The organism is Haloferax sp. DFSO60, assembly GCF_046557615.1.
In the GTDB taxonomy this organism is placed as follows: Archaea; Halobacteriota; Halobacteria; order Halobacteriales; family Haloferacaceae; genus Haloferax.
Genome location: NZ_JBKIII010000001.1, coordinates 611,348 through 665,694, shown reverse-complemented (window position 1 = coordinate 665,694; position 54,347 = coordinate 611,348). Strand labels below are relative to the sequence as shown.

Annotated in this window: 61 protein-coding genes (2 of these 61 running past the window's edge); 23 read left to right on the top strand and 38 right to left on the bottom strand. The window is 61.2% G+C overall.

Annotation, left to right across the window (positions count from 1 at the left end):
* From gfcR to purB, 3 genes are all read right to left on the bottom strand, one after another.
* A protein-coding gene (gfcR, locus tag ACK509_RS03505; protein ID WP_410765111.1) for a transcriptional regulator GfcR crosses the window boundary here: on the bottom strand, positions 1-455 show its 5' portion. Its footprint begins 181 nt before the window's first position; the window shows 455 of its 636 coding nt (coding positions 1-455); its start codon is at positions 453-455; the stop codon falls past the left edge of the window.
* On the bottom strand, positions 452-1,525 hold the full coding sequence (locus tag ACK509_RS03500) for a glucose 1-dehydrogenase (RefSeq protein ID WP_410765110.1): 1,074 nt from the start codon (positions 1,523-1,525) through the stop codon (positions 452-454). Before ACK509_RS03500 ends, gfcR begins: the two co-directional genes overlap by 4 nt.
* A 284-nt stretch (positions 1,526-1,809) precedes the next feature.
* On the bottom strand, positions 1,810-3,195 hold the full coding sequence (purB, locus tag ACK509_RS03495) for an adenylosuccinate lyase (protein WP_410765109.1): 1,386 nt from the start codon (positions 3,193-3,195) through the stop codon (positions 1,810-1,812).
* A gap of 189 nt (positions 3,196-3,384) precedes the next feature.
* On the opposite strand from purB, the gene purH reads away from it, so the two are divergent.
* From purH to ACK509_RS03465, 6 genes are all read left to right on the top strand, one after another.
* Positions 3,385-4,962 (top strand): bifunctional phosphoribosylaminoimidazolecarboxamide formyltransferase/IMP cyclohydrolase, encoded by a 1,578-nt coding sequence (gene purH, locus ACK509_RS03490; RefSeq protein ID WP_410765108.1) that lies wholly within the window; start codon positions 3,385-3,387, stop codon positions 4,960-4,962.
* A gap of 266 nt (positions 4,963-5,228) precedes the next feature.
* Entirely contained in the window at positions 5,229-5,657 is a 429-nt protein-coding gene (locus ACK509_RS03485; RefSeq protein ID WP_410765107.1) for a universal stress protein, read from the top strand.
* 63 nt (positions 5,658-5,720) lie between these two features.
* On the top strand, positions 5,721-8,162 hold the full coding sequence (folP, locus tag ACK509_RS03480; RefSeq protein ID WP_410765106.1) for a dihydropteroate synthase: 2,442 nt from the start codon (positions 5,721-5,723) through the stop codon (positions 8,160-8,162).
* Between the two features lie 41 nt (positions 8,163-8,203).
* On the top strand, positions 8,204-8,413 hold the full coding sequence (locus ACK509_RS03475; protein WP_410765105.1) for a hypothetical protein: 210 nt from the start codon (positions 8,204-8,206) through the stop codon (positions 8,411-8,413).
* Between the two features lie 69 nt (positions 8,414-8,482).
* Positions 8,483-9,235, top strand: a complete 753-nt coding sequence (locus tag ACK509_RS03470; protein WP_410765104.1) for an NRDE family protein — start codon at positions 8,483-8,485, stop codon at positions 9,233-9,235.
* Positions 9,236-9,260: 25 nt separating this feature from the next.
* Positions 9,261-9,614: a helix-turn-helix transcriptional regulator gene (locus ACK509_RS03465; RefSeq protein ID WP_410765103.1), complete on the top strand. Its 354-nt coding sequence runs from the start codon at positions 9,261-9,263 to the stop codon at positions 9,612-9,614.
* A 121-nt stretch (positions 9,615-9,735) separates the two neighbouring features.
* Here the strand turns inward: ACK509_RS03465 and psmA are convergent, their stop codons facing one another.
* From psmA to dapA, 11 genes are read right to left on the bottom strand one after another with little or no spacing between them, the layout of a single operon-like run.
* A complete protein-coding gene (gene psmA, locus ACK509_RS03460) occupies positions 9,736-10,494 on the bottom strand; it encodes an archaeal proteasome endopeptidase complex subunit alpha (RefSeq protein ID WP_410765102.1) in 759 nt (252 codons plus the stop codon).
* A gap of 5 nt (positions 10,495-10,499) precedes the next feature.
* Positions 10,500-10,979, bottom strand: coding sequence for an Rpp14/Pop5 family protein (locus ACK509_RS03455; protein WP_410765101.1), 480 nt, complete (start codon positions 10,977-10,979; stop codon positions 10,500-10,502).
* Positions 10,980-11,594 (bottom strand): class I SAM-dependent methyltransferase, encoded by a 615-nt coding sequence (locus ACK509_RS03450; RefSeq protein ID WP_410765099.1) that lies wholly within the window; start codon positions 11,592-11,594, stop codon positions 10,980-10,982. It abuts the gene before it with no gap.
* Entirely contained in the window at positions 11,578-12,273 is a 696-nt protein-coding gene (locus ACK509_RS03445; protein ID WP_410765098.1) for an RNase P subunit p30 family protein, read from the bottom strand. Before ACK509_RS03445 ends, ACK509_RS03450 begins: the two co-directional genes overlap by 17 nt.
* A 48-nt stretch (positions 12,274-12,321) precedes the next feature.
* Positions 12,322-12,858 (bottom strand): BGTF surface domain-containing protein, encoded by a 537-nt coding sequence (locus ACK509_RS03440; RefSeq protein WP_410765097.1) that lies wholly within the window; start codon positions 12,856-12,858, stop codon positions 12,322-12,324.
* Positions 12,859-12,908: 50 nt separating this feature from the next.
* On the bottom strand, positions 12,909-14,006 hold the full coding sequence (locus ACK509_RS03435) for a M20 family metallopeptidase (protein WP_410765096.1): 1,098 nt from the start codon (positions 14,004-14,006) through the stop codon (positions 12,909-12,911).
* Positions 14,003-14,869 carry a diaminopimelate epimerase gene (gene dapF / locus ACK509_RS03430; protein ID WP_410765095.1) on the bottom strand — a complete coding sequence of 289 codons (867 nt, stop codon included), beginning with the start codon at positions 14,867-14,869 and terminating at the stop codon, positions 14,003-14,005. Before dapF ends, ACK509_RS03435 begins: the two co-directional genes overlap by 4 nt.
* Before the next feature lie 18 nt (positions 14,870-14,887).
* Positions 14,888-16,135, bottom strand: coding sequence for a diaminopimelate decarboxylase (lysA, locus tag ACK509_RS03425; RefSeq protein WP_410765094.1), 1,248 nt, complete (start codon positions 16,133-16,135; stop codon positions 14,888-14,890).
* On the bottom strand, positions 16,132-16,974 hold the full coding sequence (locus ACK509_RS03420) for a 2,3,4,5-tetrahydropyridine-2,6-dicarboxylate N-succinyltransferase (RefSeq protein ID WP_410765093.1): 843 nt from the start codon (positions 16,972-16,974) through the stop codon (positions 16,132-16,134). The genes lysA and ACK509_RS03420 overlap by 4 nt, the downstream gene beginning before the upstream one ends.
* A complete protein-coding gene (dapB, locus tag ACK509_RS03415) occupies positions 16,971-17,732 on the bottom strand; it encodes a 4-hydroxy-tetrahydrodipicolinate reductase (RefSeq protein ID WP_410765092.1) in 762 nt (253 codons plus the stop codon). The genes ACK509_RS03420 and dapB overlap by 4 nt, the downstream gene beginning before the upstream one ends.
* Positions 17,729-18,646 (bottom strand): 4-hydroxy-tetrahydrodipicolinate synthase, encoded by a 918-nt coding sequence (gene dapA, locus ACK509_RS03410; RefSeq protein ID WP_410765091.1) that lies wholly within the window; start codon positions 18,644-18,646, stop codon positions 17,729-17,731. Before dapA ends, dapB begins: the two co-directional genes overlap by 4 nt.
* Positions 18,647-18,951: 305 nt before the next feature.
* Between dapA and ACK509_RS03405 the strand changes: the two genes are divergently transcribed.
* Positions 18,952-19,449: an NYN domain-containing protein gene (locus ACK509_RS03405; RefSeq protein WP_410765090.1), complete on the top strand. Its 498-nt coding sequence runs from the start codon at positions 18,952-18,954 to the stop codon at positions 19,447-19,449.
* Here ACK509_RS03405 and ACK509_RS03400 read toward each other — a convergent pair whose 3' ends face one another.
* The gene (locus ACK509_RS03400; protein WP_410765089.1) at positions 19,450-20,343 is read right to left on the bottom strand and encodes a hypothetical protein; all 894 of its coding nucleotides are present in this window, start codon (positions 20,341-20,343) and stop codon (positions 19,450-19,452) included. It abuts the gene before it with no gap.
* A 45-nt stretch (positions 20,344-20,388) separates the two neighbouring features.
* The gene (locus ACK509_RS03395; protein ID WP_410765088.1) at positions 20,389-20,556 is read right to left on the bottom strand and encodes a hypothetical protein; all 168 of its coding nucleotides are present in this window, start codon (positions 20,554-20,556) and stop codon (positions 20,389-20,391) included.
* 119 nt (positions 20,557-20,675) lie between these two features.
* On the opposite strand from ACK509_RS03395, the gene ACK509_RS03390 reads away from it, so the two are divergent.
* Entirely contained in the window at positions 20,676-21,155 is a 480-nt protein-coding gene (locus ACK509_RS03390; RefSeq protein WP_410765087.1) for a PUA domain-containing protein, read from the top strand.
* A 16-nt stretch (positions 21,156-21,171) separates the two neighbouring features.
* On the opposite strand, the gene ACK509_RS03385 is transcribed toward ACK509_RS03390, so the two are convergent.
* From ACK509_RS03385 to ACK509_RS03370, 4 genes are all read right to left on the bottom strand, one after another.
* Complete coding sequence (locus ACK509_RS03385; RefSeq protein ID WP_410765086.1) at positions 21,172-22,143, bottom strand: presenilin family intramembrane aspartyl protease PSH; 972 nt, start codon at positions 22,141-22,143, stop codon at positions 21,172-21,174.
* A gap of 41 nt (positions 22,144-22,184) precedes the next feature.
* Positions 22,185-22,409, bottom strand: a complete 225-nt coding sequence (locus ACK509_RS03380) for an H/ACA ribonucleoprotein complex subunit GAR1 (RefSeq protein ID WP_410765085.1) — start codon at positions 22,407-22,409, stop codon at positions 22,185-22,187.
* The gene (srp19, locus tag ACK509_RS03375; protein WP_410765084.1) at positions 22,409-22,687 is read right to left on the bottom strand and encodes a signal recognition particle subunit SRP19; all 279 of its coding nucleotides are present in this window, start codon (positions 22,685-22,687) and stop codon (positions 22,409-22,411) included. The genes ACK509_RS03380 and srp19 overlap by 1 nt, the downstream gene beginning before the upstream one ends.
* Positions 22,688-22,762: 75 nt before the next feature.
* On the bottom strand, positions 22,763-23,866 hold the full coding sequence (locus tag ACK509_RS03370) for a PGF-CTERM-anchored ABC transporter substrate-binding protein (protein WP_410765083.1): 1,104 nt from the start codon (positions 23,864-23,866) through the stop codon (positions 22,763-22,765).
* A 60-nt stretch (positions 23,867-23,926) separates the two neighbouring features.
* Here ACK509_RS03370 and btuC point away from each other — a divergent pair, with 60 nt between their 5' ends.
* From btuC to ACK509_RS03350, 4 genes are all read left to right on the top strand, one after another.
* Complete coding sequence (gene btuC / locus ACK509_RS03365; protein WP_410765082.1) at positions 23,927-25,021, top strand: vitamin B12 ABC transporter permease BtuC; 1,095 nt, start codon at positions 23,927-23,929, stop codon at positions 25,019-25,021.
* A complete protein-coding gene (locus ACK509_RS03360) occupies positions 25,018-26,355 on the top strand; it encodes an ATP-binding cassette domain-containing protein (RefSeq protein WP_410765081.1) in 1,338 nt (445 codons plus the stop codon). Before btuC ends, ACK509_RS03360 begins: the two co-directional genes overlap by 4 nt.
* Before the next feature lie 82 nt (positions 26,356-26,437).
* Entirely contained in the window at positions 26,438-27,604 is a 1,167-nt protein-coding gene (locus tag ACK509_RS03355) for a tubulin/FtsZ family protein (RefSeq protein ID WP_410765080.1), read from the top strand.
* Between the two features lie 107 nt (positions 27,605-27,711).
* Complete coding sequence (locus tag ACK509_RS03350) at positions 27,712-28,398, top strand: RNA ligase partner protein (RefSeq protein ID WP_410765079.1); 687 nt, start codon at positions 27,712-27,714, stop codon at positions 28,396-28,398.
* Here ACK509_RS03350 and ACK509_RS03345 read toward each other — a convergent pair whose 3' ends face one another.
* On the bottom strand, positions 28,399-28,893 hold the full coding sequence (locus tag ACK509_RS03345; protein WP_410765078.1) for a halocyanin domain-containing protein: 495 nt from the start codon (positions 28,891-28,893) through the stop codon (positions 28,399-28,401).
* A gap of 120 nt (positions 28,894-29,013) precedes the next feature.
* On the bottom strand, positions 29,014-30,063 hold the full coding sequence (locus ACK509_RS03340; protein WP_410765077.1) for an NAD(P)/FAD-dependent oxidoreductase: 1,050 nt from the start codon (positions 30,061-30,063) through the stop codon (positions 29,014-29,016).
* A 129-nt stretch (positions 30,064-30,192) separates the two neighbouring features.
* Here ACK509_RS03340 and ACK509_RS03335 point away from each other — a divergent pair, with 129 nt between their 5' ends.
* Both ACK509_RS03335 and ACK509_RS03330 read left to right on the top strand, forming a co-directional pair.
* Entirely contained in the window at positions 30,193-30,477 is a 285-nt protein-coding gene (locus tag ACK509_RS03335; protein WP_410765076.1) for a DUF357 domain-containing protein, read from the top strand.
* A 58-nt stretch (positions 30,478-30,535) separates the two neighbouring features.
* Positions 30,536-30,991, top strand: coding sequence for a hypothetical protein (locus tag ACK509_RS03330; RefSeq protein WP_410765075.1), 456 nt, complete (start codon positions 30,536-30,538; stop codon positions 30,989-30,991).
* A 12-nt stretch (positions 30,992-31,003) separates the two neighbouring features.
* Here the strand turns inward: ACK509_RS03330 and cysS are convergent, their stop codons facing one another.
* On the bottom strand, positions 31,004-32,491 hold the full coding sequence (gene cysS / locus ACK509_RS03325; RefSeq protein ID WP_410765074.1) for a cysteine--tRNA ligase: 1,488 nt from the start codon (positions 32,489-32,491) through the stop codon (positions 31,004-31,006).
* A gap of 100 nt (positions 32,492-32,591) precedes the next feature.
* Positions 32,592-33,086, bottom strand: a complete 495-nt coding sequence (locus tag ACK509_RS03320) for a hypothetical protein (protein ID WP_410765073.1) — start codon at positions 33,084-33,086, stop codon at positions 32,592-32,594.
* A 150-nt stretch (positions 33,087-33,236) separates the two neighbouring features.
* Here ACK509_RS03320 and ACK509_RS03315 point away from each other — a divergent pair, with 150 nt between their 5' ends.
* Both ACK509_RS03315 and ACK509_RS03310 read left to right on the top strand, forming a co-directional pair.
* A complete protein-coding gene (locus tag ACK509_RS03315; protein ID WP_410765072.1) occupies positions 33,237-34,118 on the top strand; it encodes a CbiX/SirB N-terminal domain-containing protein in 882 nt (293 codons plus the stop codon).
* Positions 34,111-35,196 (top strand): DR2241 family protein, encoded by a 1,086-nt coding sequence (locus ACK509_RS03310; RefSeq protein WP_410765071.1) that lies wholly within the window; start codon positions 34,111-34,113, stop codon positions 35,194-35,196. Before ACK509_RS03315 ends, ACK509_RS03310 begins: the two co-directional genes overlap by 8 nt.
* Before the next feature lie 18 nt (positions 35,197-35,214).
* On the opposite strand, the gene ACK509_RS03305 is transcribed toward ACK509_RS03310, so the two are convergent.
* Positions 35,215-35,796: a hypothetical protein gene (locus ACK509_RS03305; protein ID WP_410765070.1), complete on the bottom strand. Its 582-nt coding sequence runs from the start codon at positions 35,794-35,796 to the stop codon at positions 35,215-35,217.
* Positions 35,797-35,837: 41 nt separating this feature from the next.
* On the bottom strand, positions 35,838-36,023 hold the full coding sequence (locus tag ACK509_RS03300; RefSeq protein ID WP_410765069.1) for a methytransferase partner Trm112: 186 nt from the start codon (positions 36,021-36,023) through the stop codon (positions 35,838-35,840).
* Positions 36,024-36,112: 89 nt separating this feature from the next.
* Between ACK509_RS03300 and ACK509_RS03295 the strand changes: the two genes are divergently transcribed.
* Positions 36,113-36,571 (top strand): SRPBCC family protein, encoded by a 459-nt coding sequence (locus ACK509_RS03295; RefSeq protein WP_410765068.1) that lies wholly within the window; start codon positions 36,113-36,115, stop codon positions 36,569-36,571.
* 60 nt (positions 36,572-36,631) lie between these two features.
* Here ACK509_RS03295 and ACK509_RS03290 read toward each other — a convergent pair whose 3' ends face one another.
* Positions 36,632-37,969 (bottom strand): adenylosuccinate synthase, encoded by a 1,338-nt coding sequence (locus ACK509_RS03290; protein WP_410765067.1) that lies wholly within the window; start codon positions 37,967-37,969, stop codon positions 36,632-36,634.
* Positions 37,970-38,203: 234 nt separating this feature from the next.
* Between ACK509_RS03290 and ACK509_RS03285 the strand changes: the two genes are divergently transcribed.
* The gene (locus ACK509_RS03285; protein ID WP_390223218.1) at positions 38,204-38,509 is read left to right on the top strand and encodes a hypothetical protein; all 306 of its coding nucleotides are present in this window, start codon (positions 38,204-38,206) and stop codon (positions 38,507-38,509) included.
* 276 nt (positions 38,510-38,785) lie between these two features.
* Here ACK509_RS03285 and ACK509_RS03280 read toward each other — a convergent pair whose 3' ends face one another.
* Positions 38,786-40,822 carry a hypothetical protein gene (locus ACK509_RS03280; RefSeq protein ID WP_410765066.1) on the bottom strand — a complete coding sequence of 679 codons (2,037 nt, stop codon included), beginning with the start codon at positions 40,820-40,822 and terminating at the stop codon, positions 38,786-38,788.
* 166 nt (positions 40,823-40,988) lie between these two features.
* Between ACK509_RS03280 and ACK509_RS03275 the strand changes: the two genes are divergently transcribed.
* Positions 40,989-41,960, top strand: a complete 972-nt coding sequence (locus ACK509_RS03275; RefSeq protein WP_410765065.1) for an SAM-dependent methyltransferase — start codon at positions 40,989-40,991, stop codon at positions 41,958-41,960.
* A 1-nt stretch (position 41,961) separates the two neighbouring features.
* Here the strand turns inward: ACK509_RS03275 and ACK509_RS03270 are convergent, their stop codons facing one another.
* The 4 genes from ACK509_RS03270 to ACK509_RS03255 all read right to left on the bottom strand — a co-directional run bounded on the left by ACK509_RS03270 (position 41,962) and on the right by ACK509_RS03255 (position 45,897).
* Entirely contained in the window at positions 41,962-42,753 is a 792-nt protein-coding gene (locus ACK509_RS03270; protein WP_410765064.1) for a CDP-alcohol phosphatidyltransferase family protein, read from the bottom strand.
* Complete coding sequence (locus tag ACK509_RS03265; RefSeq protein WP_410765063.1) at positions 42,746-43,084, bottom strand: hypothetical protein; 339 nt, start codon at positions 43,082-43,084, stop codon at positions 42,746-42,748. The genes ACK509_RS03270 and ACK509_RS03265 overlap by 8 nt, the downstream gene beginning before the upstream one ends.
* Entirely contained in the window at positions 43,081-45,489 is a 2,409-nt protein-coding gene (locus ACK509_RS03260; protein WP_410765062.1) for a penicillin acylase family protein, read from the bottom strand. Before ACK509_RS03260 ends, ACK509_RS03265 begins: the two co-directional genes overlap by 4 nt.
* A gap of 66 nt (positions 45,490-45,555) precedes the next feature.
* On the bottom strand, positions 45,556-45,897 hold the full coding sequence (locus ACK509_RS03255) for a hypothetical protein (RefSeq protein WP_410765061.1): 342 nt from the start codon (positions 45,895-45,897) through the stop codon (positions 45,556-45,558).
* Positions 45,898-45,950: 53 nt separating this feature from the next.
* Here ACK509_RS03255 and ACK509_RS03250 point away from each other — a divergent pair, with 53 nt between their 5' ends.
* Positions 45,951-47,609 (top strand): potassium channel family protein, encoded by a 1,659-nt coding sequence (locus tag ACK509_RS03250; RefSeq protein WP_410765060.1) that lies wholly within the window; start codon positions 45,951-45,953, stop codon positions 47,607-47,609.
* Positions 47,610-47,803: 194 nt separating this feature from the next.
* Here the strand turns inward: ACK509_RS03250 and ACK509_RS03245 are convergent, their stop codons facing one another.
* Together ACK509_RS03245 and ACK509_RS03240 are read right to left on the bottom strand one after the other, a co-directional pair.
* Positions 47,804-48,640, bottom strand: a complete 837-nt coding sequence (locus ACK509_RS03245; protein ID WP_410765059.1) for a heme-copper oxidase subunit III — start codon at positions 48,638-48,640, stop codon at positions 47,804-47,806.
* Between the two features lie 175 nt (positions 48,641-48,815).
* Entirely contained in the window at positions 48,816-49,892 is a 1,077-nt protein-coding gene (locus ACK509_RS03240; RefSeq protein ID WP_410765058.1) for a phytoene/squalene synthase family protein, read from the bottom strand.
* A 102-nt stretch (positions 49,893-49,994) separates the two neighbouring features.
* Between ACK509_RS03240 and ACK509_RS03235 the strand changes: the two genes are divergently transcribed.
* Positions 49,995-51,137: an acyl-CoA dehydrogenase gene (locus ACK509_RS03235; protein WP_410765057.1), complete on the top strand. Its 1,143-nt coding sequence runs from the start codon at positions 49,995-49,997 to the stop codon at positions 51,135-51,137.
* A 6-nt stretch (positions 51,138-51,143) separates the two neighbouring features.
* Here the strand turns inward: ACK509_RS03235 and ACK509_RS03230 are convergent, their stop codons facing one another.
* Complete coding sequence (locus tag ACK509_RS03230; protein ID WP_410765056.1) at positions 51,144-51,458, bottom strand: DNA-binding protein; 315 nt, start codon at positions 51,456-51,458, stop codon at positions 51,144-51,146.
* A gap of 403 nt (positions 51,459-51,861) precedes the next feature.
* Between ACK509_RS03230 and ACK509_RS03225 the strand changes: the two genes are divergently transcribed.
* The gene (locus ACK509_RS03225; protein WP_410765055.1) at positions 51,862-52,137 is read left to right on the top strand and encodes a hypothetical protein; all 276 of its coding nucleotides are present in this window, start codon (positions 51,862-51,864) and stop codon (positions 52,135-52,137) included.
* A 2-nt stretch (positions 52,138-52,139) separates the two neighbouring features.
* On the opposite strand, the gene ACK509_RS03220 is transcribed toward ACK509_RS03225, so the two are convergent.
* The gene (locus ACK509_RS03220; protein WP_410766242.1) at positions 52,140-52,814 is read right to left on the bottom strand and encodes a protein sorting system archaetidylserine synthase; all 675 of its coding nucleotides are present in this window, start codon (positions 52,812-52,814) and stop codon (positions 52,140-52,142) included.
* A 99-nt stretch (positions 52,815-52,913) separates the two neighbouring features.
* Between ACK509_RS03220 and ACK509_RS03215 the strand changes: the two genes are divergently transcribed.
* A complete protein-coding gene (locus ACK509_RS03215) occupies positions 52,914-53,357 on the top strand; it encodes a plastocyanin/azurin family copper-binding protein (protein ID WP_410765054.1) in 444 nt (147 codons plus the stop codon).
* A 110-nt stretch (positions 53,358-53,467) separates the two neighbouring features.
* Here the strand turns inward: ACK509_RS03215 and ACK509_RS03210 are convergent, their stop codons facing one another.
* Both ACK509_RS03210 and ACK509_RS03205 read right to left on the bottom strand, forming a co-directional pair.
* Entirely contained in the window at positions 53,468-54,118 is a 651-nt protein-coding gene (locus tag ACK509_RS03210; protein ID WP_410765053.1) for a 30S ribosomal protein S3ae, read from the bottom strand.
* Positions 54,111-54,347: the 3' portion of a KEOPS complex subunit Pcc1 gene (locus ACK509_RS03205; RefSeq protein WP_410765052.1), read on the bottom strand. The gene runs 12 nt beyond the window's last position; only the last 237 of its 249 coding nucleotides appear in the window; its start codon lies off the right edge, out of view; it ends in the stop codon at positions 54,111-54,113. Before ACK509_RS03205 ends, ACK509_RS03210 begins: the two co-directional genes overlap by 8 nt.

Sequence of the window (54,347 nt, the reverse complement as noted above, 5' to 3'; positions counted from 1 at the left end):
CAGCGCTTGTCTGTGACCTGTGCGAAGTTGCGAGAGAATCCGCCACCGAGGTCGTCGATGTCGCCTTCTTCCCACTGGTGCTTTGCAGGTGCGTACGACCCGAGCGAGGTTTCGAGTTCGCGCGAGACGGCAGTTGCGAGTGGGACACCCGCTTTTTCGATACCTACGGTGACCTCTGCGGGTTCGTGCGTCTCCGTCAGGAGGTCAGCGAGCGCGCGGCCGATGTAGGTAAGACGTTTGCCGCCGCTTCCGATTGCGTTCCAATCGACGTGGATGTCGTCTGGACCTTCGGGCTTCGCTGCAGGGGTTTCGGGTTTGGTTGCCGCACCGCTTCGTTCGACCAACCAACTTGCAGTCTCACGCGAGACGTTCAGTTCGTCGGCGATTTCGCCTTTCGAGAGGCCTCGGTCTGCGAGTTCCTTGGCGCTGGCGATGAGGTCATCGACATTCTTCATATAGTACCGAATTCGATGGCCGTTTTTATAGTCGTGTCGTCGTCAACGAATGCCGCCTCGAAGTCTTCGAGGTCGTAGATGCCAGTGACGAGGTCTTCGCGGAACCACTGGGGAAGCTTCGTGAACGAGACTGTCGCTTTCTCGAAGTGCCGAACGTGTGAGTTGACGCTGCCGACGAGTGCCTTGTTGTGGAGGACCATCTCGCGGTGGAAGGCACCGGCATCGACTTCGAACTCCCAGTCGGTCGGGACGCCGAGCAGGGCACCGACGCCGTTTGGGGCGAGTGCTTGGACGGCCTGGAACGGGTGTTTCGGGAAGCCAGTCGCTTCGTAGACGAAGTCGATGTACTCGTGTTCCTCGGGTATCTCGTCTACAGGAACCTTCCGCGAATCGACGTACGTCGCGCCGAGTTTCTCGATGATATCGATAGTCGGGTCTGGACGGTCACGGCGGCCGAGACAGTAGAGGTTCTCGTAGCCCTTGTCGTCGGCTTTGAGCATGGCGAGCGTCAGGAGTCCGAGACTGCCGTTGCCGAGGACGAGCCCGCTCGTCGGGTTCCACTCGAACGACGAGCGACTTGCATACGCGAGTTCGAGCGCCTTTTCGGTGATGGAGATGGGTTCGATGAGGAATCCGAGGTCGGCCTGCGACTCGGGAATCCGGACCAGATACTCTGCTGGAGAGGTGAAGAAATCAGACATAAAGCCGTGTTCGCCGACGATGCCGCGTTCGACGTACATGCCGTCGGGGGCCATATCGGGTTCGCCGCGCTCGAAGTACTCGTTAGTCCCATCTGCGGGGGGACGACGAACCGTCGGGACGACGATGTCACCCTCTTCGAGGTGCGTTCCGTTCGAGTCGACGACGATACCGACTGCCTCGTGGCCGAGGACGAGGTGGTCTTCTCCCTCAGGGAATCCGCCGTGGCCACCGGCGATGACCTCGTGGTCGGTGCCATCGACGCCGACGCGGAGCGTACGAACGAGTGCCTCACCCGGCTGAGGCTCCGGTCTTGGCTTTTCGATGATGACCGGTTTTTCTTCCCCTCGCTTGACAGCGATTGCTTGCATGTCCTCCCAAACGCACCACCCCACCAAAAGACTTATTCTACGACGAGTAAATAATTTGACTACGGTGAGCGCCACGCGTCTGCATGACCAGCCCATGACGCACCGCCTCGTGCGGAACACCAGTCCAGCCCGATTGTACGCGTTCACCGACCCGTGCCCAATCACCCACGGCTGACATTCCACCGTGCCTGTCAGCCTCCGGGTGATGCCCCATAACACTCTTCAGCCGCTGCTTCTGACTCACTGAATGTCGAAAAACCGAATTGGAATGTGACGTGTGCGTTTTAGAGGTCGCCGACGAGTTCGTCTGCGAGTCCGACGTACGTCGCGGGCGTCAACGCGAGTAATTCTTCGCGCGTCTCGTCGTCCACGTCGAGTTCTTCGAACAGGTCGTAGAAGTCTTCGAGCGTGACTTCACGACCACGGGTGAGTTTCTTGACTCGTTCGTACGCCTGCGTGTCGCCCTCACGCCGGAGAATCGTCTGGACTGCCTCGCCGATAATCGCGGGCATGTTGTCCAGTTCTTCGCGCATGACGTGTTCGTTCGGGACGATTTTCCCGAGGCCCTTCTGCGTCTTTCCGTAGCCGATGAGACAGTGCGCGAACGCCGCACCGATGTTGCGCTTGACAGTGGAGTCCGAGAGGTCGCGCTGGAGGCGCGAGGTCGTCACGTAGTCTGCGAGGAAGGTGAGGTCTGAGTTCGCCTTCGACAAGTTCCCTTCGGAGTTCTCGAAGTCGATGGGGTTGACCTTGTGCGGCATCGTCGAAGAGCCAGTTTCGCCTTCGACGGCCTCTTGGCCGAGATATTTGTCCGAAATGTAGAGCCACATGTCGAGGTCGAGGTCGATGATGACGTTGTTGACGCCGCGGAAGGCGTCGAACAGGGCGGCAAAGTCGTCACACGGGTTGACCTGCGTCGCCAATGCGGTGTGGTCGAGACCGAGTGACGTGACGAACTCACGCGAGAAGGTTCGCCAGTCAACGTTCGGATAGGCGGCGACGTGGGCGGCGTAGGTTCCGGATGCGCCTGCGAGTTTTCCAGAGAGTGAGTCGGCGGCCGCTTCGACGCGAGCGAGCGTGCGCCCGAGACGCGACGCGTAGACAGCGAGTTCCTTGCCGAACGTCGTCGGCGTCGCGGGTTGACCGTGGGTTCGCGCGAGCATCGGAATGTCTCGATACTCCTGTGCGAGTTCGACGAGTTCGTCGCGCATCGCCCGGAGTTCGGGGACGAGAACGTCCTCGACCGCTCCCTTGACCATCAGACGGTGCGAGAGGTTGTTCACGTCCTCGGAGGTGAGTCCGAAGTGAATCCACGGGTGAACTGACTCCGGCGTCTCTGTCCTGATAAAGTACTCCACTGCTTTCACGTCGTGATTCGTCGCGGTGTACCCTTCCGCACCTTCGACTTCGAGGCGCTTGACGAGGTCGGCGTCCTCGGCGTCGAAGCTCTCGTACAGGTCTCGAAGGTCGGCGCGTTCGTCGTCCGAGAAGGAAACCGGGGTTACATCGAGGTCAGCCAGCGCGAGCAGATACTCGACTTCGACCTGCACGCGAGCGCACATGAGCGCGGCCTCACTCACGTGCGGCGACAGCGGCGCAGTTCGAGAGGCGTATCGCCCGTCCAGCGGTGACACCGCATAGAGCGGATTATTTCGGTCAACGGTGGTCATGGCTGAGTGCTCTCGGTCACATGGGTTAAACGCCGGGGGTTCGGCTTCGAGACCGAGCGATTTTTATGCACGATTGTGCTTCTAAATGCCCCAAATTCGATTATCGAATCCAGTAAATGAACACAATCGAGTATAGTTTGGCCTCCGAGGACCGCAACCACTTTGAGGAATGCCGCACGCTCACTGAATATGGTCATCATCGCCGGTCTCGCGAGCAACCGTGGACGAAACCTGCGCAACATCGCCGACCGCGCCCCCGGCGGGGCGGAACTCGGCGTCGTCGTCTCGAACAAGCCCGACGCACCTGTACTCGAAGCCGCTGAAGAGCGTGGTATCCCGACAGTCGTCGTCGAACGCGGCGACGACGAATCCCGAGAATCCCACGAAGAGCGCATCCTCGATGCCCTCTCGGAGTACGACTTCGACATCGTGTGTCTCGACGGCTACATGCGCGTTCTCACCTCGACGTTCCTCGACGGCGCGCCGACGACGCTCAACGTCCACCCGTCGCTCCTGCCCGCCTTCCCCGGCATGGACGCCCACGAGCAAGTTCTCGACGCCGGTGTGAAGACCACCGGTTGTACGGTCCACGTCGTCAACGAGGAAGTTGACGCTGGCCCAATCGTGACACAGGAAGCCGTCCCCGTCTACGAAGGGGACGACGCCGACGCCCTCAAGTCGCGCGTCCTCTACGACGCCGAATTCAAAGCCTACCCGCGTGCAGTCCGCTGGTTCGCAGAAGACCGCGTGACGGTCGAAGACGAGAAGGTCTCCATCGAAGGTGACGAAGACGCCGGTCTTCCATCTCGGCGCGTCGTCTCCGAAGACCGCTACGACACGCTTCGCTACGGCGAGAACCCACACCAGGACGCCGCGGTCTACATCGACGAGACCTGCGACGAGGCATCCGTCGTCGGCGCACCACAACTCAATCAAGGTGCGAAAGCCCTCTCCTACAACAACTACAACGACGCCGACGGCGCGCTGAATTTGATTAAGGAGTTCGACGAACCTGCCGCCGCGGTCATCAAGCACACCAACCCCGCAGGCTGTGCGACCGCCGACACCCTCGCCGACGCCTACGCCGACGCGCTCGCAACGGACCCGATGAGCGCCTTCGGTGGCATCGTCGCTCTCAACCGCGAGTGCGACGCCGAGACGGCCGAACTCATCATCGACTCGTTCAAGGAAGTCGTCGTCGCGCCGGGCTACACCGACGACGCCCTCGACGTACTCACCGAGAAGAAGAACCTTCGCGTACTGGATGTGGGCGAACTCGGCGAGCGCACCGAGACCTACACCGAGAAGTCCCTCGTCGGTGGCCGACTCGTCCAAGAGCGCGACACGTGGGTGCCCACGATGGACGACCTCGAAATCGTCACCGAGACCGAACCCACAGAAGAACAACTCGAATCCATGCTCTTCGCGTGGAAGGTCCTCAAGCACGTCAAATCCAACGGCATCCTGTTCGCCAAAGGAACTGAAACCGTGGGCGTCGGCATGGGTCAGGTCTCCCGCGTCGATGCCGTTCACCTCGCCGCGATGAAAGCCGAAGAACACGCAGAAGGAAAAGGCCCAGAGGGCGCAGTCATGGCCTCTGACGCGTTCTTCCCGTTCCCGGACGGTGTCGAGAAAGCCGCAGATGCGGGCATCGAAGCCGTCATCCAACCCGGTGGGTCCGTCAACGACGACAAGGTCATCGAGGCCTGCAACGAGCGCGGGATTGCGATGGTGATGACCGGACAAAGGTGCTTTAGGCACGACTGAGCGAAGCGAAGGAGAGCCTAAAGCTCGAAGCGCTCCCGTAGGGAGTGATTCGGTGCTTCCGGCATGACTGAATGGAATGAAGGAAAGCCGGAAGTCAGTGAGATGAACGAAGTGAGTTTCACGCGATTTCAGACACGACTGAAGGACTGAAGGAGTGTCTGAAGTTCGAAACACGACTGACGCTCTAACATTCTTCTTTTCGGTTCATTCTCAAACTCGCAGAACTGCCACAGAGCTTCAAGTGTTAACGAGTCGAAACTACGTCCATGTACGAGCACATACTCGTCCCGACTGATGGAAGCCCCGGCACGATGAACGCGCTCGCTCACGCCCAGGAAATCGCCGGACCTGACTCGACGATTCACGCGCTGTCGGTCATCGACCAGCGCATCTACCTCGCGGCCGGTGGCGACCAGCAGGACGCAGTCATCCAATTCCTGCGAGAGGACGCCATCGACGCAGTAGACGACGTCGTCGATGAGATGCCTCGAACGATGGCCACGACAGAGGCAATCCGCGAGGGCGTCCCGCACCGCGTCATCCTCGAATACGCCGACGAACACGATATCGACGTCATCGTGATGGGAACGCACGGGCGCACGGGGCGCGACCAACTCGCGGCGCTCGGGAGCGTCACAGAGCGGGTAGTCGAAAACGCACGCTGTCCGGTACTCGTCGTTCACATCGACCAGTAATTTCGGTGACGGACGGCGGGGTCGGAGCGTTAGGCCTAAGCCGTCCCTGCGGGTTTTTCGCGTATGGAGTACCACGAGGCGGTGAACTTCCTCTTCGACCTCCGGCGCTTCAAAATCAAGCCCGGAACCGAGTCGATTCAGCGGTTGCTGTCGTTCCTCGATGACCCTCACGAGGGCGTCTCATTCGTTCAAATCGCTGGGTCGAACGGAAAAGGAAGTACTGCCCGAATGCTCGAATCTATCCTCCGTGAAAGCGGGCGGAACGTCGGTCTCTACACTTCTCCACACTTCGATGACGTGCGCGAACGGGTCCGCGTCGATGGGCGGAAGATTCCCGAATCCGCGCTCTGTGAGTTTGTCGCCGAAGCCAAGCCATATCTCGTCAAGCGCGCGGCCGACGGCGACCCAATCACCTTCTTCGAGGCGATGACTGCCCTCGCTATCTGGTATTTCGCCGACGCAGACGTTGATGTTGCCGTCCTCGAAGTCGGCATGGGCGGCGAGTTGGACGCGACGAGCGTCGTCGAGCCCGTTGCGAGCGCGGTGACGAACGTCTCGCTCGAACACACCGCCGTTCTCGGCGACACTATCGAAGAAATCGCCCGGACGAAAGCCGCCGTCGCGCCGAAAGATGCCCCCCTCGTGACGGGGGCAACCGGTGAAGCTCTCGACGTCATCCATGTGGAAGTCGGCGACGTCCGAACCGTCGGCGAGGCCGGAACCGACGCGGACGTGCAAGCAGAGTACGAAGGCCGCGTCTCGCACCAAGAGGGTTCGATTGCGCTCGATATCGACGGTGACCACCTCGACGTTCGCGTGCCGGTTCTCGGTCGATACCAAGCACAGAACGCTGGAATCGCCGTCGCACTCGCTCGCCAGTTCGCATCCGATATCGACACCGAAGCGATTCGCCGAGGGCTACGAAAGGCCTACTGGCCAGGTCGGTTCGAAGTCATGTCCACCGACCCGCTCGTCGTCCTCGACGGCGCGCACAACCCCGGCGCGTTCGCCGAACTCGCAACCGTTCTCGCAGATTTCGACTACGAGAACCTGCACCTCGTCTACGGCGCGATGCACGACAAAGACCACCGCGAGATGGTCGCCGAACTCCCCGACGTTGCGTCGGTCGTGACCTGCCAAGCCGATATCTCGCGGGCGGAGTCACCCGAAATCCTCACCGAAGTGTTCGAAGATGCGGGCATTCCCGACGTGACGGCCGAACACGCCGTTTCGACGGCGCTCAAACGGGCACGCGAACACGCCGGACCGAACGATTGTGTACTCGTCTCCGGGTCGCTCTACTGCGTTGCAGAGGCGCGGACGACGTGGACGCGCGCGCTTGTGCCGAAGGTGCATCGAACACTCGAGGAGGCGACAGCGACGCTCGAACAGGCACACGTCGATGCCGAGACGCTCGAATCCACCCGTGAGTCCGGCGTCCATCGCGTCATTAGCACGCGCGTCCAGCAGCGACAGGCACACCTCGTCAGAGAGGATATGCTCGCCGTCGGCGGCGAGTGTGCCATCTCCGGGGCCACGTCGGCAGGCGAACTCATCGACGTGGTGTTGATGGGAACCATCTCGCAGTTTGCCCACCTCGTGGACCGACTCGGTGACCGCCCGCACGGCCTTCCCGAACTCGCCGACGACCTCTGTGCGCAACTCGGCTTCGACACCGACGAGGACCACGGCTATCCGTGGGACGACGGCACGTCGGTGATGGGAATTCTGAACATCACCCCGGATAGTTTCCACGACGGTGGCGACTTCTACGACATCGAGGCCGCGGTCGAACAGGCACGGGCGATGGTCGATGCGGGCGTCGATATCATCGACGTTGGTGGCGAGAGTACCCGCCCCGGCGCGGAGGAAGTGCCAGTCGATGAAGAGATTCGCCGCGTCGCTCCCGTCATCGAAGCCATCGCCGACCTCGACGTACTCATCTCGGTCGATACGCGAAAGGCAGCCGTTGCGGAGGCTGCGCTCGACGCGGGCGCAGATATCCTGAACGACGTGACCGGTCTCGAAGACCCCGAGATGCGATTCCTCGCCGCTGAACGCGACGCCCCAATTATCGTCATGCACAGCATCGACGCGCCGGTCGTCCCAGAACACGAAATCGACTACGACGACGTGGTCGAGGACATCATCGACGAACTCGCAGATACCGTGTTATTGGCCGAGAAAGCGGGCGTCCCACGGCGAAACATCATCGTTGACCCCGGCATCGGCTTCGGAAAGTCGAAAGTCGAGAACTTCGAACTCCTCGGCCGAGCGGACGAGTTCCGTGCACTTGGCTGTCCGATTCTCATCGGCCACTCGCACAAGTCGATGTTCTCGCTCGTCGGCGAAGAGACGGGCGACAACCTCGCGGCGACGATTGCAGGAACGACCATCGCCGCCGACCGCGGGGCAGATATCGTTCGCGTCCACGACGTGCCCGAGAACGTCGCGGCGGTCAACGTCGCGCTCGCGTCGCAGGACCCGAGTCGATTCGAAGAGTAGGTGACCCGAACACTCTTTTCGCCCGCGAAAGTCACCCGAGTATGTCCCTCCTCTCGTACGTACTCCCGATACAATACCCTGGATTCGTCGCCATTCTCGTCCCACTCGCACTGGTAGTATTGTTGGTCGGTGGCCTCGCCCTTCGATCTGTTTTCGACTGGTTTTCGGTGACCGACGACTCGCAGGTCGAAGACCTCGAACAGCGCGTCGATGAGCTAGAATCGGTCGTCGAGGAGCGTTCTAACGAGTAATCGAGAGAATAGTAGACCGGTCCCACCGGGAGACAGACGTTTTTCCGCTCACGGTCCCTATCGCCACGCGTGTGTACACTCATCCTCGCGTGGCAAGTGTTCGAAGACGCGCCAGTCGTCGTCGCTGCCAACCGCGACGAACTCCTCGAGCGACCCGCAGAATCACCGCAGCGCTGGACTGACGGTGAGGGTCCAGCAATCGTCGCTCCCCGCGACTCGCAAGCGGGCGGCACGTGGGTCGGCTACAACGACGAGGGTGTCTTCGTCGGCATCACGAACCGCTGGGTCGAAGTCGAAGGCGGTGGCGAGCGTTCCCGTGGCCACCTCGTCCGCGACGCGCTTCGGCACGAGACTGCCGAAGATGCCGCCCGATTCGTCGAGCGGAGCGTCCGTGACCACACCTACGACGGATTCAATCTCGTCGTCGCCGACGAGAACGCCGCGCTGATGTTCGAGTGGGATGGCGTCCTCTCGGTGCGGAACTTCGACCCCGGCGTCCACGTCGTCGTCAACGTCGGGACGCCCGATTCGTGGTTCGTTCCCGCAGAACGACCAGAAGTGGGAGAACAGCAAGCCGAGAACGCTCGGCGCGTCTGGGAGGCCTTACAAGTCGAGCCCGGCGAGTCGATGCAGTCGTGGCGCGAACGGGCGACATCGGTCCTCGGCGACCACGACTTCGGCGTCTGCGTCCACGACCCCGAAGAGCGATTCGGGACGCGTTCGTCGTCCGTAATCACGCTCGGGACGACCGAATTCGAGTACGAATTTGCCAATGGCCCGCCGTGTGAGACTGTCTTCGAACCGGTCGAACGTCAGCATTAAATCGCTCGCCCGACGTGTACGTATTATGAGTGTGAGCGAAGCCGAATCTGACCTTTCTTCCGATGAGTACGCAGGGCTTGAACTCATCCGCGAGACGGGCGGCATCCACCAGAGTGACTTTTGGAAAGAACTGGACATCTCCTCCCGCAAGGGAAGCCGCATCGCTGACGTGTTGGAATCGGTCGAACTTATCAAGCGAACCCAGACGGTCTACAACGGCCACACCACCTACTATCTCGAACCCACCGCGCGCGACCTCGAGTTCGCGATGCTGATGGCTGGCGACATGCTCTCACCCTTCATCGGTGAAGAAGAGATCAACCCGAACAGTAACGCGTTCTCGCAGTGGTTGATGAACCTCGCCTACGAAGGCTACTGAACGCGCTCGCAGTCTTTTCACACGTTTCGATTGGTTCGAGAGACCCATCGCTCGGTGTCTCAGCGTGCAAGTCGAAAAGCAGCCGCTCAGCACGTAGTCGAAAACAAAACCGCGAAACGAATTATTCGTCTGCGGGTTCGTCTTCCTCGGAAGCCAGCAGGTCGTTGGCTTCGAGGTGCGTCTCGATTTCGTCGTTCGACAGTTGCACGAAGCGCTCGGTCTCGGTCGAGACGGAGGCAACGTCGATGCCGTCGGGGGCGATGCCGTCTTCACTGGTGGAGGCGACCGCTTCCAGTGCGAGTTCGATGCCCTCTTCGAGGGTCAGGTCGTCGCGGTAGTTCTCTTCGAGGTACTCCTGAAGGTCACCGCGCTCGGCACCGATGGAGACTGCTTTCCACTCGTAAGGCGTCCCCGAGGGGTCGGTCTCGTAGAGGCGTGGCGTGCCGTTTTCGACGCCGCCGATGAGGAGGGCGACACCGAATGGGCGTGCGCCACCGACCTGCGTGTACTGCTGGATGTGGTCGGTGACTTCCTTCGTGAGCGTCTCGATGCCAATCGGCTCGCCGTAGCGCAGGCGGTTGACCTGCGACTGGCGACGGGCGAAGTCGATGAGTTGGCGAGCGTCGGCGACGTGACCGGCGCTTGCGATGCCGATGTGGTCGTCGGTTTTGTGAATCTTTTCGACGCTGGTCGGTTCCATCAGTGGCGAACGAGACCGCTTGTCTGCCGCGAGGACGACTCCTTCAGGTGTTCGAACACCGATGCTCGCGGTGCCGCGTCGGACGGCTTCACGAGCGTATTCGACCTGATAGAGACGGCCATCCGGCGAGAAGATGGTAATCCCGCGGTCGTACGCCTGCTGTTGTGCTTGTCCCTGCATGAATATCACTCGAAATCGAGTTGCGTCGCGCCCGTGAACCCGTCAGAACCCGCTATGTCCAAGAGTGAGTCGCGGACAAAGGCGGTTCGTGGTTCGTTCTCGAACACGACGTTTCTCTCCCTCGAAAATCCGGTCCGGTCGTGTAAATACCTTTCCGAACAGGCACGCACTGTCCCGGAGACGCCTCTCACTCTGATACCAACCGGGTCGTCCTGAATGTCGTCGATGCAAGCGAGTGCTGCGCGTGCCGCCTCGACGTGGCCGCGACGAGCGCGAACAATTGTCTGGGCGATGCCATCTTCGAAGTCGAATCCGAGAACGGTCAAGTCGGCGTCTGCGCTCCCCGAGTCGCCGAAGAGGTTCTGTGCGGCGTACCACAACTCGCGCTGGAACGGCCCGCGTGAGAGGGTCGCATCGGGCCACGCCTCGATTTCGACGGCGAGGTATCGCCACCGTGGTCGGAGGTGCTTTGGCAGGTGTTTCATCTATTCGAGTGGGACTCGTTCGGCCACTAGAACGCCAACTTGGTCGTGGACGGTTTCGACGGCGGTGAGGACGAATCCGGCATCCGTGAGTGCATCGGCGAGGAATCCGACGGTCGATGGGAGGTCAACCTCTGGCGAGTAGAACGGTTCGTCGGGGTCGGGCGTCCCGAAGAACATCACGTCGCCGAGGACGAACCGCTTCGGTTGCAAGTCAGCGATGACCTGAATCGCCTCGCGTTTTTCTTCGTCTCCGAGGTGGTGCATGGCGAAGTTGGAGACGACGATATCGACGTTCTCGTCCACGCTCGGGTCGCGGAAGCGTCCCTCACCGAACTCGACGTTGTCGAGGCCGACTTCGTCGGCTTTGCGCTGGGCCTCTGCCAACATGCCCTCGCTGATATCGCGGCCGATGACGCGCTTGGCATCGCCAGCGAGAGCGAGTGCAATCGCGCCGGTTCCCGTCCCGAGGTCGAGGACCACATCGTCCGAGGAGGGGTTGGCGTAGTGGACGACGAGCGACGCACAGGCCTTGTACTCCTCGGAGTCTTGGGACTCGTCGTACTGCGAGGCAATCTTCGAGAAGCGGGCGGCGTGTTCCTCAATCGTCTTCTTCATACTGACCTCGTTTGACGCCGGGCGCAATGAACGACTCGGACGCTCGCTCGCGGTTGCGGGCGGTCAATCGCCCCCACTCTCGTAACCCATCCATCACCTGCTCGCGGTCGAATCCGATGACCTCCCCGAGTGCGGCCAGTTCGCGCGGTGTGCGAAGTTGGAGATGTGAGCGTGCGCCCGCGCTGACGACGTACGGTGCATCGTAGTACATCACGAGTTCGCGGAGTTTTCGCAGATTCGAGAGCGCCTGTACTCGTGTTCCGCCCTCCGACCGAAGCACAGGTCCGAAGTCGAACTCGACACGGACACCGTGGTCGCGGGCGGCTTTGGCGAGTACGTGGTTGAAATCGCCGTTCTCACGCATCGGTTGTGAGAGTACATCGACGCGAGATTGTTCGACCGCAAACCGATTCAGCGCGTTCGTCCCGCCACGGAGGATAACGAGTTCACGCTGTGGGCGATAGTTCCCGACCGCACCACTCGCGTGTTCGGGGTCTTTTGCCTGAATCTCGACCGCATCGACGAGGTCCGTTTCGAGGTGGTCTCGCAGGCGGTCGTACTCTGGGTGCGCATCGACGGCGCGAATCACGATTCCGTCGTAGCCGTACCGGTCGGCGGCGCGGGCGAAGCGACTGGCCGTACTCTCGCCGTCCGGGTGGGCGTAGACCGCCTCGTACATACGCGACGATTGCGGGGGTGGAAAAAGGGCGTTGCGTTCTGTCGGCCGTCAGTGACGCACGAGCAGTGCGGTCACGAGTAGGGCGAGTAGCCCCGCGACGAGGCCGAAGCCGGGGACTTCGATGCCAGTCGACGGGGAGTCTGTCGTGGTCGTCTTCGTCGTCGTCTCGGTCGTGTCGGCCACGTCAGGTGTCAGCGTCGAATCGGCGGGCATATTGTTCGTCACGAGCGTCGCGTTCGTCGCATAGAGACGCGATTCGTTGTGGCGAATCGCAACTGTCACTGGTCCGCCACGGAGGGGAGCTAACTCAGTGAGGTCGAACTGCACGTCGAAACTCCCGTTGGTTCCGACGCTCACCGACTTCGACATGAGAAACGGATGTGTTTCGCCGCTCGACATGACACGGACGTTGATTACCGTTCCTTTCTCGAACGTTGTGGTTCCGCGGACGTGCTGTCCGGCAGTTGCGTCGAGTACGAACTGCTCACCTTCGTAGTTGATGTTGAACCCACTAGCAGCACCCCCAACTCCAGAGATGAATACGAGGAACGCGAGACCAACATAGAGAACTCGGGGAGTACGCATCTGCCAAAACTTCTATGCTATCGAACAAGAACGTTTTGATTGTCAGACATTTAGCTGACGAGGGATGCGACCGCTTCCGAGAGCGCGTTTGCGGCCATTCGAACGTCGGCAGTCGTCACGTACTCGCGTTCGGCGTGGGCGACTGCGCCCTCGTCGTCGGCGAGGTCGCCCGGACCGAAGACGACCACGGGGGCGTGTGCAAAGTAGGATGCTTCGGTCGCCGCAGTAAACGGACGAACTGCTCCGGACCCCCCTGCCCCACGTGACGCATCCGAGAGCGTCGAAACGAGTTCGTGGTCCGGGTCGGTGGCGAAGGCTTCGAGGAACGGCGTCGGGCGCTCGGTCAGGTTGAACTCGACGCAAACCTCCTCGGAAACGGCCTCGCGGAGCTGTGATTCGAGCGAGTTTCGGAAGCCGTCAGCGGTCTCTGGCGGCACACTTCGGCGGTCAACCACGAGGTTACACGACGCTGGAACCTGATTCGAGTTCTCACCGCCATCGACCATCGTCGCCGTCAGACTGGCCGCCCCGAGGTCCGGATGTTCGTCGCGCCCGTCGTCGAACTGGTCGATTACGGACAGCACCGGCGCGAGCGCGTCGATAGCGTTGGCCCCCGACTGCGGTTCGGCGGCGTGAGCCGCGACACCCGAGAGCGAAATAGTCCCCTCGAATCGTCCCTTGGCGGCGGTACACACGTCGAGGCCGGTCGGTTCGCCGACGATGTACATGTCGCCTTCGACGTCGAGCGCGTCCGCGCCGAGCGAGAGAAGTTCTTCGTCGGGGGTAATCGCCAATGTCACCCGCGCATCGTCAGCGGGTTCGACGGCGAAGAAGGCAGAAAGCAATGCCGCAAGTGGCCCCTTCGCGTCGCACGACCCGCGTCCGTGGATGATACCTGATTCGCGCTCGTACGGCACGTGTGGCGACACCGTGTCGATGTGCGTGTTGAGTACGAGGTGCGTCTCTGGGTCGGCCGAACCTTTCGAGGCAAGCGTGTTGCCCGCGTCGTCTACGCGCGCGTCGATACCCTGTGCCTCGATTGTCGAGACCAGTAGGTCACGCATCTCGCTCACGTCTTCGTTGGACGCGACCGGAACGGCCCGTTCGAGGAAGTCGATGGGGTCGAACCCCGACCCCGTGCCGCTCATCGTTCGCGGAAGACGGTGTCCGCTTCACCTGCGCCCTCGCGGACTGCCGGGCCGCCGAGGAGTGCCGAGCCCTCGTCGGGAACCGTCACCGAGAGGTTGCCACCCGGTGGGGAGACACGTACTGGGTCGTCACCTTCGACGAGTCCGACGCGCTTTGCGGCGGCGACGACGGCGACTGCGCCCGTACCACACGACCGGGTCTCACCTTCGACGCCGCGCTCGAAGGTTCGCTGGTCGAATCCGCCGTCTCCGTCGGGCGATGCGAGCGTCACGTTCGCGCCCTCGGGGAAGATTGGTGCGTGGCGAACCGCCGGTGCGACGGCTTCGAGGTCTACGTCGTCAACGTCATCGACGAACGAGACGGCGTGCGGGACGCCGGTGTTGACCGCGGTGACAGTGAGCCCTTCGACGTCGGTTTCGACGAGGGGTTCCCCGCTATCGACTGGAACGTCTCGGGGGTCGAACATCGGTGCGCCCATCTCGACGGTCACGTCGTCGTCTTCGATGAGGGCACGTCGGGTGCCCGCCGGGGTGTCTATCATAATCTGGTCCGACCCGGTTCGCTCGGCGGCCCACGCGGCGGCCACGCGAGCGCCGTTGCCGCACATGGCGGCGACAGAGCCGTCGGGTTGGACGAGGGTCATGACGACTCGCGGTGGGTCGTAGCGGTCTTCTAAGGCGAGAAAGAGGACGCCGTCTGCGCCGACTCGCTCGCTTTCTTTCAGTACGATGCCGCCGTCTCGGTCGCAGTGTGCCCGTGCGAAGGCCGGTCGGTCCGGGACGGGGTCGTCTGCATCGACGACGAAGAAGTCGTTTCCAGTGCCGTGGAACTTTTCGAATGGTACGGTGTTTAGTACGCTCATGATTCTGTGTGTGCTTGGTCAGTTGGGGATGTGTTCAGATGCGGTTCGTTCGAGTGTGGTGATGTCCTCGAGGGTCTCTGCGCGACGGGCAACGCGTGGGCCGTCGTCGTCGAGGACGACTTCGGCGGGGCGTGGCCGTGAGTTGTAGGTGCTTGCCATCTCGTAGCCGTAGGCCCCGGCGTTGCCGAACGCGAGAACGTCGCCCCGTTCGGGGCGAGCGAGTGGTCGGTCGTCTGCGAGTACGTCGCTCGTCTCACAGACGGGTCCCGCGATGATAGTCGATACCACCTCGGCGTCGGGCCGAGAGAGGTTCGACACCGCGTGGTACGCGTCGTACATCGCTGGTCGGAGCAGAGTCGTCATACCAGCGTCAGTGCCGACGACGGTCGTCTCGGGAACGTCCTTCACGGTGTTCACTTCGGAGAGAAGAACACCCGCGTCGGCGACGACGTACCGGCCCGGTTCGATTGCGAGGTCGGCTTCGGTCTCGCCGAGTGCCTCACGGGTGGCGTCGGCGACCGCTTCGAGGTCGAGTGGTGGCTCGTCTTCGCGGTAGGGAACACCGAACCCGCCGCCCACGTCCACGAATTCGAGGCCCGGAATCGACCGTTCGAGGTCACCCATTCGACGCACCAGTTCGCGGTGAGCCGAGAGGTCGTCGCCCGAGATTCCACTGCCCGCGTGGGCGTGGACGCCGACGAGTTCGACTTCGTCGCGGACGGACTCTGCGATGTCGGGAACGCGGTCGATTGGGATACCGAACTTGGCGTGCGCGCCGGTCTGGACCTTCTCGTGGTGGCCTGCACCGACACCGGGATTCGCGCGGAGACAGAGGCGGCCATCGAAGCCACGTTCTTGGAGTCGGTCGATGGTGTCCTCTGCGCCGACTGTAATCGTCAGGTCAGGGTTCGATTCCCAGTAGGAGACGACGATATCGAGGTCTTCGCTCGGTGGGTTGACTGCGGTGTAGCGGACGCGATTTCCTTCGAATCCGGCGTCGAAGGCGCGGACGAGTTCGCCCGCAGAAGCGCACTCTGCATCGAGTCCTGCTTCACCGACGGTTTCGAGGACGGCCTGTCCGGTGTGGGCTTTGACCGCGTAGCTGATGTGCGCTTCAGGGAACGCGTCTCGAAGGCGCTGGCAGTTCTCTTCGACGCGTTGGAGGTCGGTGACGTACAGCGGTGCGCCGAACTCGTCGGCGAGCGATAACAGTTGCTCGCGGTCCCAGTCGGCGAGTCGCCGTACTGCCGGACCTCCCGCGCTCATTCGCGGAGTGCCTCCTCTCGACGGGTCGCATCGAGCGTGTCGTCCTCGATGTCGAGTGCGACGACGGCGGGTTTGTACGCGCCACTTTCGAACATCTCGTGGTCACCGAGCGACGACTCCACGAAGCGAGTGAACGCGCGACGGTTCGCTGGCAGGTGCCCATAGTAGATTTCCTCGTCAACGAGGTCGTAGACCGGGATTCGCGGGGTGAGAAGCGTGTTTTCGCCAACGATAGAGTTCTCGCCGACGCGGAATCCCGAGGTGACACGACAGCCAGCACCGAGTGCCGCGCCGTCTTCGATGACGACGGGGGCGTCTTCGACGGGTTCGAGAACGCCGCCGATGAGGGTGTTTGCGCCGAGCTTGACGTCCGCGCCGATTTGGGCACAGGAGCCAACGGTGTCACAGGAATCGACGAGCGTGCCGTCGCCGATGTATGCGCCGATGTTGACGAACGAGGGGCTCATCATAATGCAGTCAGAGCCGAGGTAGGCTCCGCGTCGGATTGCGGTTCCATCGGGTGTGTTGCGCGTCCCGCGCTCACCAAGGTCAGCGGTGTCGCGGAGAGGAAGCACGTCGTGGTAGCGAACGTCGCCGTACTCGCGGGCGAGCGTCTCGCGCAGGCCGAAGTTGAGGAGGATTCCTTGCTTGACCCACTCGTTGGCTTCCCACGAGGTCACATCTGACCCGGTCTTCTCTGCCGCGCGCACCTCGCCCGCTTCAAGGGCGTCGAGGAACGCATCGAGCGTGTCGAGTTCGTCAACAGTCGCCGATGCGGCGTCGATTTCGTCGTTCTGATACTGCTGCCATAGGCCTTCTACGTCTGATTGTAAGCTCATTCGAGTACCTCCGTGAAGTCGTACCAGCCAGCGTCGCGGCCCGAGAGCCACGCCCCGGCGTCGAGTGCCCCGGCGGCGAAGACGCCGCGTGACCCGGCACGGTGTGTGAGTGATAGTGACTCGTGGTTTCCAGCCAGTAATACCTCGTGTTCACCGGCAATATCCCCGGCCCGTCTGGCGTGTACTCCTATCTCGCCGTCACTTCGTGGGGCTTCTCCCTCGCGGCCGTGGACGCGCTCGGCGTCGCCGCGAACGTCGTCTATGTCTTCTAAAATCGTGAGTGCCGTTCCGCTGGGGGCATCGCGCTTGGCGTTGTGGTGCGTTTCGGTCAGTTCGATGTCGTAGCCATCGAGTGCGGGAACTGCCTCGCGGACTGCCCGTCGAAGTGCGGCAATCCCCCGCGAGAAGTTCGACGCGTAGAGGACTGGCACGTCCTCGGCGAGCGATTCGAGCGCGTCGAACTGCTCGTCGGACAGGCCGGTCGTACCCGTAACGAACGCAACGCCTGCTTCGGCACAGGCGCTCGCGTATTCGAGACACGAGTCGGGTCCGGTGAAGTCGATAGTCACGTCGGGTTCGTTTTCGGTGAGGAGTTCGGGCAGGTCGGCGGTCGATTCGACGGCGACGCCTTCGACTTCCGCCCCCGGCGAGCGACTGACAGCGAGGACGACTTCGACGTCGTCACGCTCGCTCGCGGCAGCGAGTACTTCGCCACCCATTCGGCCAGTAGCCCCGGTGACTGCGATGCGGACCGTCACTCGTCGAGTCCTCCGTCTGCGAGTGCCTCGGCGGAGGCGAGGCCGTCGAGAATCGATTCGAGTTCGCCAACGTGTTCTTCGCTCAAGCGTGTGAGCGGTGGACGCATCGTTGCCGGACCGTAGCCGCGAATCTCCATCGCTTCCTTGACCGGAATCGGGTTCGTCTCGATGAAGAGTTGGCGGCACAGCGGTGCGAGGTCGTGGTGAATCTCTCGGGCGCGTTCGTAGTCACCTTGCAGAGCCGAGTGAATCACCGCCCCCGTACGTGCGGGTTCGATATTCGCGGCGACAGAGATTGCGCCGACGCCGCCGACCGAGATAATCGGGAGGTTGAGTCCATCGTCGCCCGAGAGGACGGCGAAGTCCTCGTCTCGGGTGTATTCGACGACCTGCGAGATTTGTCCCACGTCGCCGCTGGCGGCCTTGTAGCCTGCGATGTTCGGGTGTTCGGCGAGCGTGGCGACCGTCTCGGGGAGGATGTTGCTTCCCGTTCGGCTGGGGACGTTGTAGACGATTTGCGGGACGTCTACCTCGTCGGCGAGCGTTTCGTAGTGGTCGATGATACCCGACTGTTCGGGCTTGTTGTAGTACGGAGAAATGAGAAGGAGTGCGTCGGCGCCAGCGTCTGCGGAGCGTTGTGAGAGTTCGAGTGCTTCGCGGGTCGAATTCGACCCGGACCCGGCGATTACCGGAATCTCTTCGACGGCTTCGACGACGGCTTCGACGACTTCGATGTGTTCGTCGTGGGTGAGCGTCGCGGACTCACCAGTCGAGCCGACGGGAACGAGGCCATCGACACCTGCTGCTTCGAGGCGTCGAACGTCGGACTGGAGTGTTTCGAAGTCGATACTGCCGTCTTCGTGGAACGGCGTTGTCATCGCGGGGAAGACCCCACGGAGGTCGATTGATGTCATGGGTGGTGTTGGTGTGATGTGTGGTGTTCGTCGATTTGACGACTGCGCGCTGTGAGTTCAGAATCCACCCGAGACGGGGTCGCTACCCCCGCAACGAGCGATCAAGGAGCGCGTTTTTTCAAAAAAGGACGCGTCGCTGTCGACCGTGTGGGTGTGACGGGCGGCCGAACAGCAATGTTCACACTGGCAACGAGTACCTCGGAACATGATATAGTTTACGTCCTTCACATCACCTGCCGTCTCTCGAGTCGGTTTCACTCGGTTTACCGACGGATATTAGCGTCGTGCGTGTGTGTGGTCCACAGATGACCGAGATTCACCAAGATCAGCGTGTCGCTATCTTAGCCGACGCGCAGAATCTCTACCATACGGCACAGAGTATCTACTCCCGAAATATCGATTATTCGTCACTCCTCGAAAAAGGGGCCGCAGAGCGCGCACTGACGCGGGCGATTGCCTACGTCATCCGCGCGGACTCTCCAGACGAAGAGCGATTTTTCGATGCACTCGTCGATATCGGTTTTGAGACGAAGATTAAGGACATCAAGACGTTCGGTGACGGTTCGAAGAAAGCCGACTGGGACCTCGGAATCGCCCTCGACGCGGTGAGTCTCGCCAACCACGTCGATACCATCGTCCTCTGTTCGGGCGACGGTGACTTCGAACGACTGTGTTCGCACCTCCGACACGAGGGCGTCCGCGTCGAAGTGATGTCGTTCAGAGAATCCACCGCAGACGAACTCGTCGAAGCGTCGGACGCGTTCATCGACCTTTCGGAGCGAAAAGAGACGTTCTTGTTGTAGTTATTCGAACTCCGGAATCACGTCGTCGCCTTCGATGTCGGGGCCAACATTCGGCGCTGCGTGTGCCTGGTAGAAACTGACAGCGTACGTGGAGACGAATGCAGTGAGAAGCATCGTCAGCGCCAGCGAGATAGCCGACAGCGAGAGGACTTCGACCAGCGAAAGGCCGAGACCTGCGGCAGCGTTCGGCATCGCACCACCGGCGGCCTGTGCAGATTGTACGTCTTGGATGTTCTGGAAGGTTCGGAAGATAACGAATCCAGTCACGGGGGCAGTGACGATGGCACCGGCAATGAACGTGATAATCCAGTAGCCTATGGCGGGGAGGATGTTCGCACGCACGAGACGATAACTGTCACCGAAGGCTTCGATTGCTCCGGCGTCGTCCACGACGACTGCGACGGGGAAGAACTGGATGACGAACTGGATGATAAAGAAGACCAGAGCGAGCAGTGCCACGACGACGAGCGCGATAATCGCGCCGGTACCGAGGGCGAAGTCGCCACCACCGGCGAGTGCGCCGATACCGATTGTCGCTACTGCGGCGACGGCGACGATACCGAATACGATGATAAACGCGAGGTAGATGCCGAAGTTGACGAGGTTCGCCAGCAACAGCGGGACGTACTTCTCACGACCGACGGCGGTGAACGTCGAAAACGACGTCTGTTGATTCGAGAGCGATTCCTGTGCCATCCCGTAGATTCCGGCGGCAACGAAGGGCATGATGAAGAACGTCAGGATTTGCAATCCTGTCGGAACGAGCGGAATCCCTGCTAACTGGGTGGCGAATTGTGGGAGCGTTACCAATCCGGAGATGAGACCCCCGAAGAATATCACGGGGTTCCGCCGGAGGGCAGAGAGGGCTGTAAAGAGGGAACTGATAGCTGCCATACCCCGAATGTGTTGTTGTCGCTATATGTAATTTGGCAAGAACTCTCAGCTCGCTTGTGAAGATGCTCGGAAGACGGCCGCGACGGCCCCAACTGAGGCGAGCGCGGCGAGAACGACGGGCAATCGCCCGTCGATGGAGGTCTGCACCAGAATCGCGCTACTCACGAGAAGCAGCGCGGTTCCGAGTGCAGCGAGACGCATATCGGCAGTCATTACCGGAAAACCGTCTCTCCCAGACTTATGACTTTCCGTTGTATCTGAGTGTGTGATATAATCTCAACCCCTCGTTCAGGACCGCGACCCACTTTAGCCGGTAGTTGATACACTGGGGTATGACCAACACTGACGCCACTGACCTCGCCGACCTTCGCGTGGTCGCCGACTACCAATTCGGGAAAGGCACAGGCGATGCGCTCTTTCCGCCAGATAGCGAAATCGAACTCTCACGCTCTCGAAGTGGTCGCCCGCGACAGGTCTACGTCGAAGGCGAGCGCGTGACCTCCTACGGCACCGACGGCCGATTCACCCTCGGTATCGCCGGTGGCCGACAACTCGTCGAGAGACTCGACGAACCAGTCTATCGTGTCCACGTCGGCGACGAGTCGATTCCGTTCGTCAGCGACGGGAAGAACGCGTTCGCCAAGTTCGTGACCGACGTCAGCCCAGACGTTCGCCCCGGCGACGAAGTGGTCATCGTCGGCCCCGACTCGGAACTCCTCGGTGTCGGCCGCGCGGAACTCTCTGCGGACGCGATGCTCGACTTCGAGACGGGGATGGCGGTTCGCGTCCGTGAGGGTGCGAACGACGAGTAGAGAGAAAAGACGAATTCTACAGATACGGTGCGAGTCCGAGCGCCGCCACGATTGGCACGCCCGAAATAATCGACCCAACGAGATAGCCGCCGATTGCGCCACCGTTGAGGAGCGGCAGACCAGCGTGTGCGCGACCCTTCATCACGGCCCACATGAGTGCGCCGAGGCCGAGGAACGTCCCGACCATGGCGAGCAGTGCGGGCAGGTTGAGCGCGGGAAGCGACGCGATTCCGAGGGACGCGGCGGGCGAGAAGAACGCGGCAGATGCGACCATCACCGTCGGCATCACGGCGTCGCCGAGGCCGATAAAGAAGGCGTCGCGGTCGGCGGGGTCTTTCTCCTCACTCTCGGCGTCGTCACGTTCGCCTTCTTCTTCGTCGCCGATGTCGTTCGCGTCCTTCGAGAAGTCCTCGTCCAGAAGGGAGTACGAGAGCGTCGTCGGAATGACGAGGACGACGGGGATGCGAAGGTCCATGACGCCCTCGGCGAGGTCGAGCATGTGCTTGGTCTTGTAGACGCTGATGGCGTCGTAGACGGCGAGAATCGAGAGCAGGACGAGTGCTGGAAGGAGGCCAAAACTGATGCCAAACAGTCCGGCCGCGCCAGCGCCCATGAGCGCGCCAGCAACGTCGATGACGTACCACTCGGGATAGACCAAGAGTGCGAGCGCGACGGCACCTGAGAGGGCGATTGCCGCGAGCGTGTTGGGGAGAATGGCGGCGAAGACGTACCACGCGAGGACACCGCTGGTGAAGACGATGAGCAGTCGAATCAACTGGTCGAGGTCGTACTTGAACGCGGCGAGCATGAACGCGGTCATGCCGATAATCGCCCCGATGTAGAGGAGGCTATTCGTCGGGTCCGTGGGGTCTTCGACGGTCTGGTACCCCTGTTCGAAGAACGTCGGAACGAGAGCGAGTGCGCCGACTTGGACGACGAGGAAGATGAGGGCGATGAGGGCAACACCTCGATAGGCGCGACGTGTCATGTGCGGGGCTTTCGACCCGAGGGCTATGGGGATTGCGCTTGTTATCGGGCGTAGAGTTTCGTCCCGACGAGGCGGGCGGGCGTGCCGTCAGTCGGCGTAATCGCTACGTAGGGGCGCTCGACCGGCCCGAACACGTCCACGACTCGTCCGACAGTCGAGAGCGATTCGTCGATGACCATCGTACCGATATCCGGGTGCGTTTCGTCGTCGAGACGGACGATTGCGAGTCCTTGTGCCGTCCGTGAGACGGTGCCAATGCGTTGCATCAGTCCCGCAGGATGCCGACGTAGGCGGCGACTGCCTGTACGATGTCGTTCTTCGTCGCGTCGTCGGAGTTATTCACGAGTACGCGCCCACGAGTTTCGAACTCGCGGGAGTAGCGCTTGTCGCGCTCGATAACCGCATCGTAGCCAACTTGCTTGACGGCTTTCGCAATCTCGTCCACGGTCGGTTCTTCGACCGCGAGGTCCGCTGCAACCCGTCGGCCCTCGCTGCGCGAGCATTCGGCATCGAGGTACGCGGGGTAGATGACGTTCTCGACCATGCGTGTGTTTCGGCAACCCGACGGTAATACGGTTGTGGTCTGTGCGACCGACGCGAAGAAAAATCGAGCGGCTGGTTATTGACGGCGGGCGAGGAATGCGACTGCCGCGAGCGCGACGAGGGAAACAACGAGACCGAATCCGGGTGCCGCCCCCTCGGTCGTCTCCGACGCGTCAGTCGTCGGCATCGATTCTGTGGTCTGTTCGTCGGTCATCGTCTCGGCTTCAGTCGTTGCATCGCTCGTCGTCTCTGACTCGTTCTGCAACTGCTGATATCGCTCGTATGCGTCGGGGTGGACTGCTTCCAGAATCGCCTCGGAGGCGTCGATTGCGCGCGGAGCGGGTTGCTGGAGGTTGTTCGCATCAACGACGATGACGTTGCCTTCCTGAATCGCCGTCGTGCTGTTGTAGGCCGGGCCGCTCGGAATCGGTGCGTGCGATGGGACGACGATGTACTCGGGGTCCATCGTCACGACGAGTTCCTCGTTAATTTGGCCGAAGCCGGTGATATTGGCTTCTGCCGCGCCGTTTCGGAGTCCGGCGTTCGTCATCACTTCGGAGATGAACGTCCCGCTGCCGGAGGTGTAGCCGAAGAAGGCGTTGAGACCGACCGGTTGCTCCACACCTTCGAGTGCGCGCTCCATGTTCGCAATCGAGGTTCGCATCTCGTCGGCACGTTCGGCACCGGCCTCACAGTTGCCGGTGATGTTGCCGACGCGTTCGACTTTGTCCGCGACGCCCGTGAGAGAGTCACCGGATTCGAAGACGGCGACGGTCAAACCTGCACCACGGAGTTGCTGAATCTTGTCGGGTTCGGTGACGTACGTCGTGTTCGGAACGAGTACGAGGTCCGGTTCGAGTCCGATGACTGCTTCGACGTTCACACCGCCCGACCCGGAGACGTTCGTCTTCTTGCTCGCGCCGTCGAGGTACAGCGCGTACTGTGAGAGGCCGACGACTTCGTCCTGCGCGCCAATCTCCCACATCGTCTGGGCGGCGCTCGGGTTCGTCGTCACGATGCGTTCGGGGTCTTCACTAATCGTGACTTCAGTTCCCGTGGCGTCGGTAAACGTCATCGGGAACGTACACTGGTCTGCCTGTGCTGTTGCCGCGACTGGCATCGGTGCGGCAGAGAGTATCACTGTGGCGGCGAGGAGGACTGCCACAAATCGTTTGAACATACCTGTCGCCTCCACGCTAGTTCAATAAATATTTACCTAATGAAAGCGCGGTTGTGTTCGATGAACATACGGACGCGAGCGGTGACGTGGACAGCCGGTTTGACGGCGCTTTTAGCCGCTGTAGTCGTGGTAAGTGCCGGAATCGGCCACGTCGCTATCCCGCCGCGCACCGTCGCCGCGATACTGCTCGATGCACTCGTCGTCCCCGTCGGCGTCTCGCTTCGCGGCGCAATCGTCTTCCCCCTCCTCGGCCCTGTTCCGGCCCCGAGCATCGAGTACACGTCTGTCTTCGCCGCGACGGTTCCAGACTCGTCGCGGATTATCGTCTCGTCTGTGCGCCTTCCTCGTATCCTCCTCGCCGCGCTCGTTGGAGTCGCTCTCGCAACCGCAGGCGTCGTCATGCAGGGCTTTTTCAGAAATCCGATGGCCGACCCCTCTATCGTCGGCGTCTCTTCGGGCGCGGCCGTCGGCGCGGTTGCGACGATTGCCCTCTCGATATCCTTCCCGTTCGGCCTGCAAGGTGCGGCGTTCGCGTCGGCTATCGTGACCGCATTCGTCGTCTATTCGCTCGCAACCGAAGGTGGCAGAACGCCGGTTGCGACGCTTCTTCTCGCTGGCGTCGCGGTCCAGACCTTCCTTGGTGCGGTCATCTCGTTCATGCTCCTGCAAGCGGGCGAAAGTCTCAGACAGGTCGTCTTTTGGCTCATGGGTCACCTCTCGGGGGCGACGTGGGACGAAGTGGGCTTGCTGGTACTCGTGTTGCCGCTTCCGCTCTTCGTTCTCCTCGTCCACGCACGCGACTTGAACGTCCTCCTCCTCGGCGAAGAAGACGCGCACGCGCTCGGCATCGAAGTCGAACGAACCAAGCGACTCCTCCTTGCAACCGCCAGTCTCGTCACCGCCGCGGCAGTCGCCGTCTCGGGGGTGATTGGCTTCGTCGGTCTGGTCGTCCCGCACATCCTCCGGCTCATCGTCGGCCCAGACCATCGAATTCTCCTCCCGACCTCGGCCCTCGCGGGTGCGTCGTTCCTCGTCATCACCGACACCATCGCACGGTCGGGGGCCGCCGAAATCCCCGTTGGCGTCGTCACGGCGGCACTCGGCGCGCCCTTCTTCCTCTATCTGCTCCGGACGCGGGAGGTACGCTCGCCATGAGTGACCACGAAGGGCCGTTCGATGCGCCTGCGGCAATCGAACTCGACGATGTTGCCGTCTCGCTCGGCGGCCACGATATCCTCGATGGCATCTCGCTGTCTATCGACGAGGGAACCTTCGTCGGCCTCATCGGCCCGAACGGCGCGGGAAAGACGACCCTTCTCAGAACACTCAACGGCGCGCTCTCCCCGGCTCGTGGGTCGGTCACCATCGCCGGACAGAACATCCACACGCTCTCTTCGAAAGCGACCAGTCGAGTGGTCGCAACCGTGCCGCAGACGACCGAAGTCACCTTCGACTTCCCGGTGCGCGAAGTCGTCAAAATGGGCCGCACACCGCATCGAGGCCGGTTCGATGGCTGGTCGGACGCCGACGAGAACGCAGTCGAATCGGCGCTGGACCGAACTGCGGTCTCACGACTCGCCGAACGCCCAATCAACGAAGTCAGCGGTGGTGAGCGCCAGCGTGCCCTCATCGCTCGCGCACTCGCACAGGAGACGCCCGTTCTCCTCCTCGACGAACCGACCGCCAGCCTCGACATCAACCACCAGGTCCGAACGCTCGAACTCGTCACTGACCTCGTTGGCGACGGAACGACTGCGATAGCCGCGATTCACGACCTGAACCTCGCGGCGCACTACTGCGACGTGTTGGTCCTCCTCTCGGGTGGCGAAGTTCTCTCCGCGGGCGACCCCGCAACTGTCCTCACCGAATCGAACCTTCGGTCGGCTTTCGATGCCGAAGCAATCGTCTCGCGCCACCCAGTGACCGGGTCGGTGTACGTCACCGCCCTTCCCGACCCGACGACCGAAGGAAGCGGTCGGGTTCACGTCATCGGTGGCGGCGGAACCGCAGCACGAACACTGCACGTCCTCTCGGCGGCAGGCTATGGCCTCTCTGCGGGCGCGCTCAACGAAGGTGATACGGACACCGAAGCGGCGCGGCGCGTCGGTGCCGACCTCGTAACCGTCCCACCGTATGCACCCGTCGATGACGCCGCACAGAGCGCGGTTCGCTCGCAAATCGACGCCGCAGACGTGTGTGTCGTCGCCGACGTCGAAGTTGGCGACGGGAACCTCTCGAACCTCAAAGCCGCGCTGTCGGCCGACCGTCTGGTTCTCGTCGAAGAACGACCATTCTCGGAGCGAAACTACGCGGGCGACGACGGTGCCGCGGTCTACAACCGTCTCCGCGAGCGAGGGACTGTCGTCCAACCGAGTAACGTACTCTCTGTCGTCGGCGAACTCGCCTGCGAATCGCTCGGCGAGCAGTCAACACAGGCGACAGATGGTGGTTCTGCCGACGAGAGTCCGAATTCCTCATCCTCCGTCTAACCGGTTTCTGAGCCAGTTATACACGCCATACCAATGCCGAGTAAACACGTTGTATGGAATGAATTTCTCGGAGGAGTACAATATGAAACTCGCACTCATCGGCGTTGGACAGGCAGGCGGCAAGATAGTCGATTCGCTCATCGAGTACGACCGGCGAACCCGAACCGGCTACATCGTCGACACGATTGCGGTCAACTCGGCGCGTGCAGACCTCAAGGGACTCCGAAATATCCCCGAGTCCCGGCAAGTACTCGTTGGTCTCGCCCGCGTCAAGGGCCACGGCGTCGGTGCCGACAACTCGCTCGGTGCAGACGTGACCGCCGAAGACGTCGGTGACATCCTCGCCATGGTGGACAACTTCCCCATCCACGAGATTGACGCCTTCATGGTCGTCGCCGGACTCGGCGGCGGAACTGGTTCCGGCGGCGCACCCGTCATCGCGCGCGAACTCAGCAACATCTACACTGAACCCGTCTACGGCCTCGGCGTCCTCCCGGCAAGCGACGAAGGCGGTATCTACACACTCAACGCCGCTCGCTCGCTCCAGACGTTCGTCAAAGAGGTTGACAACCTTCTCCTGTTCGACAACGATGCGTGGCGCAAGACTGGCGAGTCTGTCGAATCCGGCTACCGCGACCTCAACGAAGAACTCGCTCGCCGTCTCGGGATTCTCTTCGGTGCTGGCGAGGTCTCCGAGCCTGGTGCAGTCGCGGAATCCGTCGTCGATGCCTCCGAAATCATCAACACCCTCAGTACCGGCGGCATCTCCACGATTGGATACGCCTCGGTCGAAATCGACCGCCGGAAACGCGGCCTACTCTCTCGACTCACTAGCGACCCCGTCGAAGACGATAGTGGCGATTCGACCAATCGCGTGACCAGTCTCGTTCGCCGTGCGGCACTTGGCCGCCTCACGCTCCCCTGCGACATCGGCAGCACTGAGCGCGGACTCGTCATCGTCGCTGGACCGCCGAGCGTGATTTCCCGCCGTGGAATCGAACGCGCCCGGACGTGGCTCGAAGAAGAGACCGGAACGATGGAAATCCGCGGCGGCGACTACCCTGTCAACTCTGACTTCCTCGGCGCGGTGGTCCTCCTCTCGGGTGTCTACAGCGTCCCACGCGTCAAGAACCTCCAAGCCGTCGCAATCGAGGCCCAGCGAAATATGCTCGCCAAGCAAGAGACCAGTGGCACGGCACTCGACGAACTCGTCCACTCGGGTGCCGAGGCGCTCGACCCACTCTTCTAATTCGTCTTTCTGACCGCGCTTTTCTCACGCCGATTCTTGGAAATTCGACACGAAGAGCGCCAGAACACGGGGAAACGTCATATCCTCTGGCTACAAACACCCATTCGATGGCCGAGTACCCTTTGAAACAGCGGTTCGTGCTCGACACCTCCCTTTTTCTCACCGAGGAAATCAGAGACGACGACGAGAACTTCGAAGAAGCCGTCGAACGCCTACTCGATACGATTGCGGCCGCCCGACTCGACCTGAACATCTCGTGTTATATGCCGCCTTCTATCGCGGACGAACTCGTCCAAATCCTTCGTGAACGTGGGGTTTCGGACGAAGTACTCGGCAAACTCGACACGTGGGTCATCAAGAAACACCCCGACCGCTTCGAGGTGTACATCCCCGCGGAAATCGTCTATCGATTCATCGACGAGATGTCTGAACGCGTCAACCGAGGGCTCCGAGTCTCCGAAAAAGCCGTCCGAAAAGCAGAAGAGTCGAAGCGACAGGCAGACGGCGGAGCGAAGATGAGCGAGGTGGACAAGGTGATTTCGGACCTCCGCGACGACTATCGCGGCGCGCTCAGACAGGGCGTACTCGACTCACGCGAAGACTTCGACTTGCTCATTCTCGCCCGCGAGTTGAACGCGGGCGTCGTCACCGAAGACACAGGCATCATCAGTTGGGCGGCCGACTTCGGGCTTCGAAACCTTCGCGGACGGGCCTTCCCGACGCTCCTCAACGAATACCTGACGGCACTCGACGGGCCACAACCCAGATACCGAGACGAGAGACAAGAACCGTAGTTATTCGACGACGACGATACCGACCATTCCGAGCGTCTCGTGAGGGACACACCGGTACTTGTACTCGCCAGTCTCGTCGAACGTGTACTCGAAGGTGACGCCTTCCTGTGCGGCGAGTTCCGATTCGAATACCCCATCCACCTCTTGGACGTTGTGCGACCCACCGGCACCCGTCCACTCCCAGACGACGGTCGTTCCGGGTGAGACTTTCACCGCCGCCGGTTCGAACACGTAGCCGTTGCCTGCGCCGACTTCGACAGTGACCGTCTCCTCGCCGGTTCGGTCGTGGACACCATCGTAGTTGGGCGTTCGGTCGAACCAGCCATCGAACGAGGGTTTGTCACGACTCTCGCCACCGTCTCCGTTTGCAGTTCCGTCGTCGCCTCCAGATTGGTCTCCCGAACTCGCACCACCGGTACATCCTGCGAGAAGTGCGATACCAGTCGAAACAGCAGTTACACGGAGAAACGTCCGACGAGAGAACTCTGCGGTCATTGCTAGGCAGTTCTAGGTCGGGGGATAAATCGAATGCTTCGATTCTCACACGGTGAAAAACGGGAATGAGTTACGGGGTGGTCTGGACGTTCGATGTCGCCCGAAAGTCGAGATTAGGCCTTACTCTGCCGGACTCGCGGCGGCCTGCTTCTCTTCGCGTTCGAGGTCTTCGAGGTAGGCGTCGGCGTCGAGTGCGGCCTTTACGCCCATGCCGCCAGCGGTTGCGGCCTGCTGGTAGTGGTAGTCCACGACGTCGCCCGCGGCGAAGATGCCGGGAACGTCCGTCGCCGTCTGGTTGCCGCCGGAACCGCCCTTGGCGACGATGTAGCCGTCGTCGTCGCGCTGGATGCCGGTTCCTTCGAGGTAGTCCGCGTTCGGCGTGTGGCCGATGGCGTAGAACACCGCGCCGACGTCGAAGTCGAACTCTTCGGTCTCGGGGTCGTCGAGTTTGGCCGTCGGGTGGCCCTCTGGGTTGCGGACGAGCGTCACGTGTTCGACGCCCGCTTCGGGCGACCCGTGGAGTTCGGTTGCTTCGGTGTTGAGCATGAGTTCGATTTCGCCGTCTTCGACCTTCTCGTTCAGGCGGTCGACCCAGTAATCCTCTGCGCGGAACTCTTCGCGGCGGTGGACGAGATAGACAGTAGAGGCGAACTTGGTGAGGAAGTTGGCTTCCTCGACTGCGGCATCGCCGCCACCGATGACCATGATTTTCTCGCCGCGGAAGAACGCGCCGTCACAGGTTGCACAGGTGGAGAGACCGTAGCCCATCAGGTTCTCTTCGCCCGGGATGCCGAGGGTACGGGCGGATGCACCGGAGGCCGCGATGATGGCGTCGGTCGTGTACACGTCGCCGTTCTTCATCGTGACCGTGAAGGGCCGCTCGCTCGCGTCAACGGATTCGATGATGCCGTGGCGAACCTCGGTGCCGAAGCGCTCGGCCTGCTGTTTCATGTTGTTGATGAGTTCCGGCCCGGAGATGCCCTCAGGGAAGCCTGGGTAGTTCTCGACTTCCGTGGTGAGCGTCAGTTGCCCACCGGGCTCGTCACCCTCGAATACGAGTGGTTCGTTGTTGGAGCGAGCGGCGTAAATCGCGGCCGAAAGCCCAGAAATCCCCGATCCGGCGATGATGAGCTTTCGATGCTCGACGAAGGAATCAGCGTCGGTTGTCATTACCCCTCGTTTGCGATAGACCTGCCTTAAGCTTGCGCTGTATTGCGAGGAATGTGACATCACCCCCACACACTGACACGCACACCCGAGAGCGAAAGACCAGTATCCATCCCGTGCGCACCTCTTCGCATGACCGCCGACCTCGAAGAGAAGACGAACCGGTACGAACGGATGCTCGCCGACGCGCTCGACGAGGCCGTCCAAGCCGTCCCCGACGAGACACCACTCGGAGACGCTGCCGCCGACTGCCTGGAGATGGCCGAATCCTACCTCGGTGACGGGCGACACTTCAAAGCCAACGACGACTGGGTGAACGCGCTGGCGTCCTTTTCGTACGGCTACGGATGGCTCGATGCGGGCGTCAGAATGGGTCTCTTCGACATTCCCGACGACTCACACCTCTTTACGATGTGAAAGACAGGTACGCGATTCGGCTGGCGAGAGTTTTCACGACGGGTCACGTAAGACTACTATGGCTTCTACCGCCACGTCCACCCCCCGCGTGTCGGAGACGCAACGAACGCTCGAACAGCGAGTGATGAACCCCTTCCTTCGACGCGTCCTCCAATCACCACTGCACGGACTCGCCAGCAGGTGGGTCGTCCTCGTCTCCTACGTCGGCCCGAAGAGCGGGACACGATACACGTTCCCTGTCGCCTACGAACGAGTTGGTTCCGCGCTCGTCGTCGTCACGCCGAAAGCCGAGAGCAACTGGTGGAAGAACTTCCGGCGACCGATGGAGTGTTTCGTCTGGTTCCACGGCAAGCGACGCAACGTAACGGGCGAAGTTGTCGAAGACGAGCGTAAATTATCGCTACTCAGAAGGTACGCAGAAGGGCACAGACTCGCCGCTCGTGAATTAGGTCTCTCGGGTGACTCCTCGGAAGAACACCCAGAAATCGCCGTGGTTCAGTTCGCGTTTTCGTAACCGAACGTTCGATTACTCGAACCGGAACGTCGCGCCGTCAGCACTGTCTTCGACTTCCACGCCGAGTGCGTCGAGGTCGTCGCGGAGGTCGTCTGCACGTTCGTAGTTGCCTGCTTCGCGTTCTTGCTCGCGCACGTCGAGGATGAGTTGCACGAGGTCGTTTGCGATGGTCACGTCGCCGCCCTCGGCACCGTCACCGAAGGAGAGACCGAACACGTCGCCGCCGAACTCTTCGAACAGTTCGATTGCCTCGTGGAGCGCGCGGTAGTCGTACTCGTCGGCGTCTTCGAGGTGACGATTCACAGCACTGGCGAGGCCGAGTAGTTCGGCCATCGCCTCGCGGACGTTGAAGTCGTCGTTCATGGCGACGGTGAAGGTCTCGCGGAACGAATCGAGCGTTTCGCGCAACCCCTCTGCTTCGACTTTCGTTCGAGCGTCGGGGCTGTCGCAGGCTTCGACAGCAGATTCGTAGGCGCGTTCGAGGCGTTCCCAGCGCTCTTCGGCTTCGGCGATGGTCTCCTCGGAGTAGGTCTGTTCAGAGCCGTACGCAGTCGAGAGGTAGAACGTTCGAATCACGTCCGGGCCGAACTCCGAGAGGGCGTCATCGACGTAGAAGAAGTTCCCGAGACTCGAACTCATCTTGTCACCGTCGGTCTGGAGGAGTCCGACGTGAAGCCAGTAGTTGGCGAACTGTTGGCCCGTCGCGGCCTCTGACTGCGCGATTTCGTTCTCGTGGTGCGGGAAGACCAGGTCGCGGCCGCCGACGTGGATGTCGATGGTCTCATCGAGATGCGTCATCGACATGGCCGAGCACTCGATGTGCCAGCCGGGTCGGCCCTCGCCCCACGGTGACTCCCACGTCTGGCCACACGGGTCGGTGAGTGGTTCGAGGTCCGGATTTCGATGCTCGGCGGCCGTCTCGGGGGTGACTGGTCCGGCCTTCCAGAGCGCGAAGTCGGTCGGGTTGCGCTTTTCGGAGCGTTCGGACTCTTCTCCCTGTGCTTCCAACTCCTCGACCTTCTGGTTCGAGAGTTTGCCGTAGTCGTCGTACGTCGAGACGTCGAAGTAAACCGAGCCATTGGATTCGTAGGCGTGGCCGCGGTCGATGAGCGTCTCGATGAGGTCGATGATTTCGGGGATGTGTTCGGTGACGCGCGGGTAGACCTCTGCGCGTTTGAGGTTGAGCCCGCGCATGTCACGAATCACGTCGCCGATGAAGTGTTCTGCAACGTCCGATTCGTCGTCGCCGAGGTCGTCTTCGTCGATTCGGGCGGCGATTTTCTCGTTGACGTCAGTAAAGTTCTCGACGTGGTGGACGGTGTAGCCCTCGTGGTCCAGCCATCGGTGCATGATGTCGGCGTGCATCCAGAGGCGGGCGTGACCGAGGTGGGCGTCGTCCGAGACCGTCAGTCCGCAGACGTAGAGCAACACGTCGTCGTCACGTTGTGGCTCGAAGTCCTCGCGTTCTCCCGTCAGGGTGTTGGTCACGGACAGCGTCATCGCAACACGGTACACCGGCCTCATTTTTCAACCCGTCGGAACCGACGGCGTCCAGGCACGGGGTGACGCGCCTGCTGCTGTCGGTCTGTCTCGTTCGAGGTTACCGATATGCAACATCGACTGCACCTTCGACGATTTGGAGCGCGGTCGCTCCTTGACGCCGTGGGACGACGACGAGCAGTGCGTCGCCTGCGACGCCCGCCGCATCGACGACGACTGACTCGGCATTGAGTCGCGTGAGAATCTCCGCGAGAAGTTGGGTATCGACGTTTCCATCTGCGATAATCGCGGTCAGTGGACCACTCGGAGCGAGTTCGACGCCCGAGACTGAGAGGACTGCCTCGCCATCCGGTTCCTCAAGGTCCTCGCCGACGAGTCCGACGCCGCTTCGCATCGTCACCACGGCGTCGTGGCTCGTCGCTTCTAGTGCCGGGAGGTCGGCGGCGAATCGGCGGAGAGCGGCGGCGACGGCCTCTTGTTCGCCGATGTCGAGAAACTCGGCGGCGGCCGAGTAGTTGACGACTCCGGCGCGAAGTGCGGCCAAGAGGAACGGTCGCTTTCGGACGGCATCGCGGGCATCGGCGGCGAGAGACATGGCGGGTTGTTGTCGGCAACCGAGATAATTCTCTCGTCACCGACCGTGGTGGCCGGAAAATGAACGCGGTGCGAACGCGTTTTGGTTCAATATGAAGATTCCTTTTCGGGATGCGAAGTCCATAAGGCGACTCCCTCACAACGCCCGGACATGCAAGCGCTGGTTATCGTGGCGCACGGGTCGCATTTGAACCCGGATTCGAGTACGCCCACCTACGACCACGCCGACACGATTCGAGACGTCGGCGCGTTCGAGGAGGTTCGAACCGGCTTCTGGAAAGAAGAGCCGTCGATTGCAGAGGTGCTTCGGACCGTCGAAGCCGACGAGGCGTTCGTCGTCCCGCTCTTTATCAGCGAGGGCTACTTCACCGAGCAGGTCATCCCGCGCGAACTCAAACTGGACGGCTGGGACGTGGCCGACTGGGACTCGGACGGCCTCTCCGCGTCTCACGTCACCCTTCCCGCAACCGACGTGCCCGACAAGACGGTCCACTACTGCGGGCCGGTCGGCACCCACGAAGCGATGACCGACGTCATCGTCCGCCGCGCCGAGACGGTAACCGGAGACCCCGACGTTGGCGACGGGTTCGGCCTCGCGGTCGTCGGCCACGGAACCGAGCGCAACGAGAACTCCGCGAAGGCAATCGAGTACCACGCAGAGCGCATCGCGTCGATGGACCGCTTCGACGAAGTGCAGGCGCTCTACATGGACGAAGAACCCGAAGTTGACGACGTGACCGACTACTTCGATTCCGAGGATATCGTCGTCGTCCCGCTCTTTATCGCCGACGGCTTCCACACCCAAGAGGACATCCCCGAGGACGTGGGCCTGACCGACGACTACCGGACGGGATACGACGTCCCCACCGAAGTCGAAGGACATCGAATCTGGTACGCTGGCGCAGTCGGCACGGAAGGACTGATGGCCGACGTGGTACTCGAACGCGCCGCAGACGCAGGCGCAAACATCGGCGACGCGCTCGAAGTTGTCCGAGAAAAGACCCGAACCACGCAGGAGGCCCCACGTGAGTAATCACATCGACGCGGTCATCGACGCCGCAGACGACGGTATCGAACACGACGGATTTGCAGTCACCGCCGAGGACGGAACCTACCGACTCGTCACTCCAGACATGACCTTCGAATCACTCTCCGAATCCGAGTTCCGCGACGCCCTCGGCGAGTACGCCGACGAATCCGCCCACGACTGGCACTTCTGGTCGGACGTCGTCGGCGAGGTAACCCCGCACCGTCGCGCCTTCTTGCAGTGGCTCGAAGGTGTAGACGAACTCCGGCTCGCTGACCGATACGAGGCACTCCGAAGCGGCATCACCACAGAGTGGGGCCAACTTCGAATCACAGTCGAACTCGACGACGAAGGGCGTACCTACGACGTTCGCCACGTTGCCGACGGCGATATCGACACCGATGGACTCGACACCTACCACGACCCGTTGGCCGCCCGGCAACTCGCAACCTACGACGAGAAGGGTCGATACCGCCCGCTGAAATCCGGTGCGAACCTCGCCGGTGGCTGGGTGTTCTCCGACCTCGACGCCCGCGACGTGGTCGAAGCGGTCGAAACGTTCTACCCTGCGTCCGTGCCGAACTGGTATCGCGAACGCGAAGGTGAACTCGACGTGGTCCACTGGGAGGATGCAATCGGCCGCCAGTCGGGGATGTACGGCGTCGTCAAGACGTGGAATCGCGGTGACGGCCACGAACACGTCGATTGGGTCGCCGAAGCGATGTGTGACGACTCACAGTGTGTCAAACGCCGCGAGTGGCAGTACGACGACGAGACGGACCTCGATGTGGATGGTGGCGATGGCGCGTTCCCGTGTCGTGAGCCGTGTTCGGTCGTCATCGCCGCCTCGCGCAAGTGGACGCGACTCGAAGCCGAAGAGACGCAGACCTACGAGTTCGACCTGACGCCCTCCGAGAAAGAACAGGTCGAAGCCATCATCGACGCCGTTGCAGACGACCGAATCGACGAGATTCGAGAAGCAGACATCTACGAGAGTGCGAATCGCTATCGAACGCGGTTCCTCCGTGCAAAATTGTTCGACGAGGACGGAAACCTCTGCGGCGTTCCGACCGACGACGAGTAACGTCGCGCTCGGTTTTTGTTATCGGACTGCGAGTACGATTCCCACGAGAACGCCGAACACGACCACGCCAGCGCCGAGCATGATTGCGAAACTGTCGAAGGCGCTGGCGATGCCTGCGGCGAGTGCCAAGGCGACGATGCCGAGTAAGACGAGCGGGAGGACGCCCGTATCAATCGAAGAAACCGACGCCAGTGCGCGCTCGGCACCGGTGGGCTTGGGTTCGATACCACCCGGTTGGGTGAGCGTGTCGTCGATATCGACACGTGGTTTCGACCCCGGTCCCGGTTCGATTGTCACATCGACGTAGGCCGTCTCCGAGCCGTATCCGGAGACGATTTTGAGCCGTCCGTGAACCGACTCCTCGACGGGAGTCACGAACACTTCGACGGCCATCTCTTCGTCACCTTCGATGTAGTGGTTTCCCGACGAGAGCGTCGCCACTTGCGAGAGCGTGTCATCGAGATTGAGGTGGATGTGGACGGGCTGGCCGAGGTTTTCGAACACCACGGCGAACGTATCCGTCGTCGAAAACGAATTCGTGACCGAGAGGTCGTGCGGGCGCTCCTCGTTCAGTGTGACGGTGAGCGACTCGTTCGACACAGTACGACGCTCGAAGTGAAAGTAGAAAAACGTTCAGGTGGTTAGTCGTCCCGCATGTCCGGGGGAAGCAGGTTCGGAATACCGTCTTCGATGGGGTACACCTCGCCCGTGACCGTCCCGATGAGTCGTCCTTCGACGATTTCGTCTCCGTCGCGCTCGTCGACTTCGAGGGTCAACTCGCTCTTGTCGAGGGGGTCACAGAGGATGTCCATCAGGGATTCTTTCATTGTCAGATTCGAAGATAGGACGGGCTAAAAACGTACGGGTTCTGCCCGACTACTTTAGGTCGCTCGCTCGAACAACTCAGCAGACCGCGATGCCAACGATTGTCTTAGAGACGCATATCGACGCCCCTATCGAACGCGTGTTCGATTTAGCGCGGAACGTCGAACGGCACACAGAGACGATGGGTCACGGCGAGCGTGCAGTCGCAGGAACCACAAGCGGACATCTGGAAAACGGAGACGTCGTGACGTGGCGGGCGACCCACTTCGGTATCCCGATGGAACTCACCGTCGAAATAACCGAGATGGAGTCACCAGTGTACTTTCAAGATAGGGAAATCGACGGTCCATTCCGTGAGTTGACTCACGACCACTACTTCGAGCAACTCGCTCCAAACAGCACTCGAATGAGAGACGAATTCCAGTTTACTTCGCCTGTCGGCCCGCTCGGGTGGGTCGTAGATACGCTCGTCCTCACGCGATACATGCGAAACCTCATCGAACGCCGAAATCAGGAACTCAAAGCAATCGCCGAGGGGCAATTCGACTAGCTAGGTGGCCACCGGAAAACGAGTGCTGAATCGGGTCTCACCCGACCCGTGGAGGCGTCGTTAGTTGTCGAACGGGTTCGCGAGTTCGACAGTCTGCTCGCGGTCCGGTCCGATACCGACAGCGTAGACGGGTACGTCGAGTTCTTCGGTGAGGTAGTCGAGGTAGTCCTGTGCGTTAGCCGGGATCGCCTCGTAGCCTTCTTCGGCGACTTCGGACCAATCGACTTCTGGCCACGGTTCGAACTCCTTCAAGACGGGTTCACACTCGGCCCATCGCTCGGTCGTCGCGGGGATGGTCAGACGTTCTTCGCCTTCGAGTTCGTAGGCGTGGCCGACCTTGATTTCGTCCAGTCCGGCGAGCACGTCGAGGTGGTTGACGGCGATACCCGTAAATCCGCTCACGCGAGTTGCGTGACGGAGCATGGGAATGTCGAGCCAACCGATACGGCGCGGGCGACCGGTGACGGTCCCGAACTCGCCGCCTTTCTCGCGGATGAAGTCTGCGAGTTCTTCGTCTCGGTCGTCGTCTTTCAGTTCGGTTGGCATCGGCCCTTCACCGACGCGTGAGAGGTAGGCTTTGACGATACCGACGACTTCACCTTGGCCGGTGACGGTCGGGCCGAGACCCGAACCAGTGGCCGCGCCGCCAGCGGTTGGGTTGGAGGACGTGACGTACGGGTAGCTTCCGTGGTCGATGTCGATGAGCGTTCCCTGTGCGCCCTCGAACATCACGTTCTCACCGGCTTCGCGGCGTTCGGCGAGGAAGTCGCCACAGTTGACAGCCATGTCGTTTTCGGCGAGACGACGGCCGAACTCGGTGTACTCGTCGATGAGGGCTTCGATGTCACACTCTTCGCCTGCTTCGAGGCCGTAGACGTCCTCGATGAGCGCGCGCTTCTGCGGGACAGCGTACTCCAGTCGCTGGCGAAGGACGTCGGGGTCGAGTAGGTCGCCGATGCGAACACCGCGACGACCAGCCTTGTCCTCGTAGGTGGGACCGATGCCGCGACCGGTCGTCCCGACGACGAGGTCGGAGTCGGACTCTGCCTTTGCTTCTTCTTCGATGTTGTCGAGACGACGGTGATACGGCATGATGACGTGGGCGCGTTTTGCGACGCGCACGTCGGGGTCGAGACCGCGCTCGCGGAGGTCATCAATCTCCGAGAAGAGGGTGCGCGGGTTGACCACACAGCCGTTACCGAGGATGCCGATTTTGTCGCGGACGGCACCGCTCGGAACGAGCGATAGTTTGTACTCTTCTCCGCCCTCAACGACGGTGTGGCCGGCGTTGTCGCCGCCCTGATAACGGACGACGACGTCCGCATCGCCACCCCAAAGGTCGACGAGCGCGCCTTTGCCCTCGTCGCCCAGTTGTGAACCGACGATGGTAACAGTCATACGTCGGTCGTTCCCCGCGGCACACTAAACAGATTACGGTCCTTGCCGAATAGCGATACAAGATTGTGAACACTTTTAGACATCTCGTCGGCAGAATATGCAACAAACACGCATCACCATGGCCGAAGATAACACAACGGTTAATTACTGGCCTTGGTAAAGACGAGGTATCATCTTTTTCGCCACCCGAAGAGGGCAAGGCTTAAACTCTCCCAAGAAGAGTTAACAAATGGCATGATAGACCGACTTGAGAAGGAAGTCGATATGTTGGAGCGCCATCTTCAGGTTCTGAAGATGGTCATCGAGAGCGAACCGATTGGCATCGTGAAGATGTCGAACGAAACTGGTTACCCACACCACAAGGTTCGCTACTCGCTCCGTGTTCTCGAAGAAGAGAACCTTATCGAGCCCTCCAGCCAAGGTGCAATCACGACCGAGCGCACCCAAGAGTTCGTCGACGAACTCGATGGGAAACTCGACGAGATTGTCTCCAAGCTCGAATCGATGAAGATCGAAGAAGCAGCCGAAATCGAGAACTAAATCCGAAAACACGCGGTCGTTCTATCCCCTTCGCACGGACGCCTTCGCTGACACAGATACGCAACTCGCGTCAGATGGGACCGTTCAACGGGATACACCGGGTTGTCGGGACGATACGACCGCCGAACGGTTGTCTCTCCCCGCAGCAGTAGCACGGGATTTCTCATTTTTCTCCCGTGTGAACCCGACACTGAGAGCGGTGACTCCGCATCGCGAGTGGTGACGTCCCGTATCGCCACTCCGAGTCCTGACGCTGAAAAAAGAACGCGCGCTGTCTCAGATGTCGGGGACGTTCAGGTGGAACTCGCCACTGCGTGCCTCGACGAGACACAGGTGGTAGCCCTGTTTGCGAGACAGTTTTACGAAGCTCTTGCGTTTGCTTCGACTCAGCAGTCCACCGCCAGTTTCCGCGGCCGTCGCTTCGAGTGCTTCCGGTTCGAAGAAACTCTTTGTCACGACGAACGCAGAGCCGAGGGTGTCGCCGGATTCGGCGACTGCCTTGGAGTCTTTGATGAGCTGTCGAACCATCCCTTCGGTGGCCGGGTCGCGCGAGTCGTTCATGTTGGCGACGAAGAGCGGTTCGCCCATCTGGTCGCGGAAGATGACGTCGAAGCGGCGCGTCTCTGCGTCGCCCTCGTCACCGAGCGGAACCGAGACAGACCCGTAGAGTTCGACGCGGTCGACTTCCGGAATCGAGTTGAACACGCCTGCGAGTTCCGAGCGGTTGCCCGTCTCACCGATTTCGTAGAGCAAGTCGGTGACGACCCACTTCGCGAAGCCGAACTCTGCGGTTGCGTGCAGGAACGATTCGTAGGGCTGGCCATCGACGCTCAGCGATTCCGTATCAAAGGTCGTGTGGTGTTCCAACCGGAGGTTCTCCAAGAGTTCGTCTCTCTTGACCTGCCCGCTGTGTGCTTTTTCCAGTGTCGCCTCGCCTTTCCGCTTGTAGCGAACGAAGAGGTTGGTTCCGCGGAGTGCCTCCTCGATACCCATCGTCTGGTCGGCGGTGTGGACATCGACATCCGCAAGACTGGCTTCGAGTTGTTCGATTTCGGATTCGAGTTCGGACACGCGAGCTTCGAGTTGCTCGTTTTTCGACTGTGCGCTCTCGAGTTTCTGTCGCAGTGATTCTTTCTGCGACTGGAGTTTGTCGCGCTCGGCGGTCACTGCCGTGAGTTTCTCTTTCAGCGCACCCGATTGCGCGCTATTCGACGTTTGAGAAGGTTGCTGGGATTGTGCCCGTTTCGGCGAGCGTTTGCGATGTGTTTGCTGTGCCTCTTGGGTTTTGTTTCGCCCGGCAGGTTTCTGTTTTCGCCCACGTTTCGGACTACTCGTTCGCTTCTTCCGCTCGGAGACGGACTCTCCGGTGGTGTTCTTGGGGTCGAGCGACGGAATCGAACGTGCGTTTCGCCACTGTGCTTCCTCGGAGAACACGTCCGAATCTGACGCGTCAGACTGTTCTTGTTCGGCGAGTGGGTCTGGTTTCGCCTCCGCCGTTTCGGCAGCAGCCGCCTCTGTCGAAGGCTCGGTATCCGTCGCTGCTGGAGTCGGGTCCGGTTCGGGTGCGGTCTCTATTGTTTCCTCGGTTGCAGTCCCCGACTCTGTCGTCGCGGTGTCGGGTTCTGCATCAGCGATGGGTGGTTCGGCGGGCTCGGATTCCGGGGTCGTCGCCTCCGAGTCAGTCTCGGGTTCAACGTCGCCGTCTTCGGGCTCGTCAGTCGCCGACTCCTCGGGTTCTGGTTCTGCGTCAACGACTGGTTCGGCCGCGGACTCGTCTTCCGGAAGCTCGACGATGTCGAGGTCGACGTCGATGACTTTGTAGATGCCAATCTCGTCGTTCGCGCGGTCGAACGCTTCGTCGTCGGTGATGAGTTTCCGGCTGTTGCCGACGTAGGCCGCACTCATCGACTTTCCACCGTGATAGACGACGTAGTAGTCGCCCGAAAGCACGTTCTCCGAAAGCTCGATGTAGCCCGTGAACCCACCCGATTTGAGCGTACTATCGGCATCGGAAAGCGGCGTCTCTTCCGTGTAGTACTGTGCGCGCGTCTCGCCGCCCGTCTCCATCATTGCATACAGCAGTGGCAGTGACGGGTCGGGAGAACGATGCGCTTCGAACGATGCGTCGTCGAAGTCCTCGATGGTCCCGTCGAACACGCCAAGCAGCCGTCCGTTGAGCATGAAGCCCCACGTTAGGCTGGCAACAACGGCACCGGTGAAGCCGTTGTCTGCGAGTTCCCGGAGGCCCGCGTAGCCGCGTCCGGCCGGTGCGGAGTCCCACCCAGTCACCGCGTCGATAATCTCGCTATCCATTTGGGGTTAAATCACTGCAAGCGAATCAAATAGTTTCCGGGCGATTTGCGCGTTTCATCGAGATTTTCTCGAAAATCGTGTTTTCTTCCCAACAATTCTATATTCGATTTCAACCTCGGTGGTGAGGGGGCGAATAATTATGCCACCCCCCTGAGACAACTTGGTCGTGACTCGCCACGACGAACGATTCGTCCGCTATCTGGAAGCGAAGGAACCGGTGGACGACCACGCACTTCATCGCCCGACGCTCGCTCGGCTCAGCGACTTACTCGAAGCCCGTGCGGAATCCCGACCGGGCAAGCCCCTTCGGGTGGTCTCTGTCGGTGCTGGAACCGGTGCGATGTGTCGACGCCTCCTCTCGTGGGGAGTCTTCGACAGCCACGACGACATCAAGTACGTGATGGTCGATAAGCAGGAAGGCTTGGCAGACCGTGCGGCGGCGGCATTCGCGCGGTGGGCACCCGCCGCAGGATGGGAAGCGACGCCGACGAAAAACGGGTTTCGAATCGAGCGACACGGGCGACGTGTCGACCTCACCTACATCACCGGCGACCTGTTCGATGCAACCGCAGTCTTGCCGCAGGCAATCGACCTCGTTATCGCACACGCTGTGTTCGACTTATTGCCACTCAAGCGGGCGACCGAGTCGCTCGTCTCTCGACTCACTGAGCGCGGTCTGGTCTACGCGCCGATTACGTTCGACGGGCACACCTCGTTCCGTCCGTCCCACCAGTCGGACGAACGAGTACTCGATGCGTACCACGAGACGATGCAGACCGAGGACCACAACGGTGCGACGACCGGTTCGGACCTCTTCTCGGTGTTCCCCGCTGTCGGGCTGTCGCTCGTCTCCGCGGGCGGGTCAGACTGGACTATCCACCCGCCCTACGACGACACCGACCCAGTCTTCCTCGACCAGATTTTGCGCTTCGTCGAGCAATCACTGACCGACGAGGGTGTCGAAGCGACCGAGCAAGAAGGTGAGAGAGACGGGACGACTGTGTCGGATGGCGGCGAGTCGAACGACGAGTTCCAAGACGAACTCCAGACGTGGCTCAGTACGCGGCATCGGCAACTCGAAAGGGAGTCGCTCACGTATATCGCACACAACGTGGACCTACTCGCACAACTCGACTAACTTACTCTTCGGCCGGGGTGGGCGTGCTTTGGCGTGCTGGTTCTCCGAGTCGCCCCGAGACGTAGAGCCAGTCGCGGGCAAACCCGAGTAGTAACCCACCGGCGGCGAGTGCGGCCACGCTCGGAATCCACTCGTCGGCGATGCCTGGTGCGAGTGCGACGGGGACAAACGCCATCTGGAGCCCCGCGAGTACGCGACGGGACTCTCGCGGCGGCAACTCGAACGTCGGCTTTCCAACTCGGTGTCGCCACCAGAGACCAGCGACGAACACGTACCGAGCGACGCCGACCGAGAGATACCACCACGGGAGTTGCCCGAGCGCGACGCCCGCGAGTGGAGCGACGATGAGGCCCAGCGCATCGACGGTCATGTCGAGTCGAGAGCCGAGTACCGTCACGCGATTCGTTCGCCGAGCCAGCGCACCATCCACCGAATCCAAGGCCGCCGCGATGCCGTACCCAATCGCGGCGAACCACGCCCACAGCGAAGACGACTCTCCAAGCACGACGAACGCGACGAGGCCGCCAACCCACGCGATAATCGTCCCGCGAAAGAGGGTAACAGCGGTTGGCAGGCCAATCCAATCGTATCGCTGGTGTGTCGTTGGCGAGCGATTCTCTGCGGCGAACGCGCCGGTGTAGACGAACAGTCCGAGCGTCAGCAACGCGGCGAGTGCCAGCCATGCGGCCCCGACTTGGCGTGTCGTCCCGCGCCCAATGACGAAGCTAACGAGACTCGTCGCGGCCAGTGCAACTCCCGCGGCAACGAGGAGCGTCCCACGGGTACTACGCATCGCCGGTGAGTGCGCGAGCACCGACTGCTCCGAGCATCGGCAGTGCGAATCCGATTGTGACGCTCAAGACGAGGATAATTCCCATCTCGAAGTACGCAGCGAGGCCGCCGCTTCGCCACACGAGCGCCGTCTGGAGCGCGAGCGCAAGCCCGCCGAAGGTGAGCCCGGAGACGACGGCGTAGCGGACTGACGTGGCGAGGACGCCCACGAGGACGCCACCAGCGACGAGTCCTCCCCAGTGAACGGTCGATACCGCGAGTCCGACGGCAGTTGCAACGACCAGGGCGAGTTCGGCGTATCGGCCCGTTCGAATCGCAGAGAGCAACGTCATTGTTCACCCCTAAACACGATGTCGGGGGACTTGGTTGGTCTGTCCAAAGTGAGCGGTTTGTACTCACCCAGTGCCCACTCGTCGAGTTGGTCGTAGTAGTGGTCGGACCAGACGACGCCGCTCTGCCCACCAGGAATGACACCCGAGGAGTCATCGTCGGCCGAGAAGTCCACGACCATCCGCCAACTACTGCCCGCTTGGGTCGAACTCGACGACCGGAAGTTGAACACCGTGAACGCAGACCCATCCATCGGTCGCTCTGGGTAGTTCACAAACGCTCGATTGAATGGGTGGTTCATATCGAGGGTGTTGTAGTCGCCGTAGGTCTCCCATTCCGCGTCGCTAATCCGCTCGGCGGTTCGGTTCATGGCGAGTGCGGCCACGTCGGTTCGGGTTTCGGTTGCCGAAGCGGTCGTTCGGTCGTCGAACCACCTCGAATCAGAGTCGAGCATCTGGAGGGTGTAGAGACGTGGGTAGTACGACTCGTCGAGACCCTCTGCACTGAATTCGTCGTGGAAGGTCGCGTTCTGGAACTCTTCGGTCCAGATTCGATAGACGAGTGCCGCGCGCGAATTCGATCGCACCTGGTAGTTCCAGCCATCCAGTTCGGTGGTGAGTTCCCGTGCTTCCGGAGACATCTGCGAGACAGTCGTCTCGTCGGTCGCATAGGGGACGAACCCAACTGCCGCTTCGGAGCGAACGTCGCGCTGGAGTTCGCGCATCGTCTCGGCGGTCATCTCACCGTCAGCCGCCGCGGCGTCCAACTCGTCATAGATTCGCTGGCCGCGGTAGGGGTCGGCGTAGGTCATCGAGGTACCCATGTAGAATCCGGCGTCGTCGATGGTTCGCTGGTTGGCCGTTGCAAGCAGGTCGGGATTGTCCACGTGCGGAATCGACTCGAAGGGGACGAACCCATCCCACGACGAGATTCCGTACGGGTCGTACCCTCGCCATTCGCCCTCACCGGCAGAGCCGTTGAAGACGGTATCTCCGCGGACGACTTCGCCATCTGTGACGCGAATCGGGTACTTTCCGGCGGGGTAGTAGAGCGTGTTTCCGGCGCGGTCGGCGGCGACGAAGTTCTGGGCTGGCACGTCCCAGACTTCGAGCGCGTCACGGATGTCGGAGACGGACCCAGCGTGGTTCAGTTTGTAGACGCCGAGCGACTCGTTAGTCGCCGAGAATCCGGGCCAGGCGACACCGACTGTTTCACCGTCGCGTTCGATGACCGGCCCGTGGACGGACTTTCGAACGTCGATGGTCACGTCCTCACCACCAGCAACTTCGATGACTTCGGTATTGGTCTCGAACTCACGGACTTCGCCATCGTAGACGTAGCCTCCGTCGCGCATCTCGTAGGTGTAGAGGTCGGTGAAGTCGCCGCCGACGTTGGTCACGCCCCACGCGGCGTCAGCGGTTCGACCGATGACGACCAACGGAATGCCGGGGAATCCGACGCCGCGAACGTCCATCTCGTTGGCCGAGAGGTGCATCTCGTACCAGATTGGCGGGACGGTGAGCGAGAGGTGCGGGTCGTTGGCGAGTAGTGGTGCGCCCGATGCGGTGTGTTCGCCCGAGACGACCCAATTGTTCGACCCGTACACGGGGTCTTTATCGTAGGCGTCGGTCCAGTCGGCGAGCGCGCCGAAGTCGCCATCGACCGATGCAGTGGAGGAATTAGAGACCACAGGTTGCGGGTCGAAGGGTGCCGCATCAGATGCAGACGAGTCGCGGATAATCGGTACGTCGTGGTCGAGCGAATTTGGATAGAGCGCCGAAGCTTCGGGGCCGAGACGTGAGATTGTGGTCGAGCGCCGCAAGTCGGAAAACGACCCGGAGAGTTGCCACGAGATGAGTTTTCCCACTAAGAGCGTATCGACCGGTCGCCATGACTCGAACTCGGCGTCCACCATGGCGTACTCCGGTGGGAGAGGTTGCGAGTCAGCGTAGGAGTTCACGCCCGCAGTGTAAGCTTCGATTGGGGCGCCAACGTCCGTTCCTCGGACCGACTGCCACGACGCTTCGGCGGCGGATTCGAAGTCCAAACTTCGATAGAATGTGTCCGAGTCGATGGTCGATTCGCCGACGACAGCCGAAAGCCGCCCCGAAATCAGTCGGCGCTGGAGGTCCATCTGAAACAGGCGGTCTTGTGCCTGGACGTAGCCGACGGCGAAGTAGAGTGCTTCTTCGGACTCGGCTTCGATGTGGGGAACACCAGCGTCGTCGTACCAGACTGTCGCCTCGCCGTAGGGACTCTGGACTTCTTCGACACCCGCAGACGCCGACGCATAGAGACCACCAGAGAGCGGCGCGGCGAGTGCCAAGTACGACCCGCCGAAGACGGCGGAGACAACGAGCGCCCCCGCGCAGACGACGGCGAGGGCCGCGCGGGAAGTGAGATTCATGCACAATCCGCGCGTGGAGAGTTGTTAAATATTGCCCCGTTGATGTGTTTCGCTCCGGCCACAGGCTCACGATTCGCGTCTGTAGTCTCGAATGCTCACTGCTGCGAGCAAGCAGAGATACGTCACGAGTCCGCTGAGGACGACAACGAGAATCTGCGGGTCAACGAGTGCGACCCCAACCATGACGAGGAGTGCCCCACCCACGACCACAGAGAGTTGAACACTGGGCCGACGCCACGCTGTCTGTACTCGCTCGCGGTTCGATAGTAACACGAGTTCGAGGACGATTGTTCCGAGTGCGCCATACAAAACAGACTCGGGGCGGATTGGTGTACCACGAACGACGACTGCGAGTGCGAGCGGAATCGCCACCACGACGGTGAACACGGCGTCTCGGCGGCGACTCATACACACACTCACGCGGCAGGGGTCTTTTAGACAGCGACGGCCGAAGACGGTGTATGTCTATTTCGGGCGACGGACCGGGACTGTCCAAGGCGAAACAACGCCTCGGGCGGTACCTCGCAGCGGCAGCGACCGCGATTCTTCTCTATGCAATCGTCTATCAGTGGGCGCTCGGCTACTTCACCGACGAGACGACAACGTTCTTGCAGGCACTCCACGTCGTCGTCGAGACGTTCACCACCACTGGGTACGGCGAACAGGCAGGACTCTGGGAGGAGACGCCACCGCTGCTCGCTCTCTCGATTGCCATGCAGTTGACGGGCGTCGTCACCGTCTTCCTCGCGTTGCCGCTGTTTCTCGTCCCCCTCGTCGAGGACGCCTTGCGGACCGACCCGCCCACGTCGTCGTCGCTCACCGACCACGTCATCATCTGTACGTACACCCCGCGAGGCGATGCACTCGTGGACGAACTCGAATCGATGGACGTGCCGTACGTCATCGTCGAAGGCGACCGCGACCTGGCCGAAGAACTGTACGCCGAAGACTACACCGTCATTCACGGTGACCCCGAGTCGGTCGAAGTATTGGAGGACGCGAACGCGAGCGAGGCACTCTCAATCGTCACCGACGACGACGACGAGACGAACGCGAGTATCATCCTCGCCGCCAAGCAGGCCGCTCCCGACTGTCGGGTCGTCAGCCTCATCGAAGACCCACACGTCGCCGACTACCACCGCTATGCCGGTGCCGATGCGGTCGTCTCACCGCGACGACTCCTCGGCGAGAGCCTCGCCGGGAAAGCGACCACTTCCGTCAGCACCGAACTCGGCGATGCCGTTGAGATTGGTGAGGACTTCGAAGTCGCAGAACTCCTCGTCCAGCGTGGAAGCCCGGTCGAAGGAAAGCCAATCGCCGAAAGCGGAATTGCGAACCTGACCGGCGCAAACGTCATCGGCGCGTGGTTCTCCGGTGAGTTCGTCTCACCGCCCGCACCGGATGCCGTCATCGACGAACACACCATCCTGCTCGTCGTCGGTCGCGAGAAACAACTGGAGAAACTCCGCGAACTCACGCTCTCGTCGGCCCGGCGATTCCGCCGTGGTGCGATACTCATCGCTGGCTACGGCGAAGTCGGTTCGACTGCCGCCGAGACACTTGCGAGTTCCGGCGTCCCGCACGTCGTCATCGACCTCGAAGACAAACCCGGCGTGGACATCGTCGGCGACGTGACGGACCCACAGACACTCATCGAAGCGGGCGTCAAGGAGGCCCGCGGGGTGTTAGTCGCGCTCAACGACGACACGACAGCCGTGTTCGCGACGCTCGTCTCGGAGCGGGTGTCGGAAGAGACCGAAGTTATCGCGCGTGCCAACGAGACCGAGAGCATCGCCAAACTCTACCGAGCGGGAGCCGATTACGTCCTCGCGCTCTCGACGGTCGCCGGTCGGATGCTCGCTTCGACGGTACTCGACGAAGAGGTCATCGCACCGCAATCGCAGATCGAACTCGTCCGAACACACGCCGACAAACTCGTCGGCAAGACGCTCGCAGAAGCGGACGTTCGGGCCAAGACGAACTGTACGATTATCGCCGTCAAGCGCGACGGCAACCTGCTCACAGAGATTGGGCCGGATTTCCGAATCGGGAGGAAAGACGAACTCATCGTCGCCGGTATCGACCAAGACATCTACCGCTTCAACGAGCAGTTCGGCTGAGAAGGACGGGTCGGTTTCACTCGCGGCGCGAGAGTATCGTGTGACTGCCAATACAGACGAGAGCGCGAGCACCTGGTCAAACCAGGACAACCCATGGCAGGTGGACGCTCACACGCTCGTCGTGTATCAGCGATGCTGTGTCATCGACGGGGTGTCTAAAAAGAATCGGTCGCAGGTGTGTGTTCGACGGGTGATTACGCGCCGATTTCCGCGCCGACGTAGAGGACGACGACGAGGAAAATCCACACCGCGTCCACGAAGTGCCAGTACATGGATGCCGTACTGACCGAGACGTGACGTTCACCGGAGTACTGCCCGCGGAGTGCGCGGACGAACACGATTCCGAGGAGGACTGCGCCGAGGGTGACGTGAAGCCCGTGGAGGCCGGTGAGACCGAAGAAGGCCGACCCGAAGAGGCCGGAGGTGATGGTGAACCCTTCCTCGATGATGAACACGTAGTACTCGTAGACCTGCCCGCCGATGAAGATTGCACCGAGGACGAGCGTGACGGCGAGACCGAGCAGGAAGTTCTGACGGTTGCCTTTCTGGAGTGCGCCTTCTGCCCAGTGGAGCGTAAAGCTCGACAGGACCAAGAGACCGGTGTTAATCAGCACGAGCGACCCGACGAGGTGCGGAAGCTCTTGTGGCGGCCACGTGCCTGCGCGGATGAAGAAGTAGTATCCGAACAGCGCACCGAACGTTCCGAGTTCGGACCCGAGGAACGCAATCATTCCCCAGCGGAGTTTGTTCTCGTCGTGTTCGCTCCGGTCGCGGTTCCAGAAGCCCTTGACGAACGCGTGGTAGAGCCACCCGAACAGGCCGACGAGGAAGAGCGCACCGCTTCCCGCGGCGACACCGACCGAGGTCGTTTGTCCAATACCCATGACGTACAGGGCAGCGGCGACGTAAATTCCTGCACCGCCAATTGCAGTGACGAACGGCCACCAACTCGCCTCACCGAAGCCCCGCGGCCAATCCTCCACTGCGGGCAGGTGGTGTCCGTGGTCGTCGTGTCCTTCTTCCGAAGTCATAGCCGACCGTTATGCTTCGGTTACTAAAAATCCTCCCAAGCGCGTTCGAGACTGGTTCACGAATAGAAGTGTGTGACTCCACCGCCGTCAGTGCCAATTCGCCCAACTTCGGTCAGTGAATCGTTGCCGAGGACGCCACTGACGACAGCGAGCGCATCGAGAACGGGTGTGGACCCTACTCGGCGTTCATCGTCGCGCGGTGGAACGGTTGCTGCGAGATGATTTCGCGCAGGTCGCCGAGCGCCGCTGGGTTGTTCTCGTTCATCGCGGCCATCACGGCGAAGACCTCCTGCCGCGAGATTTTGACGCCCTTGCCCGTGACCGCGTCCTCAGGGTTCGCGAGGAGTTCGCGGAGCGTCCCGACTGCGAGCAGGAACGGAATCCCCCACGCTTCGAGCGTGTTGCCGTCGCGGAGTGGGACTGTCTCCAAGTAGGTCTGTGCATCGTCGAGAAGCGAGCGCGCGTGCTGTGCGGTTCGCTTGACGACCGATGCCGTGCGTGCTTCGTGTCCGGTCGCGACGACCTCTTCTTGCGGCACACCGGCATCTTCCAGCCACTCTGCGGGGAGATAGACGTTGTTCTCCGTGCTGTAGTCGTCGTAGACGTCTTTGGCGATGTTGACCAGTTGGAGGAGTTGGCCGAACTCCTCTGCGGTGTCATAGAGGCGGGAGCGACGCTCGCTGTCGATGTTCCCGCGCGTCACGAGGTTCGTGATGAGGTTGCCGACGGTTCCGGCCACGTAGTAGCAGTACTCTTCGAGTTCTTCGCGTGACTGGATGCGAAGGCCGCCAATGTGGGCGTACCGTTCGACGAACATCGCCATGCCGGTCACGAGTTCGCGGACCGGAGGCGTGACTGCCTCGTGGACGTCCTCGGGGAGCGCCTCGAAGGTTCGGAAGATACGTGGGGCGTTGGCGACGACGTCCCAATCGGCAGACCGCTCTGCTTCGGATGGGATGTATGGTTCGACCGCGGTGACGAACTCGTCGATGCCGGTGTCGTCGTCGGGGTCGAGCGCGCGGTCGTAGAGTCGAAGGAGGTGTGCCTGCTCGTCGGGAGCAATCGACGACGAATCTTCGATAGTGTCGGGGATACGGCAGAGGAGATATCCAATACAGATGTACGAAGACATCGGCTCATCGAGGACGTTCACGGTCAAAGCAAAGGTCCGTGAGACGCCTTGGACAGCATCGTGACACCACGTGAGGTCGTCGTCAGTTGCCGGTGGCCTGGCATCGGCGTGTTGAGACATTCGAAGTATCCGAGTCTAAGGAGGGAGGGATAAAAAGTTTCGTGGGGAATTCCAGCGCATCGCTAGGGAAAACCATAAGCATAGTCAATGAAAGAATCAGGCATGGATTTCTCCCTTACTGCCGAGCAAAAGCAAATCCGCGATATGGTTGCCGACTTCGTCGACGAGGAGGTGAAGCCTCGTGCGGCGGAAATCGACGAGACCGACGAGTTCCCCGCAGACCTCATCGAAGAGATGGGTGAACTCGGACTGATGGGTATGCCCTTCCCAGAAGAGTACGGTGGTGCTGGACTGGATTACCACTCCTATGCGATTGGTCTCGAAGAGATTTCGCGCGGGTCCGGCGGCCTTGGAACCATCGTCGCTGCGCACACGAGTCTCGCGGGCAACATGCTCTACGAGTTCGGGAACGAAGAGCAGAAACAGACCTACCTCACGCCAGTCAACGAAGGCACCGACATCGGCGCGTTCGCCCTCTCCGAACCCGGTGCAGGCAGTGACGTTCCGGCCATGGAAACGACCGCCGTGAAAGATGGCGACGAGTACGTCGTCAACGGCGGCAAACTCTGGATTTCGAACGGTTCGGTCGCAGATACGGTTGTTCTCTTTGCGAAGACCGACCCCGACGCGGGCAACAAAGGTATCTCTTCGTTCATCGTCCGCCCCGAGGAAGACGACGGCTTCATCGTCGAAGGCACGGAGCACAAACTCGGCGACAAGGGCTGTCCGACCGCTGAACTCCGCTTCGACGACATGCGCATCCCCGCAGACCGCCTGCTCGGCGACGAGGGCGACGGCTTCATCCACGCACTGAAGACGCTCAACGGCGGTCGCATTACCATCGCGGCACGCTCTATCGGTATCGCCCGTGCCGCCCTCGACGACGCCGTTCAGTACGCTGGCGAGCGCGAACAGTTCGACCAGCCAATCGGCGAATTCCAGGCTATCAAACACAAACTCGCCGACATGGACACGAAGGTCCAAGCCGCGAAACTCCTCATGCACAAGGCTGCTGACCTGAAGATGCGCGACGAGACCTTCATCAAAGAGGCTGCACAGGCCAAACTCTACGCCAGCGAAATCTCCCGCGAAGTCGCCAACGAAGGCATCCAGATTCACGGCGGCTACGGCTACACTAAGGATTTCGCCGCAGAGCGCTACTACCGTGACGCCAAACTCAACGAGATTTACGAAGGCACGAGCGAGATTCTCCGTAACACCATCGGCGACTGGTTGCAGAAGTAAGCGTCCTCAGTTCGCGGGTTCTTCGTCTACTCGGGTTGTCTTTTGCTCGCTGTTTTCCACGCGCTCTGAGAGCCACACGTAGTACGATTCGACTCGACTCGAACCACCATCGGTGAGTGCGTACACGTCGTAGATTCCCTCTGTTCGTCGTTCGAGGTGCCCCGCATCGACGAGCGATTCGAGAGTCATGTAGAACGACTGGGGTTCGATTCTGGTGTCGTAGTAGCGCTCCAAGCGCGTCTTGAGCTTCTGACTTCTGAGTTCGCCCGCGTCGTAGAGAATCGCACAGAGGTCACGGCGACGGCCACTCTGAAACCACATACGCGTTGGTCGGAGGTGGGCTATTCGTCAGTTTCGTTCTGTGGTCGGAGCAACTCGGTCGAAGGTCGTTCGCGGCTCTGTTGTACTCTCAGGTCGATGAGCGGGCCCAATTACGTGAGGGTGACTCGTTGTCGTTCACGAAAGCACTATCACACTAAGCAGTCAGGAGAATAACAGATGAACTTCCTCTACCTCGTTGCCGCGGGAGTAATCCTCGCACTACTCTCGCCCCCAGTCGGCCTTATGCTAATTATCGTCGGATTGTCGTTGCATTTCTTTCAGAAATACCACACTCGTCGTCTCGACGAGGAAGGGAGACGGGAGAGGCGAACCTAGTCATTCGTCGCACTCGGTCCTCGATAGAACCGGTAGTTTAGACACGACGTACTCCCAAGCGACTCGCATGAGCGAATCTGTGGCAGAAGCAAACGACATCACTGCCCGATACTACGTCACCGAGTCCGAACGCGTCCTCGAATTCGAAGCCAGCGGCAAGACAGCGGCAGTCGCCCAGAACATCTCCGGCTACGCGATGCTGAAAGTCCGACCGACCGTCGATGGCGACGAACTCGAACGCTACTACGGATTCGACATGGCGCTCGACCACGCCGCGGAACTGCTCGGTGTGTCGCCCCACGACCTCCCGATTCCGGAGGACGCCGAAGACATGGGGATGTAGCTTTAACTTCCCCAGTAGAATCGCGGCCCTAAGAACAGATACCCGAGAGCGAGAAACAGCAGGCCGAACGAGAATCCCATTCCAAGCCGTCCTGAGAGCAGAATTGCGAGTCCCTGAACGACACCCATCACGAGCGCGTCTTGTGCGTGCAGGTCGGGGTAGACGACGTCCGAAATCATGAGCAGCGCGAGAATCCCAGAGAGAACGACCAAGAGCATGGGGTCCACGAATCCGACGAGGACACCGGCAGAGAGAATCGTCGCGGCCAGCGTCGTCGGCACGCCCACCGTCTCGTCACTGTCGCTGTCGTACGCGGTGTAGAGTGCGAGTCTGACGACCGCCATGGCAACGAAGAACGCGGCGACGGCGACGCCCGCGAGGAACCGAATCTGGTCGAATCCCCACGTCTCGCGGACGACAGCGACGACGAGGAGTGCGGGCGCGACGCCGAACGAGGCGACATCAGCCAGCGAATCGAGATACGGCCCGGCGTCGCTACCGCCGTAGCGTCGCGCGAGAACGCCGTCGAGTCCGTCGGCCATCGCACCGATGAGGATGACTTTGGCAGCTAGCCGCACGTCGATTGCCGTCAGGACCGCGGCGACGAAGCCGAGGGCTGCGTTCCCGGCGGTTACGACGTCGGCGACCCCCAATCGGCCGACGAATCGGGGCTTCATACCCTGTGGATTGCGGACCGCCCCTTTGCCTTTTACGTTTGGCCGCGCTTCGGCACGTGAACCACGCGACATTTATCGTTCGCGTCCTGAACTGCGACTATGCGAGACGAGCGCCCCAATTTCGGGCAACAGACACGTCGCCGATTCCTCGCGACCGCAGGTGCCGCCGCGACGGTTGGCCTCGCAGGGTGCGCGACGGTGCTATCTTCCGACAGCGACTACGACGTGGGAATGACCGCGGTTGCGTTTACGCCCCCGACTATCACCGTCGAAGTCGGCGACGAAGTCGTCTGGCAGAACACGAGTTCGCGCGGCCACACTATCACGGCCTACGAGAACACCCTCCCGGAGGGCACCGAATTCTTCGCCAGCGGCGGCTACGAGGACGAACAGACCGCCCGCGACGCTTACTCCAACGAGATTGGCGGCCTCATCAACAGCGGTGAGTCCTACTCCTACACCTTCGAGACGCCCGGCGAGTACCAGTACTTCTGTATCCCACACGAACAGGCCGGGATGGTCGGCACTGTCGTCGTGGAATAACCGCTCTTCGTGGAATAACCGCTCTTCTCTTGCGTTCGGTCACTGCATAGCGCAGTCGCTCAGGACGCGGGCGGTGCAAAAAGCGTGAGAATCGGCGTCGCAGAGACGACTTACTCTTCGTCGTCTTCGATTGCGACGTCTTCTTCTTCGATGTCGACAGCGGCCTCTTCTTCGGCTTCGACTTCCGACGGACGGGCTTCGAGGCTGAACTTCTGGACCTCGACGCGGCGAAGCGGATAAATCTGCTTCGCGTCGGCGTAGATAGCCGAGGAGAGACGACCTTCGACGATGCTGTTGATGAGCTCGTTGAAGGTGTGGTTGACTGCGGACTCGCGGGTCAGTTCCGTCATGATGCGACGGATTTCCTGTTCTTGGCTGCGGTCTGCCTTCTTGGTCGTGAAGGCGACAGGCTGAATCTGGACGCGGTAGTCGTCCTTCGTCAGCACCGTGACGTTGGCCTCGACCTTCGAGGCACCACGGCGGACGAGACTACGAAGGTAGTCTCGGGTGAGTTCTTGCTGGACGAACTCGGTGTAGGCAGCGTCGCTGCCGACGTCGTTCACCTTGAAGATGAGTTTGACGTTGTTTGCGCCTTGGTCGTTGTTGAGTTCGCCAAGGGTGGTTTCGACGGTACGGCCGTAGACCTTCTCAGGCTCGTTGGCGAATGTTTCGCCGAGTTCCTGACGGTCAAAGTTCTCGGGAGCGATGAGGGTGTACCATCGCTTTCCGCGCTTCTGCTTCGAGACGGATCGTTCACTCATGATTTGTGTCTGTGTGCGTTCTGGTGGCGTCAATAACGGTCTGTGCGACCGTGACATTGACGACGTAATCATCGACTGTGGACTGGAGTCCACCGGTCGAATCGCGTTCAATTGTCGCAACGAGCGTGTTCCCTTCGACGGATGTGTGCATCGAGTCGGTGTTGTCCGGCGCGACTGCCGCACGGACGACCTCGGGGTCGTCGTGCGTCGTTCGCAGGCGTGCGCGACG

Excerpts from the sequence above, each read along its gene's own strand:
- ACK509_RS03360 (WP_410765081.1), top strand. The coding sequence starts at position 25,018 with ATGAGTGACCACGAAGGGCCGTTCGATGCGCCTGCGGCAATCGAACTC.
- ACK509_RS03395 (WP_410765088.1), bottom strand. The coding sequence starts at position 20,556 with ATGACTGCCGATATGCGTCTCGCTGCACTCGGAACCGCGCTGCTTCTC.
- psmA (WP_410765102.1), bottom strand. The coding sequence starts at position 10,494 with ATGCAGGGACAAGCACAACAGCAGGCGTACGACCGCGGGATTACCATC.
- ACK509_RS03380 (WP_410765085.1), bottom strand. The coding sequence starts at position 22,409 with ATGCAACGCATTGGCACCGTCTCACGGACGGCACAAGGACTCGCAATC.
- btuC (WP_410765082.1), top strand. The coding sequence starts at position 23,927 with ATGAACATACGGACGCGAGCGGTGACGTGGACAGCCGGTTTGACGGCG.
- ACK509_RS03270 (WP_410765064.1), bottom strand. The coding sequence starts at position 42,753 with ATGCGTAGTACCCGTGGGACGCTCCTCGTTGCCGCGGGAGTTGCACTG.
- ACK509_RS03335 (WP_410765076.1), top strand. The coding sequence starts at position 30,193 with ATGACCGCCGACCTCGAAGAGAAGACGAACCGGTACGAACGGATGCTC.
- lysA (WP_410765094.1), bottom strand. The coding sequence starts at position 16,135 with ATGAGCGCGGGAGGTCCGGCAGTACGGCGACTCGCCGACTGGGACCGC.
- purH (WP_410765108.1), top strand. The coding sequence starts at position 3,385 with ATGGTCATCATCGCCGGTCTCGCGAGCAACCGTGGACGAAACCTGCGC.
- ACK509_RS03345 (WP_410765078.1), bottom strand. The coding sequence starts at position 28,893 with ATGACCGCAGAGTTCTCTCGTCGGACGTTTCTCCGTGTAACTGCTGTT.
- ACK509_RS03350 (WP_410765079.1), top strand. The coding sequence starts at position 27,712 with ATGGCCGAGTACCCTTTGAAACAGCGGTTCGTGCTCGACACCTCCCTT.
- ACK509_RS03500 (WP_410765110.1), bottom strand. The coding sequence starts at position 1,525 with ATGCAAGCAATCGCTGTCAAGCGAGGGGAAGAAAAACCGGTCATCATC.
- ACK509_RS03220 (WP_410766242.1), bottom strand. The coding sequence starts at position 52,814 with ATGAAGCCCCGATTCGTCGGCCGATTGGGGGTCGCCGACGTCGTAACC.
- ACK509_RS03485 (WP_410765107.1), top strand. The coding sequence starts at position 5,229 with ATGTACGAGCACATACTCGTCCCGACTGATGGAAGCCCCGGCACGATG.
- ACK509_RS03445 (WP_410765098.1), bottom strand. The coding sequence starts at position 12,273 with ATGTACGAGGCGGTCTACGCCCACCCGGACGGCGAGAGTACGGCCAGT.
- ACK509_RS03440 (WP_410765097.1), bottom strand. The coding sequence starts at position 12,858 with ATGCGTACTCCCCGAGTTCTCTATGTTGGTCTCGCGTTCCTCGTATTC.
- ACK509_RS03280 (WP_410765066.1), bottom strand. The coding sequence starts at position 40,822 with ATGGATAGCGAGATTATCGACGCGGTGACTGGGTGGGACTCCGCACCG.
- ACK509_RS03250 (WP_410765060.1), top strand. The coding sequence starts at position 45,951 with ATGTCTATTTCGGGCGACGGACCGGGACTGTCCAAGGCGAAACAACGC.
- ACK509_RS03290 (WP_410765067.1), bottom strand. The coding sequence starts at position 37,969 with ATGACTGTTACCATCGTCGGTTCACAACTGGGCGACGAGGGCAAAGGC.
- ACK509_RS03450 (WP_410765099.1), bottom strand. The coding sequence starts at position 11,594 with ATGAAGAAGACGATTGAGGAACACGCCGCCCGCTTCTCGAAGATTGCC.
- ACK509_RS03355 (WP_410765080.1), top strand. The coding sequence starts at position 26,438 with ATGAAACTCGCACTCATCGGCGTTGGACAGGCAGGCGGCAAGATAGTC.
- ACK509_RS03285 (WP_390223218.1), top strand. The coding sequence starts at position 38,204 with ATGATAGACCGACTTGAGAAGGAAGTCGATATGTTGGAGCGCCATCTT.
- srp19 (WP_410765084.1), bottom strand. The coding sequence starts at position 22,687 with ATGGTCGAGAACGTCATCTACCCCGCGTACCTCGATGCCGAATGCTCG.
- folP (WP_410765106.1), top strand. The coding sequence starts at position 5,721 with ATGGAGTACCACGAGGCGGTGAACTTCCTCTTCGACCTCCGGCGCTTC.
- dapA (WP_410765091.1), bottom strand. The coding sequence starts at position 18,646 with ATGACATCAATCGACCTCCGTGGGGTCTTCCCCGCGATGACAACGCCG.
- ACK509_RS03330 (WP_410765075.1), top strand. The coding sequence starts at position 30,536 with ATGGCTTCTACCGCCACGTCCACCCCCCGCGTGTCGGAGACGCAACGA.
- ACK509_RS03215 (WP_410765054.1), top strand. The coding sequence starts at position 52,914 with ATGCGAGACGAGCGCCCCAATTTCGGGCAACAGACACGTCGCCGATTC.
- ACK509_RS03230 (WP_410765056.1), bottom strand. The coding sequence starts at position 51,458 with ATGTGGTTTCAGAGTGGCCGTCGCCGTGACCTCTGTGCGATTCTCTAC.
- ACK509_RS03320 (WP_410765073.1), bottom strand. The coding sequence starts at position 33,086 with ATGTCTCTCGCCGCCGATGCCCGCGATGCCGTCCGAAAGCGACCGTTC.
- ACK509_RS03255 (WP_410765061.1), bottom strand. The coding sequence starts at position 45,897 with ATGAGTCGCCGCCGAGACGCCGTGTTCACCGTCGTGGTGGCGATTCCG.
- ACK509_RS03420 (WP_410765093.1), bottom strand. The coding sequence starts at position 16,974 with ATGAGCTTACAATCAGACGTAGAAGGCCTATGGCAGCAGTATCAGAAC.
- ACK509_RS03265 (WP_410765063.1), bottom strand. The coding sequence starts at position 43,084 with ATGACGTTGCTCTCTGCGATTCGAACGGGCCGATACGCCGAACTCGCC.
- ACK509_RS03235 (WP_410765057.1), top strand. The coding sequence starts at position 49,995 with ATGGATTTCTCCCTTACTGCCGAGCAAAAGCAAATCCGCGATATGGTT.
- purB (WP_410765109.1), bottom strand. The coding sequence starts at position 3,195 with ATGACCACCGTTGACCGAAATAATCCGCTCTATGCGGTGTCACCGCTG.
- ACK509_RS03400 (WP_410765089.1), bottom strand. The coding sequence starts at position 20,343 with ATGGCAGCTATCAGTTCCCTCTTTACAGCCCTCTCTGCCCTCCGGCGG.
- ACK509_RS03295 (WP_410765068.1), top strand. The coding sequence starts at position 36,113 with ATGCCAACGATTGTCTTAGAGACGCATATCGACGCCCCTATCGAACGC.
- ACK509_RS03390 (WP_410765087.1), top strand. The coding sequence starts at position 20,676 with ATGACCAACACTGACGCCACTGACCTCGCCGACCTTCGCGTGGTCGCC.
- ACK509_RS03210 (WP_410765053.1), bottom strand. The coding sequence starts at position 54,118 with ATGAGTGAACGATCCGTCTCGAAGCAGAAGCGCGGAAAGCGATGGTAC.
- ACK509_RS03225 (WP_410765055.1), top strand. The coding sequence starts at position 51,862 with ATGAGCGAATCTGTGGCAGAAGCAAACGACATCACTGCCCGATACTAC.
- ACK509_RS03240 (WP_410765058.1), bottom strand. The coding sequence starts at position 49,892 with ATGTCTCAACACGCCGATGCCAGGCCACCGGCAACTGACGACGACCTC.
- ACK509_RS03435 (WP_410765096.1), bottom strand. The coding sequence starts at position 14,006 with ATGAGCGGCACGGGGTCGGGGTTCGACCCCATCGACTTCCTCGAACGG.
- ACK509_RS03245 (WP_410765059.1), bottom strand. The coding sequence starts at position 48,640 with ATGACTTCGGAAGAAGGACACGACGACCACGGACACCACCTGCCCGCA.
- dapF (WP_410765095.1), bottom strand. The coding sequence starts at position 14,869 with ATGAGCGTACTAAACACCGTACCATTCGAAAAGTTCCACGGCACTGGA.
- ACK509_RS03455 (WP_410765101.1), bottom strand. The coding sequence starts at position 10,979 with ATGAAACACCTGCCAAAGCACCTCCGACCACGGTGGCGATACCTCGCC.
- ACK509_RS03340 (WP_410765077.1), bottom strand. The coding sequence starts at position 30,063 with ATGACAACCGACGCTGATTCCTTCGTCGAGCATCGAAAGCTCATCATC.
- ACK509_RS03315 (WP_410765072.1), top strand. The coding sequence starts at position 33,237 with ATGCAAGCGCTGGTTATCGTGGCGCACGGGTCGCATTTGAACCCGGAT.
- ACK509_RS03385 (WP_410765086.1), bottom strand. The coding sequence starts at position 22,143 with ATGACACGTCGCGCCTATCGAGGTGTTGCCCTCATCGCCCTCATCTTC.
- cysS (WP_410765074.1), bottom strand. The coding sequence starts at position 32,491 with ATGACGCTGTCCGTGACCAACACCCTGACGGGAGAACGCGAGGACTTC.
- ACK509_RS03370 (WP_410765083.1), bottom strand. The coding sequence starts at position 23,866 with ATGTTCAAACGATTTGTGGCAGTCCTCCTCGCCGCCACAGTGATACTC.
- ACK509_RS03260 (WP_410765062.1), bottom strand. The coding sequence starts at position 45,489 with ATGAATCTCACTTCCCGCGCGGCCCTCGCCGTCGTCTGCGCGGGGGCG.
- ACK509_RS03475 (WP_410765105.1), top strand. The coding sequence starts at position 8,204 with ATGTCCCTCCTCTCGTACGTACTCCCGATACAATACCCTGGATTCGTC.
- ACK509_RS03465 (WP_410765103.1), top strand. The coding sequence starts at position 9,261 with ATGAGTGTGAGCGAAGCCGAATCTGACCTTTCTTCCGATGAGTACGCA.
- ACK509_RS03300 (WP_410765069.1), bottom strand. The coding sequence starts at position 36,023 with ATGAAAGAATCCCTGATGGACATCCTCTGTGACCCCCTCGACAAGAGC.
- ACK509_RS03405 (WP_410765090.1), top strand. The coding sequence starts at position 18,952 with ATGACCGAGATTCACCAAGATCAGCGTGTCGCTATCTTAGCCGACGCG.